At 64.0% G+C, this 57,671-nt stretch carries 47 protein-coding genes (2 of these 47 running past the window's edge); 21 read left to right on the plus strand and 26 right to left on the minus strand.

What is annotated here, in order from left to right; translation table 11 throughout:
* The 6 genes from folK to AAGT95_RS04580 form a co-directional block, all read left to right on the plus strand.
* Positions 1–258, plus strand: partial view of a 2-amino-4-hydroxy-6-hydroxymethyldihydropteridine diphosphokinase gene (gene folK, locus AAGT95_RS04555; protein WP_342595670.1) — the 3' portion only. 240 nt of this gene lie to the left of the window's left edge; 258 of the gene's 498 nt are visible here — the last part of the coding sequence; the start codon falls outside the window, past its left edge; its stop codon occupies positions 256–258.
* Positions 259–432: 174 nt separating this feature from the next.
* Positions 433–1,224, plus strand: a complete 792-nt coding sequence (gene panB, locus AAGT95_RS04560) for a 3-methyl-2-oxobutanoate hydroxymethyltransferase (RefSeq protein ID WP_342595671.1) — start codon at positions 433–435, stop codon at positions 1,222–1,224.
* On the plus strand, positions 1,224–2,102 hold the full coding sequence (gene panC / locus AAGT95_RS04565) for a pantoate--beta-alanine ligase (RefSeq protein WP_342595672.1): 879 nt from the start codon (positions 1,224–1,226) through the stop codon (positions 2,100–2,102). The genes panB and panC overlap by 1 nt, the downstream gene beginning before the upstream one ends.
* Complete coding sequence (locus tag AAGT95_RS04570; protein WP_342595673.1) at positions 2,095–2,583, plus strand: GNAT family N-acetyltransferase; 489 nt, start codon at positions 2,095–2,097, stop codon at positions 2,581–2,583. The genes panC and AAGT95_RS04570 overlap by 8 nt, the downstream gene beginning before the upstream one ends.
* 49 nt (positions 2,584–2,632) lie before the next feature.
* Positions 2,633–3,589 carry a type I pantothenate kinase gene (coaA, locus tag AAGT95_RS04575; RefSeq protein WP_162302627.1) on the plus strand — a complete coding sequence of 319 codons (957 nt, stop codon included), beginning with the start codon at positions 2,633–2,635 and terminating at the stop codon, positions 3,587–3,589.
* Between the two features lie 163 nt (positions 3,590–3,752).
* Positions 3,753–4,778 (plus strand): acyltransferase, encoded by a 1,026-nt coding sequence (locus AAGT95_RS04580; protein WP_342595674.1) that lies wholly within the window; start codon positions 3,753–3,755, stop codon positions 4,776–4,778.
* Positions 4,779–4,843: 65 nt separating this feature from the next.
* On the opposite strand, the gene pnp is transcribed toward AAGT95_RS04580, so the two are convergent.
* The 8 genes from pnp to AAGT95_RS04620 all read right to left on the minus strand — a co-directional run bounded on the left by pnp (position 4,844) and on the right by AAGT95_RS04620 (position 15,133).
* A complete protein-coding gene (pnp, locus tag AAGT95_RS04585) occupies positions 4,844–6,973 on the minus strand; it encodes a polyribonucleotide nucleotidyltransferase (protein WP_157958152.1) in 2,130 nt (709 codons plus the stop codon).
* Between the two features lie 218 nt (positions 6,974–7,191).
* Positions 7,192–8,769 (minus strand): aldehyde dehydrogenase (NADP(+)), encoded by a 1,578-nt coding sequence (locus tag AAGT95_RS04590; protein WP_342595675.1) that lies wholly within the window; start codon positions 8,767–8,769, stop codon positions 7,192–7,194.
* A 155-nt stretch (positions 8,770–8,924) separates the two neighbouring features.
* A complete protein-coding gene (locus AAGT95_RS04595) occupies positions 8,925–10,433 on the minus strand; it encodes a tripartite tricarboxylate transporter permease (RefSeq protein ID WP_110601339.1) in 1,509 nt (502 codons plus the stop codon).
* Between the two features lie 34 nt (positions 10,434–10,467).
* Positions 10,468–10,968, minus strand: coding sequence for a tripartite tricarboxylate transporter TctB family protein (locus AAGT95_RS04600; protein ID WP_342595676.1), 501 nt, complete (start codon positions 10,966–10,968; stop codon positions 10,468–10,470).
* 109 nt (positions 10,969–11,077) lie between these two features.
* Positions 11,078–12,022, minus strand: coding sequence for a Bug family tripartite tricarboxylate transporter substrate binding protein (locus AAGT95_RS04605; RefSeq protein ID WP_157958151.1), 945 nt, complete (start codon positions 12,020–12,022; stop codon positions 11,078–11,080).
* A 79-nt stretch (positions 12,023–12,101) separates the two neighbouring features.
* Positions 12,102–13,457 carry an enolase C-terminal domain-like protein gene (locus AAGT95_RS04610; protein ID WP_342595677.1) on the minus strand — a complete coding sequence of 452 codons (1,356 nt, stop codon included), beginning with the start codon at positions 13,455–13,457 and terminating at the stop codon, positions 12,102–12,104.
* 106 nt (positions 13,458–13,563) lie between these two features.
* A complete protein-coding gene (gene kdgD / locus AAGT95_RS04615) occupies positions 13,564–14,481 on the minus strand; it encodes a 5-dehydro-4-deoxyglucarate dehydratase (RefSeq protein ID WP_342595678.1) in 918 nt (305 codons plus the stop codon).
* 160 nt (positions 14,482–14,641) lie between these two features.
* Positions 14,642–15,133, minus strand: a complete 492-nt coding sequence (locus AAGT95_RS04620) for an Lrp/AsnC family transcriptional regulator (protein ID WP_110601348.1) — start codon at positions 15,131–15,133, stop codon at positions 14,642–14,644.
* A gap of 189 nt (positions 15,134–15,322) precedes the next feature.
* Between AAGT95_RS04620 and AAGT95_RS04625 the strand changes: the two genes are divergently transcribed.
* Entirely contained in the window at positions 15,323–16,339 is a 1,017-nt protein-coding gene (locus AAGT95_RS04625; RefSeq protein WP_342595679.1) for a 1-aminocyclopropane-1-carboxylate deaminase, read from the plus strand.
* 126 nt (positions 16,340–16,465) lie between these two features.
* A complete protein-coding gene (locus tag AAGT95_RS04630) occupies positions 16,466–17,962 on the plus strand; it encodes an amidase (RefSeq protein ID WP_342595680.1) in 1,497 nt (498 codons plus the stop codon).
* Here AAGT95_RS04630 and AAGT95_RS04635 read toward each other — a convergent pair.
* From AAGT95_RS04635 to AAGT95_RS04645, 3 genes are all read right to left on the minus strand, one after another.
* Positions 17,959–19,728 carry a peptidase M14 gene (locus tag AAGT95_RS04635; protein ID WP_342595681.1) on the minus strand — a complete coding sequence of 590 codons (1,770 nt, stop codon included), beginning with the start codon at positions 19,726–19,728 and terminating at the stop codon, positions 17,959–17,961. The two genes, AAGT95_RS04630 and AAGT95_RS04635, sit on opposite strands and share 4 nt — an antisense overlap.
* 120 nt (positions 19,729–19,848) lie before the next feature.
* The gene (locus tag AAGT95_RS04640; protein WP_110707525.1) at positions 19,849–21,150 is read right to left on the minus strand and encodes an SLC13 family permease; all 1,302 of its coding nucleotides are present in this window, start codon (positions 21,148–21,150) and stop codon (positions 19,849–19,851) included.
* Positions 21,151–21,219: 69 nt separating this feature from the next.
* Positions 21,220–22,053 carry an amidohydrolase family protein gene (locus AAGT95_RS04645; protein ID WP_110601357.1) on the minus strand — a complete coding sequence of 278 codons (834 nt, stop codon included), beginning with the start codon at positions 22,051–22,053 and terminating at the stop codon, positions 21,220–21,222.
* Positions 22,054–22,260: 207 nt separating this feature from the next.
* On the opposite strand from AAGT95_RS04645, the gene AAGT95_RS04650 reads away from it, so the two are divergent.
* The 6 genes from AAGT95_RS04650 to AAGT95_RS04675 all read left to right on the plus strand — a co-directional run bounded on the left by AAGT95_RS04650 (position 22,261) and on the right by AAGT95_RS04675 (position 29,025).
* On the plus strand, positions 22,261–22,980 hold the full coding sequence (locus AAGT95_RS04650) for a GntR family transcriptional regulator (RefSeq protein ID WP_110601359.1): 720 nt from the start codon (positions 22,261–22,263) through the stop codon (positions 22,978–22,980).
* Between the two features lie 126 nt (positions 22,981–23,106).
* Positions 23,107–24,327 carry a peptide antibiotic transporter SbmA gene (gene sbmA, locus AAGT95_RS04655; protein ID WP_342595682.1) on the plus strand — a complete coding sequence of 407 codons (1,221 nt, stop codon included), beginning with the start codon at positions 23,107–23,109 and terminating at the stop codon, positions 24,325–24,327.
* A 156-nt stretch (positions 24,328–24,483) separates the two neighbouring features.
* Positions 24,484–25,806, plus strand: coding sequence for a sn-glycerol-3-phosphate ABC transporter substrate-binding protein UgpB (gene ugpB / locus AAGT95_RS04660; protein WP_342595683.1), 1,323 nt, complete (start codon positions 24,484–24,486; stop codon positions 25,804–25,806).
* 270 nt (positions 25,807–26,076) lie between these two features.
* Entirely contained in the window at positions 26,077–26,952 is an 876-nt protein-coding gene (gene ugpA / locus AAGT95_RS04665; RefSeq protein WP_342595684.1) for a sn-glycerol-3-phosphate ABC transporter permease UgpA, read from the plus strand.
* Complete coding sequence (gene ugpE / locus AAGT95_RS04670) at positions 26,952–27,797, plus strand: sn-glycerol-3-phosphate ABC transporter permease UgpE (protein ID WP_110601364.1); 846 nt, start codon at positions 26,952–26,954, stop codon at positions 27,795–27,797. The genes ugpA and ugpE overlap by 1 nt, the downstream gene beginning before the upstream one ends.
* A gap of 25 nt (positions 27,798–27,822) precedes the next feature.
* Positions 27,823–29,025: a sn-glycerol-3-phosphate ABC transporter ATP-binding protein UgpC gene (locus AAGT95_RS04675; RefSeq protein ID WP_342595685.1), complete on the plus strand. Its 1,203-nt coding sequence runs from the start codon at positions 27,823–27,825 to the stop codon at positions 29,023–29,025.
* Between the two features lie 81 nt (positions 29,026–29,106).
* On the opposite strand, the gene AAGT95_RS04680 is transcribed toward AAGT95_RS04675, so the two are convergent.
* From AAGT95_RS04680 to AAGT95_RS04710, 7 genes are all read right to left on the minus strand, one after another.
* Complete coding sequence (locus AAGT95_RS04680; protein ID WP_342595686.1) at positions 29,107–29,553, minus strand: universal stress protein; 447 nt, start codon at positions 29,551–29,553, stop codon at positions 29,107–29,109.
* 185 nt (positions 29,554–29,738) lie between these two features.
* Entirely contained in the window at positions 29,739–30,743 is a 1,005-nt protein-coding gene (locus AAGT95_RS04685; protein WP_110601369.1) for a dipeptide ABC transporter ATP-binding protein, read from the minus strand.
* Entirely contained in the window at positions 30,740–31,780 is a 1,041-nt protein-coding gene (locus tag AAGT95_RS04690; protein ID WP_342595687.1) for an ABC transporter ATP-binding protein, read from the minus strand. The genes AAGT95_RS04685 and AAGT95_RS04690 overlap by 4 nt, the downstream gene beginning before the upstream one ends.
* 63 nt (positions 31,781–31,843) lie before the next feature.
* A complete protein-coding gene (locus AAGT95_RS04695; protein WP_110601372.1) occupies positions 31,844–32,743 on the minus strand; it encodes an ABC transporter permease subunit in 900 nt (299 codons plus the stop codon).
* Between the two features lie 15 nt (positions 32,744–32,758).
* A complete protein-coding gene (locus AAGT95_RS04700; protein ID WP_110707515.1) occupies positions 32,759–33,763 on the minus strand; it encodes an ABC transporter permease subunit in 1,005 nt (334 codons plus the stop codon).
* A gap of 76 nt (positions 33,764–33,839) precedes the next feature.
* Positions 33,840–35,426, minus strand: a complete 1,587-nt coding sequence (locus tag AAGT95_RS04705) for an ABC transporter substrate-binding protein (protein ID WP_110601375.1) — start codon at positions 35,424–35,426, stop codon at positions 33,840–33,842.
* Positions 35,427–35,646: 220 nt separating this feature from the next.
* The gene (locus AAGT95_RS04710; protein ID WP_342595688.1) at positions 35,647–36,525 is read right to left on the minus strand and encodes a glycine betaine ABC transporter substrate-binding protein; all 879 of its coding nucleotides are present in this window, start codon (positions 36,523–36,525) and stop codon (positions 35,647–35,649) included.
* A gap of 368 nt (positions 36,526–36,893) precedes the next feature.
* On the opposite strand from AAGT95_RS04710, the gene glpD reads away from it, so the two are divergent.
* From glpD to glpK, 3 genes are all read left to right on the plus strand, one after another.
* Positions 36,894–38,408 (plus strand): glycerol-3-phosphate dehydrogenase, encoded by a 1,515-nt coding sequence (glpD, locus tag AAGT95_RS04715; RefSeq protein WP_342595689.1) that lies wholly within the window; start codon positions 36,894–36,896, stop codon positions 38,406–38,408.
* 100 nt (positions 38,409–38,508) lie between these two features.
* The gene (locus AAGT95_RS04720) at positions 38,509–39,237 is read left to right on the plus strand and encodes an MIP/aquaporin family protein (RefSeq protein ID WP_198655655.1); all 729 of its coding nucleotides are present in this window, start codon (positions 38,509–38,511) and stop codon (positions 39,235–39,237) included.
* 70 nt (positions 39,238–39,307) lie between these two features.
* Positions 39,308–40,813 (plus strand): glycerol kinase GlpK, encoded by a 1,506-nt coding sequence (glpK, locus tag AAGT95_RS04725; protein WP_110601379.1) that lies wholly within the window; start codon positions 39,308–39,310, stop codon positions 40,811–40,813.
* Positions 40,814–40,986: 173 nt separating this feature from the next.
* Here the strand turns inward: glpK and AAGT95_RS04730 are convergent, their stop codons facing one another.
* The 3 genes from AAGT95_RS04730 to AAGT95_RS04740 all read right to left on the minus strand — a co-directional run bounded on the left by AAGT95_RS04730 (position 40,987) and on the right by AAGT95_RS04740 (position 44,922).
* Positions 40,987–42,759, minus strand: a complete 1,773-nt coding sequence (locus AAGT95_RS04730) for a GMC family oxidoreductase (RefSeq protein ID WP_240612398.1) — start codon at positions 42,757–42,759, stop codon at positions 40,987–40,989.
* 11 nt (positions 42,760–42,770) lie between these two features.
* On the minus strand, positions 42,771–44,132 hold the full coding sequence (locus AAGT95_RS04735; RefSeq protein WP_342595690.1) for a cytochrome c: 1,362 nt from the start codon (positions 44,130–44,132) through the stop codon (positions 42,771–42,773).
* 64 nt (positions 44,133–44,196) lie between these two features.
* Entirely contained in the window at positions 44,197–44,922 is a 726-nt protein-coding gene (locus tag AAGT95_RS04740) for a gluconate 2-dehydrogenase subunit 3 family protein (RefSeq protein ID WP_342595691.1), read from the minus strand.
* A gap of 414 nt (positions 44,923–45,336) precedes the next feature.
* Here AAGT95_RS04740 and AAGT95_RS04745 point away from each other — a divergent pair, with 414 nt between their 5' ends.
* Complete coding sequence (locus AAGT95_RS04745) at positions 45,337–47,532, plus strand: OsmC domain/YcaO domain-containing protein (RefSeq protein ID WP_342595692.1); 2,196 nt, start codon at positions 45,337–45,339, stop codon at positions 47,530–47,532.
* A gap of 17 nt (positions 47,533–47,549) precedes the next feature.
* Here AAGT95_RS04745 and AAGT95_RS04750 read toward each other — a convergent pair whose 3' ends face one another.
* Positions 47,550–47,948 carry a GFA family protein gene (locus AAGT95_RS04750; RefSeq protein WP_342595693.1) on the minus strand — a complete coding sequence of 133 codons (399 nt, stop codon included), beginning with the start codon at positions 47,946–47,948 and terminating at the stop codon, positions 47,550–47,552.
* Between the two features lie 185 nt (positions 47,949–48,133).
* Here AAGT95_RS04750 and AAGT95_RS04755 point away from each other — a divergent pair, with 185 nt between their 5' ends.
* Positions 48,134–49,717 (plus strand): alkaline phosphatase D family protein, encoded by a 1,584-nt coding sequence (locus AAGT95_RS04755; RefSeq protein ID WP_342595694.1) that lies wholly within the window; start codon positions 48,134–48,136, stop codon positions 49,715–49,717.
* Between the two features lie 25 nt (positions 49,718–49,742).
* On the opposite strand, the gene AAGT95_RS04760 is transcribed toward AAGT95_RS04755, so the two are convergent.
* Entirely contained in the window at positions 49,743–51,158 is a 1,416-nt protein-coding gene (locus AAGT95_RS04760; RefSeq protein ID WP_342595695.1) for an FAD-binding oxidoreductase, read from the minus strand.
* Positions 51,159–51,209: 51 nt separating this feature from the next.
* Positions 51,210–51,347 (minus strand): hypothetical protein, encoded by a 138-nt coding sequence (locus AAGT95_RS04765; RefSeq protein ID WP_342595696.1) that lies wholly within the window; start codon positions 51,345–51,347, stop codon positions 51,210–51,212.
* 89 nt (positions 51,348–51,436) lie between these two features.
* Here AAGT95_RS04765 and AAGT95_RS04770 point away from each other — a divergent pair, with 89 nt between their 5' ends.
* Positions 51,437–52,702: an MFS transporter gene (locus tag AAGT95_RS04770; RefSeq protein ID WP_342595697.1), complete on the plus strand. Its 1,266-nt coding sequence runs from the start codon at positions 51,437–51,439 to the stop codon at positions 52,700–52,702.
* Positions 52,703–52,717: 15 nt separating this feature from the next.
* Here the strand turns inward: AAGT95_RS04770 and AAGT95_RS04775 are convergent, their stop codons facing one another.
* On the minus strand, positions 52,718–53,341 hold the full coding sequence (locus tag AAGT95_RS04775; RefSeq protein WP_110601390.1) for an NAD(P)H-dependent oxidoreductase: 624 nt from the start codon (positions 53,339–53,341) through the stop codon (positions 52,718–52,720).
* Between the two features lie 160 nt (positions 53,342–53,501).
* Here AAGT95_RS04775 and AAGT95_RS04780 point away from each other — a divergent pair, with 160 nt between their 5' ends.
* Positions 53,502–54,404, plus strand: coding sequence for a LysR substrate-binding domain-containing protein (locus AAGT95_RS04780; RefSeq protein WP_342595698.1), 903 nt, complete (start codon positions 53,502–53,504; stop codon positions 54,402–54,404).
* A 193-nt stretch (positions 54,405–54,597) separates the two neighbouring features.
* Here AAGT95_RS04780 and AAGT95_RS04785 read toward each other — a convergent pair whose 3' ends face one another.
* A protein-coding gene (locus AAGT95_RS04785; protein WP_342595699.1) for a hypothetical protein crosses the window boundary here: on the minus strand, positions 54,598–57,671 show its 3' portion. Its footprint extends 1,657 nt past the window's final position; only the last 3,074 of its 4,731 coding nucleotides appear in the window; the start codon falls outside the window, past its right edge; it ends in the stop codon at positions 54,598–54,600.

Below are 57,671 nucleotides of genomic sequence, written 5' to 3' on the forward strand. Positions count from 1 at the left end.
CAAGCGATCGAGCAACGCCATCGTCGTGTGCGGCATCGCCACTGGGGACCACGCACGCTGGATCTGGACCTCCTGTGGTACGCGGGCCTCAATTGCCGCTCCCCTCGTCTCACTCTGCCCCACCCGGAGATGACTCACCGCCGCTTCGTGCTCGAACCCCTGGCGGAAATCGCACCAACGCTCTCCCTCGACGGCGAACTACCAGGGTGTCTGGCAAACCGGCTGGAGGATCAGACGCTGCAGCGCCTGTCAGCGTGAACCATCGGCATGCCGCCAACGTCTTGTTGCGTCTGGTGGGCAACTCACTACACTCTGCTCCGCATCGCCCTGTCGGGCATGATGAAATGGGCTCGCGCCCTGGTCGCAAGCCGCAGGACGGAGCCTTCGTCAACGCCGGCGCGAGCAGGGCCCGGCGCGATTGGGAGAGAGAGCATGAGGCGCGTTACCCTGGACACGCTGCGCGACGGCAAGGCCCGCGGCGAGGCGTTCAGCTGTCTGACCGCATATGATGCCACGCTGGCGCGCTGCGCCGATGCCGCCGGTATCGATGTGCTGCTGGTCGGCGATTCGCTGGGCATGGTACTGCAGGGACACACCAGCACCCTGCCGGTCACCCTGGAAGATATCCGCTATCACACCACCTGCGTGGCGCGGGGCAAGCAGCGAAGCCTGCTGATGGTCGACCTCCCGTTCATGAGCAACGCCGATATCGGTCAACTGCTGCGCGATGCGGGTGAGCTGATGCGCGCCGGCGCCGAACTGATCAAGATCGAAGGCGAAGCCTGGATGGCCGACGGCATCCGCGAACTCACCCGCCGTGGCGTTCCGGTCTGCGCCCATCTCGGGTTGACTCCGCAGAGCGTCCACCAGCTCGGCGGCTTCAAGGTCCAAGGCAAGGCCGCCGATGCGGCCCAGCGCATCGTCGACGATGCCCAGCGACTGGTCGAGGCCGGCGCCGCCGTCATCCTGCTCGAGTGCGTGCCCAGGGCCGTGGGCAAGGCGGTCCGGGACGCCGTCTCCGCCCCCGTCATCGGCATCGGTGCCGGTCCGGACGTGGATGGGCAGATCCTGGTCATGCACGACACGCTGGGGCTCAACAGTGGCTATGTGCCACGTTTCGTGAAGAATTTCCTATCCGGCCAGGAGAGTATCGAGGCGGCGTTCCGCGCTTATGACGAAGCGGTCAAGTCCCGCCGCTTCCCGGCCGAGGAGCACTGTTTCTGATGCGGACACTGCACGATATCGCGCCGCTGCGTGAGGCCCTGCTGGCACACCGAATGGCCGGGCGGCGCATCGCCCTGGTGCCGACCATGGGCAATCTCCACGCCGGCCACCTGGCCCTGGTCGATCGGGCCCGGGAGCTCGCCGACGTGGTCGTTGCCACGCTGTTCGTCAACCCGCTGCAGTTCGGCGCCGGCGAGGACTTCGGCCAGTATCCGCGCACCCTCGACAGCGACCGTGACGAGCTGACCGCGCATGGCTGCGATCTCCTCTTCGCTCCCGGCGTCGAGACGCTCTATCCCGGCGGACTCGAGACGCAGACCCAGGTCCACGTGCCGGACGTTTCCGAAGGGCTCTGCGGCGGCACCCGCATCGGCCATTTCGACGGTGTCGCCACGGTGGTCTCGCTGCTGTTTCACCTGGTGCAGCCGGACATCGCCTGCTTCGGCGAGAAGGATTTCCAGCAGCTGGCGGTCATCCGCAAGCTGGTAGCCGACCTGCATTTCCCGATCGAGATCGTCGGCGTGCCCACCGTTCGCGCCGAGGACGGTCTCGCGCTGTCGTCGCGCAATGGCTATCTCGGCGCCGAGGACCGGGCACTGGCGCCCACCTTCCATCGGGAGCTGTCGCGCTGCCGCGAGGCGCTGGCCGGTGGCCAGTCACCCGACGACGCGCTGGCTCAGGCCAGGCAGGCGCTGCAGGCGTCCGGCTTTCGGCTCGACTATCTCGAGATCCGCGGGCCCGCGCTGGCCCCGTTCGATGCCTCTCGGCATACCGAAGGCCGCCTGCTGGGGGCGGTCTATCTCGGCTCGACGCGACTGATCGACAACCTGGCCGTCTCCTTGCCGCGACCATCCGGAACCGGCGATCGCCATGGCTGATGCCCGCTGGCGCCCGGCGCTACCGACGGACCTCGCCCGCATCGCCGAATGGATCGGGTCGGCGCAGGCGCTGGAGCACTGGGCCGGCCCCGGGCTGTCGTGGCCGACGGATGGCCCCAGGCTGTGGCGGGAGATCGACGGCGGCGGCCTGCTCTCGTTCTGCCTCGTCTCCGGCAGCGAGCCGCTCGCCTTCGGCCAGCTCGTCGTCAAGGGCGAGCGCCACTATCACCTGGCCCGCATCATCGTGTCGCCAACGCACAGACGCCAGGGGCTTGGCGAAGCGCTGTGTCGTCGCCTGCTGGACGAAGCCCGGCGGCGTCGCGCCGAGCGCGTCACGCTCAATGTCTTCACCGACAACGGGGCGGCGATCGATCTCTACCGGCGACTGGGCTTCACCGAATGCGGCGGCGCCGATTCGCGTGGCATTCGCCCCATGCAACTGAGACAATTTGCCGCCAATGTCGACAATGACCTCTCCTAGCCCCTGCAGCGTACCGATCACGCGGCGGTTCGACAGTGAAAGAGATACGATGAATCAATTGAGACCGGACCCCTTCTCCCCGTATCAGTTCTACACGGCCGAGCAGTGGGCCGAATTTCGAGCCGATACGCCGCAGACCCTGTCGGCGGAAGAGTTGCAGCGACTGCGCTCGCTCAACGACCCGATCGACCTGGGCGAGGTGCGCCGGATCTACCTGTCACTGTCTCGCCTGCTCTCCTCCTACGTCGAAGCCAGCCAGCGGCTTTACGCCCAGCGCAAACGTTTCCTGGACATCGACGATACCCAGAAGACCCCGTTCATCATCGGCATCGCGGGCTCTGTCGCGGTGGGCAAATCGACCACCTCGCGCATCCTCAAGGAGCTGCTGGCGCGCTGGCCGTCGAGCCCCAAGGTCGACCTGGTCACCACCGACGGCTTCCTCTATCCCAACGCCACGCTGCGCGACAAGGCGCTGATGGCCCGCAAGGGCTTCCCGGAGAGTTACGATATCGGCGCCCTGCTGCGCTTTTTGTCATGGATCAAGGCCGGCGCGCGCAATGTCCAGGCCCCGCTCTACTCGCACCTGACCTACGACGTACGCGACAGCGAATACCAGATCGTCGACCGTCCCGACATCCTGATCGTCGAGGGCATCAACGTGCTGCAGGTCCGTGACCTGCCGGAAGACGGCAAGATGGTGCCGTTCGTGTCCGACTTCTTCGACTTCTCGATCTATATCGATGCCGAGGAGGCTCACATCCACGACTGGTATCTGGAACGCTTCAAGCTGCTGCGGCAGACCGCCTTCCAGAACGCCGATTCGTTCTTCCACCGCTATGCTCAGATCGACGAGGCGGCGGCGCTCGAGATCGCCGAAGGGCTGTGGCGTGACATCAATCGCCGCAACCTGCGCGAGAACATACTGCCCACGCGCCCCCGCGCCGACCTCATCCTGCGCAAGGGCCGCGATCACCTGGTGGAGCAGGTGGCACTGCGGAAGCTGTGAATCATGACCGCATCGTGTGGCCCGGCGATGACGCACTACTACACCCGGGCGACGCACTGCAAATAAGAACAGCGTTTTGTAATATTGGGTAATAGCATCGAACTTTTCCGGCATCCACCCTTCTCAAGAGGCGTCTTGGACTTACGGGCAAGGACTCCTAGGGATGCTCATTTCTGTACAGGCGTTACGCGCCCTGGCGGCATGGATCGTCGTCTTCCACCACTTCATGCAGGTCTTCTTCAGCTTCGAGGCGGATAACTGGGTCGAGTATCTTTTCTCCACCCGCGGCCAGGTGGGTGTGGATATCTTCTTCGTCATCAGTGGCTTCATCATCTACGTCTCCAGCCGCGGCAAGCGGCTGACGATGCCGCAATTCCTGCTCCACCGGTTGGTCCGGATCGTCCCCGCCTACTGGCTCTACACGCTGATCACCGCCGCGATCATCTACTTCACCAGCAACGTCATGCCGGAGTACGGCCTGAGTCTCAAGGGCCTGGTCATGTCGCTGTTTTTCCTGCCCACGGAGAACCCCGCCGGCTACGGCTACTATCCGATCCTGCCGGTGGGCTGGACGCTGAACTTCGAGATGCTGTTCTACGTGGTCTTCGCCGCCTCGCTGATGCTCAAGCGCGAATGGCGGCTGTGGAGCGTGGTGCTGGCGATCGTGGTGATCAACACGCTGTTCGCCCATCAGCCATTCATCAGCAACTTCTACACCGACCCGATCATCTTCGAATTCCTGCTGGGCATGGGGATCGGCGCCCTCTACAGACGCTACGGCATGCCCCAGGGACGCTGGTGGCCGATCGCGCTGGCGCTGGCCAGCAGCGCCACGATTCTCCATTTCAACGATCCGTCCGGGGCGCTGCGGTTCCTCGCCTGGGGACTACCGAGCGCGCTGCTGGTGGTCGCCTTCATCGGGATGGAAGCCCGTATCGGCAACAACCGCGTATTCAAGGCGATGGGCGACTGGTCCTACTCCACCTACCTGTTGCATGTGATCGTGCTGTGGTCGGGCAACTACGTGCTGACCGAGCAGTTCGGCCTGCCTCCCTACCTGGCGCTGGCGATCTGCCTGCCCGTCATCGCGCTCTGCTCCTGGCTCAGCTACGAGTTCGTGGAGAAGAAACTCTCCCGCCAGCTCAAGCGCCTCCTGCCAGCGCCGCGCCCCCTGGCCGCCGCGGCATGAGCCGCCCATGAAAAACGCCCGGCCTGCATGACGCAGACCGGGCGTTGGCGGTTACCGCCGACGAATCACTCTTCGGTGACGAGAGATGCCTCGAAGGCAGCCTTCTCTTCCGGGGTGATCTCCTTGATCGACAACTTCACGCGATTGCGGTTGTCGATGTCGAGCACCTTGACCGTCACTTCCTGGCCTTCGCTCAGGTACTCCTTCACGTCGTTGACGCGCTCCGGCACGATCTGGGAGATGTGCACCAGGCCGTCGGTACCCGGCATGAAGTTGACGAAGGCCCCGAAGTCGGCCAGACGCACCACCTTGCCGCGATAGAGCTTGCCGATCTCGGCTTCGGCGGTGATGCCGAGCACGGTGTCGATGGCACGCTTGGCCGCGGCACGATCCTCGGCGTAGATGCGAACGGTGCCGTCATCGTCGATGTCGATCGACGCGCCGGTCTCCTCGCAGATGCCGCGAATCGTCGCGCCGCCCTTGCCGATGACGTCACGGATCTTGTCCGGGGAGATCTTGATCGTCTGCATCGCCGGGGCGTGGTCGGAGACCTCGTTGCGGCTCTCGGCGATCACGGCGTTCATCTTGTCGAGGATCTCGATACGAGCCTGGTGCGCCTGCTGCAGCGCCGTCTCCATGATCTCCTCGTTGATGCCCTCGATCTTGATGTCCATCTGCAGTGCGGTCACGCCATTGGCGGAACCGGCCACCTTGAAGTCCATGTCGCCGAGGTGATCCTCGTCGCCCAGGATATCGGTCAGCACGGCAAAGCCGTCATCGTCCTTGACCAGGCCCATGGCGATACCGGCCACCGGCGCCTTGATCGGCACGCCGGCATCCATCAGCGCCAGCGAGGAGCCACAGACGGACGCCATCGAACTGGAACCGTTGGACTCGGTGATCTCGGACACCACGCGGATGGTGTAGGGAAAGTCGTCTTCGCTGGGCAGCATCGCCTGGATACCGCGTCGCGCCAGGCGGCCATGACCGATCTCGCGACGCTTGGGGCCGCCCATGAAACCGGCCTCGCCGACGCTGTACGGCGGGAAGTTGTAGTGCAGCAGGAAGCGGTCCTTGCGCTCGCCTTCCAGCGATTCGATCAACTGGGCGTCGCGCAGCGTGCCCAGGGTGGCGATGACCACGGCCTGGGTTTCGCCACGGGTGAACAGCGCCGAACCGTGGGTACGCGGCAGCACGCCGACCTTGATGTCCAGCGGGCGCACGGTCTTGTGATCGCGGCCATCGATACGCGGCTCGCCGGCGATGACACGACGCCGCACGGTGTGCTTCTCGAGGCTGGCCAGGGCGCCGCCGACTTCATCGGCGCTGAACTGCGGCGCGTCGCCGCCGGCCAGTTGCTCGATCGCCTTGGCGCGAATCTCGGCCAGGGCATCCTGGCGCGCCATCTTGTCGGTGATGCGATAGGCTTCACCCACGGCGGACTCGAAACTGCCGGCGACGGCTTCCTTGAGCGCCACGTTGGCGGCGGCCGGCTGCCAATCCCACTTCGGCTTGCCCGCTTCGCCGACCAGCGACTTGATCGCGTCGATGGCGACCTGCATCTCCTGGTGGGCGTAGAGCACGCCGCCCAGCATCTCGTCCTCGGTCAGCTCCTGGGCCTCGGACTCGACCATCAGCACGGCCTTGTCGGTACCCGCCACCACCATGTTGAGCTCGGAGGTGGCCAGCTCTTCCACCGTGGGGTTGAGGAAGTAGCCGCGCGACTCGGTGAAGCCGACACGCGCCGCCCCGATGGGACCGCTGAACGGCAGGCCGGAGATCGCCAGCGCGGCGGAAGTGCCGATCATCGCGGCGATATCGGGATCCTGGTTGCGGTCGGCGGAGAGCACGGTGCAGATGACCTGCACTTCGTTCATGAAACCTTTCGGAAACAGCGGACGGATCGGACGATCGATCAGACGCGACGTCAGCGTCTCCTTCTCGGTCGGACGGCCCTCGCGCTTGAAGAAGCCACCCGGGATCTTGCCCACGGAGTAGGTCTTCTCCTGGTAGTGCACGGAGAGCGGGAAGAAGTCCTGGCCGGGCTTGAGATCCTTGCGCCCGACCACGGTGCACAGCACCACGGTGTCGTCCATGGTAACCAGCACAGCGCCGGTGGCTTGGCGCGCAACGCGCCCGGTTTCTAGGGTGACGGTACTCGAACCGTACTGGAACGTGGTCTGAACCGGATTCACGGGCTTTCCTTTACTTGTCGAATTCATTGGGGTCGTTTGACTCGGCGCTCATTCTAGGCTTTCGAGCGGGATAGAGCTACCGGTGGGCGACCTTGGTCCCATCCCCGTCGGCACGAGGAGAGGCCGGCCGAAACGCCAGGACCCCCACTCGGAAGCGGGGGTCCTGGGATTGGTACTGCCGAGTCACCGAGCGGTGACCCGGCCACGGCGATGGCGGCTTACGCTTCGCGCTTGCCGTCGACCAGGCGTCGCAGCTTCAGCGGATTGGCCTGCTTGACCGCTGCCGGCAGCAGCGCATCCGGCAGATCCTGGTAGCAGACCGGACGCAGGAAGCGGAAGATCGCCGCGGTGCCCACGGAGGTGGTGCGCGAGTCCGACGTCGCCGGGAACGGCCCGCCGTGGACCATGGCATCGCACACTTCCACCCCGGTCGGCCAGCCGTTGACCATCACCCGGCCCGCCTTGCGCTCGAGGATCGGCAGCAGTGCGCGGGCGGCCTCCAGGTCGGCGTCGTCCATCTGCAGCGTCGCCGTCAGTTGGCCTTCCAGATGCTCGGCGACCCGCTCGAGCTCGGCGGCATCGGCGCACTCGACCACCAGCGACGTCGAGCCGAACACCTCCTGCTGCAGCGCATCGCTGTCCAGGAAGTCCTGCGCCGAGGCCACGAACAGCCCGGTCTGGCACTGGTTGGGGCCTTCACCCTTCTGACCGCGCGCCACTTCCTTCGCCTTGCCACTCCCCGCCAGGGTGCTGACGCCATTCTCGTAGGCCTCGAAGATGCCCGGCGTGAGCATGGTCTGGGCGGCGCTGCCCCGGACCGCTTCGCTGGCCGCCTCGACGAAGGCGTCCAGCTCCGGCCCCTTGAGCGCGATCACCAGCCCGGGATTGGTGCAGAACTGGCCGGCGCCCATGTTGAGCGAGCCGACGAACGCCTTGCCCATCTCCTCGCCCCGCGCCTTCAGCGCCGCCGGCAGCGGGAACACCGGGTTGATCGAGCTCATCTCGGCGTAGAACGGGATCGGCTCGGGACGCGACTGGGCCGCCTTCCAGAGCGCCAGGCCGCCGCTGCGCGAACCGGTGAAGCCCGCCGCCTTGACGCGCGGGTCGGTGACCAGCGCGGTACCCACTTCACGGCCGGAGCCGTACATCAGCGAGAAGACACCTTCCGGCAGGCCGCACTTCTTGACCGCGGCCTGGATCGCACGCCCCACCAGTTCGCTGGTGCCGGGGTGGGCACCATGGGCCTTGACGATGACCGGGCAGCCGGCGGCCAGGGCGGAAGCGGTATCGCCGCCGGCCACGGAGAACGCCAGCGGGAAGTTGCTGGCACCGAAGACGACCACCGGGCCCAGCGCGATGTGACGCTGGCGCAGGTCGACCCGCGGCAGCGGCTGGCGATCCGGCAGCGCCGGATCGACACGCACGTCGAGCCACTCGCCGGCCCGCACGGTCTTGGCGAACAGACGGAGCTGGCCGCAGGTACGGCCGCGCTCGCCCTGAATGCGTGCCTGGGGCAGGCCGGACTCGGCCACGGCGCGCTCGATCAGATCGTCGCCGATCGCTTCGATCTCGTCGGCGATCGTCTCCAGAAACTTGGCGCGATCCTCGAGCGAGGTTTCGCGGTAGCTGTCGAAGGCGCTCCAGGCCAGCTCGCAGGCACGGTCGACCTCGGTCTGAGTACCACCGGGGTAGCTCGGCTCGAGGCGCTCGTTGGTGGCCGGATTGATCGCCTGGATCGGATCACGGCTGCCCTTGACGGCCTGCTGGCCGATCAGCATTTCACCTGTCAGTTTCATGTTGCCTCCTGCAGTGAGGGTGGATACTCATTCATCTTCCGGCCGGAGCCGGATTCAACCTGCCTTGGTCGCCGCGGCGCACCGCTCGGCAAGCCCGGGGCTGGTGCCGGGGTTACCGGCGCGCACCGCCGCCATGCACATCGGGTGGACGGCCGTCACGAGGATGCGTTCGATTCGCTCCGACGGTTGCCACGATAGTTCTGCCAGAGCGTCAGTGCCAGCAGCCCCACCGCGATCACCAGAAACGTCAGACTGATCGGCCGGGTGAAGAACGGCGTCCAGTCGCCCTGGAAGGCCTGCAGCCCGCGGCGCAGGTTGGCCTCCGCGATCGGCCCGAGAATCAGCCCCAGGATGACCGGCGCCGTGCCGAAGTCATAGCGATTGAGGAAATAGCCCAGCACCCCGAAGCCCAGCATCAGATAGAGGTTGAACACATCGCCATCGACGCCGTAGACACCGATGAAGCAGAACACCAGGATCGCCGCCAGCAACTGCTTGCGCGGCACCATCAGCACCCGGATGAACAGCTTGATGCCCAGGCACATGATCAGCAGCATGAAGACGTTGGCGGCCAGATAGGCCAGGAAGATGCCGTAGACCGTGCCGCTCTGGTCATCGAACAGCAGCGGGCCGGGGGTGATGCCCTGGATCATCAGACCGCCCAGCAGCACGGCCGTTGCCGCCTCGCCGGGAATCCCCAGCGCCAGCGTCGGTATCAGTGCGCCACCCAGCAGCGCATTGTTGGCACTCTCCACCGACACGATCCCCGGCGCGTGGCCGGTACCGAACTTCTCGGGAGATTTCGAAAAGCGCCTCGTCTGGTCGTAGGCGACCAGCGAAGCGATGCTGCCACCGGCGCCGGGAATGGGCCCGACGATGGAGCCGGACAGGATGCCGGCCACGACCGCCTTCCAGTGGCGCAGCGTTTCCAGAAAACGGGGCCGCGCGATATCGATACGGTGGGTGCTCTCCTCGAGGCGCTGGCGCGGATCGTACTCGAAGGCGTCCTTGAGCACCTGGGAGACGGCAAACAGCCCGATCAGCGCCGGCAGCAGGTTGATCCCGGTCAGCAGCGAGAGCTGGTCGAAGGTGAAGCGACCCACCCCGGTGATGGGGTCGGTGCCGATGGTCGAGGCGAAAAAGCCGATCAGCCCGGCGATCAGCCCCTTCAACAGCGACTTGCCGGCAACCGAGGCGATGATCACCAGCCCGAAGATGCTCAGCGAAAAATACTCCGCCGCGCCGAAGCGCAGCGCAAACTCCGCGATCGGCGGAGCCAGCAGGCTGAGGATCACCATGCTGGCGACACCGCCGAAGAACGAGGCAACGATCGCCAGCCCCAACGCGCGGCCGGCCTCGCCCTTCTGGGCCATCGGAAAACCGTCGAACGTGGTCGCCACCGACGAGGGCGTGCCGGGGATGTTGAGAAGGATGGCCGGGATCGACCCGCTGGCACCGGCCCCGCACAGCGCACCCAGCAGCATGCCGATGCCCATGACCGGCGGCATGCCGAAGGTCACCGGCAGCAGCAGCGCGATCGCCATCGCCGAGGTCAGCCCCGGCAGCGCGCCCATGATGATGCCGAGCAGGGTGCCGCCGGCGATGGCCAGCAGCGTGCCGACCTGCAGCACCATGCCCAGCCCCTCGAGATATCCGGAAATCATGTCTTGCTCCTAAATCGGCTGCCGACGCTGCCATTCAGTCCGGCAGCGGAATCTCGAAGAGATCGGTGAAGACGTAGTAGATCGCCACCGCGAGCACGATCGCGAAGATCGCCGCACCGCCGAGCGATTTCACTCGCTGCGAGGCACTCAGCTCGCCCCAGACACCGCTGGCGATCAGCAAGCCGACGACGCAACAGAAGGCGAACACCGCCGTGCTGGGTATGTAGCCCAGAGGCTCGAACAGCAGGATGTAGACGACGGTGAGGCCCACGATCCACAACCACTGCATGACCCCGCGTCGGTTGGCGGGCCGAGACCCACCCGCGGGCGCGGCGGCTCGCCACTCGCGCACATCCTTGACGAGACAGGGGATGGCGAACAGAAAGATCATTGCCGAGATCAGTTTGGGGAAGAACGCCGGCGAGAGATCGCCGACGATCTCGATGTCCGGCAGCGCCATCGCAGCGGCAAAAGCCGCTGCCGATGCGATCAACAGCAGAAGATCGAAAATCGGCTTACCGATATCACGTTCCATGGATTCAGACTCCAGCGCCTCGACCAGAAAAAGAGGGACGGTCGTCGGGCGACCCTGTCGGCAGGCCGGGCAGCGCGCGCCAGTGCGCCACGCTGCCCGGCCCGGCGTGCTACTTCGCCAGATCGCCGGCCGCTTCGCGCATCACCTCTGCGGACTGGTCGATGAACGCGTCGAGCTCATCGCCGTAGAGCGGAGAGACCTGCGTCCCGAGATTCTCGGCGGTCTGCTCATAGGAGCCGTCGGCGACGATCTGCTTGATCGCATCGACCCAGCGCTTCTCGACATCGGCAGGCAGCCCCTTGGGCGCCGCGATACCGCGCCATACCGTCAGCGTCAGGTCGTAGCCCTGTTCCTGGAAGGTGGGCACGTCGGGCAGCGAATCGCTGCGTTCGGCGTAGCTCATCGCCAGCGCCTTCAAGCGGCCGGACTGCAGCGCCGAGCGCAGCTCTGCGCCGCCCAGCACGACGGCATCGACATGGCCGCCCATGGCGGCGGAGATCGCCTCGGAACCGCCGGGATAGGGAATGATGTTGAACTCGGCACCGGTCCGGTTGGCCATGGCCACGGCGGCGATGTGCGCGGAGGAACCGACCCCGGAAACCCCTACCTTGATGGTGGTGCCGGAAGTGGCCGCGTTCACCAGATCCTCGAGATTGGCGTACTGGCTGTCACCGCCGACCGCGATCACGTAGGGCTCCTCGATCACCTTGGCGATGAAATCGAAGTCGTTGTGCGTGAACGGAACGTTGCCCATCGCCTCCAGCGTCAACATGGCGTTGCTGGCGGCCAGCAGGGTGTAGCCGTCGGGCTTCGAGGCGACCGCGCGGGACATCCCCACGGCACCGCCGCCGCCGGGAATGTTGCGGATGACCAGATCCTCGCCGAGCTGCTTCTCCAGCAGCGGCTGCAAGGCGCGCACGAAGGTATCGTTACCGCCACCCGCGGAAAACGGCACGATCATGTCGATGCTCTTGGTGGGATAGTCATCCGCGAGCGCCGGCCCGCCAACCACCATCGCGGCGGCCAACGTCAGCGTACTGAGTAGCTTTTTCACTATCGGCTCCTTCGGTTCTTTTCTGGATGTCTTGTCTTTCGCGCTTTCGAGCATGCAAGAGGGGCCCAGCCCGGTCGCGTCAGCGAACCAGCGCCGGCCGCTTGGGATCGAACTGCCACCCCTCGATCAGGTACTGCATCGCCATGGCATCGTTGCGGCCACCGGCCGGCAGGCTGCGGTAGAGCGCATTGGCCTGCTCGACCTGGCCCATGTCGATCTCGATACCCAGGCCGGGCGCATCGGTCACCGCGACCTTGCCATCGACGATCCGGGGCGGATTGCGGGTCAGCCGGGCGTCGCCCTCCTGCCAGATCCAGTGCGTGTCCAGCGCCGTGGTGCGGCCGACGGCCGCCGCCCCGACCTGGGCGAACATCGCCAGCGAGATATCGAAGTGATTGTTGGAGTGCGAGCCCCAGGTCATGCCGTGGTCCTGGCACAGCTGGGAGACGCGTACCGCGCCAGATAGCGTCCAGAAGTGCGGATCGGCCAGCGGGATATCCACCGAACGCAACATCAGCGCGTGGGCCATCTCGCGCCAGTTGGTGGCCACCATGTTGGTCGCCACCGGCAACCCGGTGGCATGGCGGAATTCGGCCAGGATCTCGCGCCCCGAGAAGCCCTGCTCCGCGCCACAGGGATCCTCGGCATAGGCGATGACCCCATGCAGGTCCTTGCACAGCCGGATAGCCTCGTCGAGGGACCAGGCGCCGTTGGGATCGATGGTGGTTCGCGCCTCGGGGAAGGCGTCGTGCAAGGCGGTGACGGCCTCGATCTCCTGCTCGCCAGGCAGCGCACCGCCCTTGAGCTTGAAGTCCCGGAAGCCGTAGCGGTCCTGGGCGGCGCGAGCGAGCTCGACGATGCGCGCTGGCGTCATCGATGCCATGTCGCGTTGGCGATACCACTCGTGGCCGAGATCGTTGTTGCCACTGTCCCCGGTGCGCTCGCGATAACCGAGCGGCGTCTTCTGGCCGTCGCCGACGAAGAACAGATAGCCCAGGACCTCGACGCTGTCGCGCTGCCTGCCGTCACCCAGCAGCTCGGCCACCGGTACGTCGAGGAACTTGCCGAACAGGTCGAGCAGTGCCGCCTCCAGCGCCGCCACCGCATTGACGCGCAGTTCGAAGGTCCAGGAGCCCTTACCGAAATCCTCGAAATCGGCACCGCGACCGGCGGTGTGCAGCGATGCCACCATCGATCGCAGCTTGCCGATGGGCTGCCCCACGACCAGCGGTCGCGCCTGCTCCAGGGATTGCTGGATGGTATCGCCGCCAGGCGCCTCGCCGACGCCGACGTGCCCCGCACTGTCCTCGAGGATGACCAGGTTGCGGGTGAACCAGGGCGAGTGGGCGCCACCGATATTGAGCAGCATGCTGTCCCGGCCGGCGACCGGAATCACCTTCATGTTCGTGATGGTTGGCGTGCCGTGGCTCGGCATAGGAAGTCTCCGTCGAGGCGATGAACGCGAAGGGATCGGGCTAGCGACGCCGGGCCGGCCACAGGGCCGCTCCCGGCTTGATGAAGGAGCCGCAGGGGAGTGTCGCTCAGAGCGTGCGCGCTTTCTCGATCAGTTGCTCGAGCGTGGCTCGCTCCTGCTCGCTGGGCATGGTCAGCGGTGCACGCACGTTGCCGCCCGGGTAACCGACCAGATCGGCGCCCGCCTTGATCAGGCTGACGGCATAGCCTTTCTGGGTGTCGCGGAGGGTGACGAAGGGAATGAAGAACTCGCGTGTCGCCTGGCGCACGAAATCGCGGTTGCCCTGGCGCAGCTCCCGGTAGAACTTGACCGCCATCTCCGGCACGAAGTTGAAGACCGCCGACGAATAGGTGCTGACGCCGATGGCGAGGTAGGCTTCGGCGATGATCTCGGCCGTCGGCACGCCGCCGACGTAGGCCAGGCGATCGCCCAGTGTCTTGATGATGATGTTGAGCGCCTGCATGTCGCCCTTGCCATCCTTGAGACCGACCAGGTTCGGACAGCGGTCGGCCAGCGCCTGGACGCCATCGACCGTGAGATAGCCGTTGGCGCGGTTGTAGTAGATCACGCTGAGGTCGGTGGATTCACAGACGCTGGCGGCATACTCGACGATGCCGGACTGCGGGCACTCGGTAAGGTACGGCGGCATCAGCAGAATACCGTCGGCCCCTGCTTCCTGGGCGGCCTTGCAGTGCGCCTTGGCGAGTTCGGCGCTCTGCCCGGCGCTGGCGATGATCGGCACGTGCCCGCCGATGGTCTCCACCGCGACCGTGACGATCTCGCGGTACTCCTCGATCGTCATGTTGAAGAATTCACCGGTACCGCCAGCCACGAAAAGGGCGGAGACCTCGTACTCCTTCAACCACAGCAGGCGACGGCGGTAGCTGTCGGCGTCGAATTTGCCATTGGCATCGAAATCGGTCACCGGGAAGGACAGCAGGCCATCCTTGATAGAGGCAACAACCGCTTCTTTGGAAAAATTCACCTTGGCTCCCCTCATCGTGGGTTAACGTAAATCGGTCACTCAGTCGTCCAGCCGCCTCGCCTCGATCGAGGAAGCACAGGCCGAGAAATCGTGACGCCGATATTGTCATACATCATACTATTATGCCGTTAGACCTTAGATGAACGCCATTGCGCCCCCTTCATTTCGCGAACGGCAGCTGCGTCGTCGACAGCACTTCGCGCAGGCCCATGAACGAGCGGATCTGGCGCACGCCAGGCAGATAGATGAGCTGCTCGGCATGCAGTCGATTGAAGCTCTGGTTGTCACGCGTTCGGATCAGCAGGAAATAGTCGAACTCACCGGTCACGACGTGGCACTCCATGCACCCCGAAATGTGCTGCGCGGCCGCTTCGAAATCGGCGAACGACTGGGGTGTCGAGCGATCCAGCACGACGCCGATCAGCACCACCATGCCGACGTTGAGCTTGTCGGCATCGAGCAGTGCCACCGTCCCCTTGATGATCCCCTGCTGCTTGAGCCTCTCGACCCGTCGCAGGCAGGCGGGCGGACTGAGGTTGACGCGCTCCGCCAGCGCAACGTTGGAGATCGAGGCATCGCGCTGGAGCTGGTCGAGGATCTGGCGATCGATTCGATCCAGTGACGCGCCCGCATCGCTGCTGATCTGGGCCATGGCTTGGCCTTACCTCCTGTTAATTTAATTTCTCGCATGACCAGTTACTTAAAACTTAATCCTTTATTTATCCGACATCGACAACTTTTCAGCCGTTTATCCATTCCAGTTTGCAATACGCCTCAGAGCGTTTCGCTCTAGGATAGATCGAGTCCTCTCCACGACTCCACAACAACAGCCGGAGCTCCCATGAAACTCGACAAGTTCGCTCGCTATCCGCTGACATTCGGCCCCTCTCCCATCACCCCGCTCAAGCGCTTGAGCGAACATCTCGGCGGCGAGGTCGAGCTCTACGCCAAGCGCGAGGACTGCAACAGCGGACTCGCCTTCGGCGGCAACAAGACCCGCAAGCTCGAATACCTGATTCCGGAAGTGCTGGAAGGCGGCTACGACACCCTGGTCTCGATCGGCGGCATCCAGTCCAACCAGACGCGCCAGGTCGCCGCCGTGGCTGCCCACCTGGGGCTCGACTGCGTGCTGGTCCAGGAGAACTGGGTCAACTATCACGATGCCAGCTACGACAAGGTCGGCAACATCGAACTGTCGCGGATCATGGGTGCCGACGTGCGCCTCGACCCGGCCGGCTTCGACATCGGCATTCGCGAAAGCTGGGAACGCGCGATGGAGAGCGTTCGGGCCAAGGGCGGCAAGCCGTTCCCGATTCCCGCCGGCTGTTCGGAGCACCCCTACGGCGGGCTCGGGTTCGTCGGTTTCGCCGAGGAAGTGCGCCAGCAGGAGCGCGAGCTGGGCTTCACTTTCGACTACATCGTGGTCTGCTCGGTCACCGGCAGCACCCAGGCCGGCATGGTGGTCGGCTTCGCCGCCGACGGTCGAGCCCGTCAGGTGATCGGTATCGATGCCTCCGCCAAACCGGCGCAGACTCATGCCCAGATTGTGCGCATCGCCCAGCACACCGCCGAGCTGGTGGAGCTCGGCCAGCCGATCACCGCCGACGACGTGGTGCTCGACACGCGGTTCGGCTATCCGGAATACGGCCTACCCAACGACGGCACGCTGGAAGCGATTCGACTCTGCGGGCGGCTCGAGGGCGTGCTGACCGACCCGGTCTACGAAGGCAAGTCGATGCACGGCATGATCGAGAAAGTTCGTCTCGGCGAATTCCCCGCCGGCGCCAAGGTTCTCTACGCCCACCTGGGTGGCGCACCGGCACTGAGCGCCTACAGCGAGTGGTTCTCTCGCGGCTAAGCACGACCGGTGAAGACCGTGAACCCGGCGGCGTGATCCGGCGCCGGGTTCCAGCTTGGCGGTGGCGATGATTCAGTGCCCCATTGCGCTATGCTGGAGCCTCCTCCAACAACAAGCTCTCCCCTCATGACACCGCTTTCCGATTCGAATCGCGCCGCGCCGGCGCTCGCCCCGAGCGAGATCGTGACCTGGGACGCCACCACGCTGTCGCGCCACCTCCACGATCGCGTCGTCTCCTGCCGGGAGGTGATGAACGCCTATCTCGACCATGTCGACGCGGCCAATCCGCTGGTCAACGCCATCGTTTCCCGCCGTGAGCGGGCTGCGCTGCTCGCCGAGGCCGACACCGCCGACCGGGAGCTGACGAATGGACACTCGCGGGGCTGGATGCACGGCTTCCCGCAGGCGATCAAGGATCTCTCCGATGCCAGGGGCCTACCGACCACCCAGGGCTCGCCGCTGCTCGCCGGGCAGATAGCCGCCACGGACAGCCTGATGGTGGCGCGCATGCGCGCGGCCGGTGCCATCGTCATCGGCAAGACCAATACACCGGAGTTCGGACTCGGCTCGCAATCCTACAATCCGGTCTTCGGTGCGACCCGTAACGCCTTCGATCGCACCCGCACTGCCGGCGGTTCCAGCGGCGGCGCGGCGGCGGCGCTCGCCATGCGGATGCTGCCGGTGGCCGACGGTAGCGACATGATGGGGTCGTTGCGCAATCCTGCCGCGTTCAACGACGTGATCGGCTTTCGCCCCTCGTTCGGACGGGTGCCGGGGCTGGCCGCAGACCCGTTCGGGCAGCAGCTCGCCACCAATGGGCCGATGGGCAGAACGATCGCCGACGTCGCCCGACTGCTGGAGACGCAATCCGGCTTCGATCGGCGCGCCCCGCTCTCCCTGGGAGAGCCGTTACGGCGCGAAACCGATACCGTCGACACCGCGCTGGAACGTGACGTTCGCGGTCTCAGGATCGGCTGGCTGGGCGACTGGGGTGGGCATCTGGCGATGGAATCCGGCGTGCTCGCGCTGTGCGAGGCGGCCTTGAATCGACTCGTCGAATGCGGCGCCGAAATCGACGCCTGCGACACTCCCTTCGACCCGGACACGCTGTGGCAAAGCTGGACCACACTGCGCCACTGGGCCGTCGCCGGCAACCTGGGCGGTTACTACGCCGACCCCGCGACCCGCGAGCGGTTGAAGCCCGAAGCGCAGTGGGAAGTCGAACGCGGCCTGCCGCTCTCGGCGCAGGAGATCTACGCCGCCAACGTCCAGCGCGGCGATGCCTATCATGCCTGGAGCTCGCTGTTCGAACGGTTCGACTACCTGGCCATGCCCAGCGCGCAACTGTTTCCATTCGACGTCGACAACCACTGGCCCAGCGAGATCGCCGGGCGGCCGATGGACACCTACCACCGCTGGATGGAGGTCGTCGTACCCGCCTCGATGCTCGGCGCACCGGTCGTCAGCCTGCCGGCCGGGTTGAGCGAAGAGGGCCTGCCGATGGGCTTCCAACTGATCGGCCGGCCCCGAAACGACTGGGGCGTGCTGCAGTTGGCCCGCGCCTACGAAAAGGCCAGCGGCGGGCTCGCCCGCCTGCCCCCCGCCCTGCAGCCGGCGCGCTAGCCGGCGGCCGGGTGGCCCGCATTCGCGTCGCCGCCGTGCGCATCGGCGAACAAGGGCCCGGGCATCCGCTGGTACGCCTCGTAGGCTGCCAGTACGGTCGCCCGCTGCGCCGTGGCGGCAGCGGCGAACGCATCGCCGTAGACGGTCTCGTCGGGATACTCGGTAATCAGGGTCAGCGGTACGCGGTGGCGGTCATCCTCGGCGACGAGGCAGGGAAAACCGTTGATCATCTCGAATCCGGTCTCACCGGCGTGGGTCTCGAACAGGACGATCTGGCGATCGTTGAAGGCGCGCAGTCCCGGCACCTGGCCGAGCGCCAGCGTGACCGCCTCGATCAGCCAGCGCGAGGCGTCGGCCCAGCCGGACGCATGGCGCAGGATCAGAAAGAACCCCTTGGGCAGCGTCCACATCTCGAAGCCACGCGGCACATAGCCCGACAGCGGCCGCGTCCACTCATGGGCCGGATAGCCGTGGAGGTTGAGATGGAGCCTGGCCCCGGTCAGCCGCTCCGCCTCGAGACGAATAGCCGTTTCGTGCTCATCCGCTTCGCGGTACTCCAGGTCATCGCCCAGTGCCGTGTAACGGGCGGCGTGGTGCATATGGCACGGGTTGTCCGCCACCAGCCGCTGGTGCAGCGCATAGCCGTCCGGATTTTCCAGCGGGCAGAGCGAGAAGTGCGCGCCCTCGCGCTGCGCCAGTAGACCGGCCGCCTGGAGCGTGCCGGCCGGCGAGGAGGTCTCGTTGGCGTGCTGGCCGGCAGAGATGATCACGCCCCGGTCGCCCCCGGCCACGTACCGACCCTCGACTCGCCGCCCCGCGACCGAGGTGGCGTAGAACGGTGTTCCGCCGAGCGACTCCAGCTCCTCGGCGATCTGTCGCGGCGACAGTGGCCGGGTCACGGCGTCGAGCGATTCACGGGGAGAGGCTATCGTCTCGCGGTCGTAGTCACGCGTCTCTACCGTCACCTCGTAGCCGTTGCCGAGCCGGATCTCCGGCACGATCTGCCCCGGCTGCAGATGGCGGTCGCCCAGCGGCCTTCCCGAGCGCCGCTGGAACACCTCCAGCAGCGAGAAGTAGAACTCCTCGTGCAGGGCTTCCCGCAGCGACAGCGCCTCGTCGGCGTAGCCGAGAGGCTCATCGGCGATCGGCAGCGTTACGGTGATGTTGAGCTCTTCGAAATAGGGCTCCTGGTCTCTTTCCTGCGTGCTCCACGTGGCCCCGCGGATGGCTGTCATCGCCTCGGCAAAGAGCTGCTCGTAGACCGTCGTCAAGGCGCCGCCTGCACCATCGACGATCTGCCAGCCGCAGGGGGAGAGCGCCGGTTCCTCCGCGAAGTCGACATGCCGGCGGTTGGGCGCCAGCACTTCCAGAGGCTCGTCGCGCCCATCGGCGTAATGCAACCGCAGGCGGTAGACCGGCAACTCGTCACACATGTCCCCCGCCGCGAACTCGAAGCCGACGCCGGGATAGAGTGCTGCCAGCGGATAGCTCTCCAGCAGGAAGCGCGACGCCGGGGCGTCGGGATGCCGGGGGAAGGTAACCTCGACACGCGTCAGACCTTCGGTCGTGATCTCCTCGCGGAAGGCGCAGACCAGCGGCTTGTAGGCCGAGCGACAGCGTGCGGTGATGCCGCGGTCCGCCAGCGCTCTCTCGGCCCGGCGGCGCGTGGCCTGGTCGTCGAACGTCCAGGTTTCCAAGGTGGCAGCCGTGGACGCCTCGACAAGCGTGTCGAGCGTAGCGGGATAACGCTTGTCGAACAGGATCACGGCGATGCTCCTCTCATGACGGTGCCGAAGGGTCGTTTCGAACGAGAAGCGGCGCCCTTGTCAGCAAGAGCGCCGCCGTTCGTCACGCTACGATGACGATGATCGATTGTCACCCCGCGTTCAGAACACGAACGTCAGCAGCAGGTTGAACACCAGCGCGGCGACGAAGCCGAGCGGGGCGGCACGGAACAGCAGCTTGGGCAGCAGTCCCGAGCGCGCTTCGTCCGTCGGGCACGAGCCGAGGATCAGGCTGCCGCCGGAGGAGAACGGCGAGATCGAGGTGGCCTGGGCGCCGACCACGATGGCGATGAAGATGATCATCGGGTCGATCGAGAGCGTACCGGCCAGCGACGGCACCAGCGGGAACAGCGCCGGCGTGACCACACCCAACGTACTCGCGAACAGCGACATGAACGCGGCAACGACGCCGAACGCGACCGGAATCAGCACCGGCGGGATGTTGGTGCCGATCCAGGAGCCGAGCAGATCGATGGTGCCCGCCTTGATCGCCACCGAGATCAGCATGCCGACGCCGCAGATCATGATGATCGTGCCCCAGGGGAGCGAGGCGATCGCCTTGCGCTCGTCACCCAGCTTCATCAGTAGCGCGATGACCGAGAACACGCTGGCGATCAGGCCGATGTCCACCTTGGAATTGACGAACGTCACGGCGGCGTTGTCGGGCAGGATCAGGCTGGCGATGGGCGGCAGCAGTACGGTGGCCATCATCACCAGGGTCAGGATCAGGGTGGCGCGCTGGTCGCGGTCGAGCGGGCTGGGACGCTCGACGTGCTCCAGCGACGCCATCGCGGTGCCGCGCTTGCGGCCGAACAGGATCAGTCCGGACAGCACCACGATCGGCACGATCATGGTGCTGGCGAAGATGCCGAAACTGTTGATGAAAGCCTGGTTGTCGGAGATGCCCGAATTGGTCATCAGGGTACGGAAGATGATGCCACTCTGGCTGGAAACGAAATTGGCACCCGCCAGCGCCCCGTAGTTGACCGCCATGGCACCGACGATCAGGTTCAGCCCGGTGCGGCTGCACAGCAGCAGCGTGATCGGTGCCATGAACGCCAGCACGGTGTAGTAACCCGCACCCAACGCCGAGATCACCACCGCCGCCAGAAAGATGGCGAACGGTAGCAGATGCGGAAAATGCCGGCAGCGATACATCAGGTGCTCGGCCAGTTTCTCCAGCGTGCCGTTGACGATCGCGAAGCTGTAGAACAGACAGACCGAGAAGATGATGAAGAAGATCTTCAGCGGCCACATGGCAATCACTTCCGCGGGTTTCAGACCCAGCCCGAAGCAGCCGATCAGATAGGCGAACGCGATCGCGAACAGCCCGATATTGATCTTGGTGCGGTATCCCAGAATGATGGAGACGACGATCGCCCCTACCACCAGTAGACTCATCATAAGTCGGTTTCCCTCTCGTACTTGTCGTTCGCACTCATGGTGCGTGTTCGTTATTCCGCCCGGCGCCCCTTAGCGCGTGAGATCGATCTTGAACAGCCTGGCCGGGTTGGCGATCATGATCTGGCGGCGCTCTTCGACGTTCGGCAGCAGCGTCTGCATCAGCGCGAACTGGGCGTCGTAGTCGGTGTCGGCCTCGAAGCGGGTGTGCGGCCAGTCGCTGCCCCACAGCAGGCGCTCGCTATGGCCGTAGGCGTCGCGCAGTCGATCGATCGATGCCAGCGCCTGGGCGTGACTGGACCTGCTCCGGTAGGTCGCCGACAGCTTGACCCAGATATCCTCGCTCGAAAGCAGAGACAGCAGCGCCCGATGGCGGGAGTTGACCGGATCGATCTCGCCGGAGGGCAATCCAAAGTGATCAATCACCACCGGCACGTCAGCCGCCAGAATCTGCGGCAGGATCGTGTCCAGGTCCTCCATCCCCCGCTGGATCTCCACCGACCAGCCACGCTTAGCTATTCTGGCGAATAGCGCGCGCCATGGCGGACTACGATAATCCTCGAGAGGCTGCCCGATCAGATTGAGCCGGATGCCGACGACTCCTGACTCCGCCAGCTCATCGAGTTCGTCATTGGATACTTCAGGCGCCACCACCGCCGTACCGCGCAGACGCTGCGGAAACCGACGCAGTGCCGAAACCAGGTGACTGTTGTCGGTACCGAGAAAGCTGGGCTGTACCAGCACGCCATGGGAGAGGCCGCAATGATCGAGATGCCCCAGATACTGCTCGATGGTGGCGTCGTACGCCGGGCTATAACGACGGTCGCCCGCCAGTGGCAGGTCCTGCCGGAAGATGTGCGCATGGGTATCGACGCCGGTCAGCGCGACGGTAGCGGGTTGCGTCATGAGAGGCCCTTGGTGAATGGCGTGAACACTTGACGGCGAACGAATGGTTCGACCTATATATATCTATTCAACTATATGAATAAACTCGGTCAGAGCATACACCCCATTAGTCGCAGTCCGCAGGGTCTACGACTAAAGATGGCAACAAAGTGATACATTTGTTTGAAACAGAGCGGAGGGAAACCATTCATGAGGGGAACGAGCTCGATGACAGACGAACGCCTGCCGCTCTATCAACGTCTACGTGACGACATGCTGGCCAGAATCGCTGCAGGAGAGTGGACACCCGGTGTCGCGATACCGACCGAGGCGGAGCTGACCAGGCACTACGGCGTCGCCGTCGGCACGCTGCGCAAGGCCGTGGACACCCTGGTCCAGGATGGCCTGATGAAGAGGAGCCAAGGGCGTGGCACTTTCATCCTTCGCCCCAATTTCGAGGGGTCGCTGTTCCGCTTCTTCCGCCAGGTAGACGCTCGTGGTGATCGCCGGATCCCCAAGAGCCGCATCCTCTCGCGCCAGCTGGAACCCGCCGCCAAGGATATCGCGGAGGCGCTGGAACTGGCGGTGGCCGAAGAGACCATCCGCCTGGAGCGGATCCGCCAGCTCGACGGAGCGACGCTGCTGCACGAGGATATCTGGCTGCCAGCCGCCCGTTTCGATGCCCTGATGCACATCGATATCGCGGATTTCGGCAACCTGCTCTACCCGTTCTATGAATCGCACTGTGGCCAGTTGATCGGTTCGGCGCGGGAGACGCTCACCGTCGAGACTGCCGAAGCAGCTCTCGCCGACATCCTCCGTATCGGCACCGGGGAACCGGTCGTCATGGTGGAGCGGCTGGCGCTCGGCTACGATCGCACGCCGCTGGAGTACCGGCGTTCGCGTGGCGCCGCCACCACGTTCCGCTATCAGGTCGACATTTCCTGAGGCGAATGGCCCTGGCCGCCGGCGCTCGTAAGGGAACGTAACAACCGGTTCGCGGTCGATGAGTGACCGACGCCGCGCCGTCATGGTGCCGCGTCGCCGTTCATCGCCAATTGCAGGGCCGTCACCGTGTTCCGATCGTTCTTCCCCAAGCCATCGCTTTTCTTCGTCACTGCCCTGGGATGGGCGCTGTTCGCCATCGTCCTGTGGGAGTCCACCGCCAGCGGGTGGGGTGCCGCCATCGGGCTGTCGCCGGCAGACGAGGCCTCCCTGCCGATCGGCGTCTCGCGATTCTGGTCGGCGTCGTTTCTCTGGTTCTATCTCTACTACGCGCTCTGCGTCGGGCTGTTCAGCGCCGTGTGGTTTCGTTTCGCCCCGCACCGGTGGCAGTACTGGTCGATCCTGGGTAGCGCACTGATCGTCTTCATGACCTACTTCTCGGTCCAGACCAGCGTTGCGGTCAACGCCTGGTATGGCCCGTTCTGGGACATGGTGCAGCAAGCGCTCGCCGGCGGCAGCGACGTCACTGCGCAGGACCTCTACCGGGAGATGCTCACTTTTGCCGGCATCGCCTTCGTCGCGGTGACGGTGGGTGTATTCAACCTGTTCTTCGTCAGCCACTACATCTTTCGCTGGCGCACGGCGATGAACGACTACTACATGGCGCATTGGTCGCAGCTTCGACACGTGGAGGGCGCTGCCCAGCGCGTGCAGGAGGACACCATGCGCTTCTCGACCACGCTGGAAGGGCTGGGCGTCAACCTGCTCAAGGCGGTGCTGACGCTGATCGCCTTTCTACCGCTGCTGGTCACGATGTCGCAGCACATCACCGAACTGCCGCTGGTCGGTCATGTCTCCGATGCGCTGGTGTGGGCGGCGATCGTCTGGTCCGTGTTCGGCACCCTGTTCCTGGCCCTGGTGGGGGTCAAGCTGCCCGGACTCGAGTTTCGCAACCAGCGGGTGGAGGCGGCCTACCGCAAGGAGCTGGTCTACGGCGAGGACGATGCCGAGCGCGCCCGGCCGGCCACCGTGGCGGAGCTGTATCAGGCGGTACGGCGCAACTACTTCCGGCTCTATTGGCACTACGCCTACTTCAATATCGCCCGCATCTTCTACCTGCAGGCGGACACGATCTTCGCCTTCGTGGTGCTGACGCCATCGATCGTCGCCGGCAAGCTCACCCTCGGCCTGCTCCAGCAGGTGCTCAACGTGTTCGGCCAGGTGCGCGACTCCTTCCAGTATCTGGTCAACTCCTGGTCGACCATCATCGAGCTGCTCTCGATCGTCAAACGCCTGCGCACCTTCGAACGGGTGATCGAACACACGCCGGCTCCCCAGGCGACGACCTGAACGGCGCGGCAGGGCGCGCGCAGCGTCCTGCCGCGCCGTCACCCTGGCCCTGTCACAACGCCGTCACCCGAGTGACATCCGACTGCCACGCTCCTGACATCGTGCCGCCCTAGGGTACGCAACACACCCTGTAACGCTCTGTCAGGAGATGTCATCGTGCGCCTTGTCCAACTGCTTCCGTTCGTCGCTGTCACCGCGCTATCGCTGTCCACTTCGGCCCAGGCGGCCACCACCATCACCTGGTGGCACGCCATGGAGGGCGCGCTCGGCGAGAAGGTCAACGCCATCGCCGACGAATTCAACGCCTCCCAGGACGAGTATGTGGTCAAGCCCGTCTACAAGGGCAGCTACAGCGACAACCTGACCGCGACCATCGCCGCCTTCCGCGCCGGCCAGGCGCCGGCGATCACCCAGGTGTTCGAGGTCGGCACGGCAACGATGATGAGCGCCAAGGGCGCGATCTATCCGGTCTACCAGCTGATGCAGGACACCGGCACGCCGTTCGATCCCGACGCCTTCCTGCCGGCGGTGAAGAGCTACTACACCTCGAGCGACGGTCATATGCTGTCGATGCCGTTCAACTCCTCCACACCGGTGCTCTATTACAACCAGGACGCCTTCGCCAAGGCCGGCATCGAGACGCCGCCCAGGACCTGGGCCGAGCTCGGCAGGGACGCCCACAAGCTGGTCGAGAGCGGCGCTGCCGAGTGCGGCCTGACCACCGCCTGGCCGAGCTGGACCCAGCTGGAGAACTTCAGCGCGATCAATGACCTGCCCTTCGCCACCCAGGCCAATGGCTTCAACGGCAGCGATGCCCGCCTGGTGTTCGACCAGCAGCCGGCCACGGTGGCCCATATCCAGGATCTGGCCGAGTGGCAGAAGAGCCACGCCTTCGAATATGGCGGTCGCGCCGACAGCGGCACCAAGCGCTTCCAGTCGGGTCGCTGCGCCATGCTGACCACCTCCTCGGCCTCGCGCGCCGGCATTCAGGAAGCCGCCAAGGGCAAGTTCGGCTTCGCCATCGCCCCGCTGCCCTATGACGCCGAGGCGGTGAGCCAGCCCAGGAACTCGATCATCGGCGGCGCCTCGCTGTGGGTCATGCAGGGCCAGTCGGACACGGTCTACCAGGGCGTGGCCGAGTTCCTCAACTTCCTCTCCTCGCCGGCGGTACAGGCCGACTGGGCCAGCTTCACCGGCTACGTGCCGATCACCACCGCGGCCTACGAGCAGCTGAAAGCAGAGGGCTTCTACACCAAGACGCCGGGCGCCAGCGTGGCGATCGACCAGCTGACCCGGGGCACGCCGGATGACAACGGCCGCGGCCTGCGCCTGGGCAACATGCCGCAGATCCGCAATATCATCGCCGAGCAGCTGGAGAAGGCGTTCAACGGCAGCGAGACCGCTGCCCAGGCGCTGACCACCGCCGCCAAGCGTGGCAATGCGGAGCTCGAGCAGTTCGAGCGCAGCGTCTCGAACTAAGAGGGTGTTTACAAAATGCCTGCGCTCGACGATACGGCGTTGAAATCGACCTCAAAGTACTCATTTACACCCCGTAAACTCCGTCTTTTCGGCCGATTTCGCCTTGTCTCGCCTTCGCTCGTCGAATTTGTAAACACCCTCTAAGGGCTGCGTACGAAAACGACCTGCGCGCGCTGATTTTGTGTCCAAACCCTAAGCGCCTGAGATGTCCTTCTCTCCTGTCGAGTCCCTGAAAGCGGGCGGCGCAAGCCGCCCGCTGTGCCGATCAAGATGACCACTTTCGAACGTCACTCCGTCACTCCCTGGCTGCTGCTGGCGCCCCAGCTCGCGGTGGTCGCCATCTTCTTCTTTTGGCCCGCCGCCGAGTCGCTGCGCCAGGCGTTCTATGTGCAGGATGCCTTCGGCCTCGGCGAGCGCTTCGTCGGGCTCGCCAACTTTCAGCACGTGCTCAGCTCCCCCGGCTACTGGCACGCCTTCGGCGTCACCGCGCTGTTCAGCCTGCTGGTGGCGGCGGGCGCCATGGGCCTGGCACTGCTGCTGGCGGTGCTCGCCGACCGCGTGCTCCATGGCGCCAGGCTCTATCGGGTGCTGCTCACCTGGCCCTATGCGGTGGCGCCGGCGGTGGCGGGGCTTCTGTGGCTGTTCATGTTCGACCCGGTGCTCGGCGTGCTGACCCACGCCCTGGGCGTCTTCGGCGTGCACTGGGATGCCCAGCTCGACCCCGGCCAGGCGCTGGCGCTGGTGGTGATCGCCTCGATCTGGCAACAGATGAGCTACAACTTCGTGTTCTTTCTCGCCGGGCTGCAGATGATCCCCGCCTCGCTGCTCGAGGCCGCCGCCATCGACGGCGCCGGGCCGTTCCGGCGCTTCTTCGGCATCACCCTGCCGCTGCTGTCGCCGACCGCCTTCTTCCTGCTGGTGATGAACAGTGTCTACGTGCTGTTCGAGACCTTCGCCACCATCGACAACACCACCCTGGGCGGGCCCGGCGGCGCTACCCGTACCCTGGTCTACAAGCTCTACGAGGATGGCTTCGTGGGTCGCGACCTGGGCGGCTCCAGCGCCCAGTCGGTGCTGCTGATGCTGCTGGTCGGGGTGCTCACCTTCATCCAGTTCCGCTATCTCGAACGCAGGGTCGCCTACTGATGCGCTATCGTCGCCCCGGCCTCGACGGCCTCACCCATCTGCTGCTGATCATTGGCGCGGTGATCTTCGGGCTACCGCTGTGGCTGGCACTCACCGCCTCCACCCACAGTGCCGCCGACCTGCAGAGCGGCATCGCCCCGCTGTGGTTCGGCGACCAGGGGCTGGTCAACTACTGGCAGCTACTGTCCCAGCCGATGCCGGGGCTGGGGGTCAGTGCGCTGCGCCTGCTCGGCAACTCGCTGGTGATGGCGCTGGGTATCGCCCTGGGCAAGATCGCGATCTCGCTGCTGGCCGCCTACGCCATCGTGTTCTTCCGTTTCCCCTGCCGCACGCTCTGCTTCTGGCTGATCTTCGTCACCCTGATGCTGCCGGTGGAGGTGCGCATCGTGCCGACCTACGGCGTGGTGGCGCGCTTCGGGCTGATCGACACCTACGCGGGGATGATTCTGCCGCTGATCGCCTCGGCCACCGCCACCTTCCTGCTGCGCCAGTGTTTTCTGAGCCTGCCGTCGGAGCTGTTCGAGGCGGCGCGGCTGGATGGCGCCGGGCCGCTGCGCTTTCTCAAGGATTTCGTGCTGCCGCTGTCGCGGACCAACCTCGCGGCGCTGTTCGTGATCATGTTCATCTACGGCTGGAACCAGTATCTGTGGCCACTGCTGGCGGCCAACTCGCCCGATCACGCCACCGCCGTGATCAGTCTGAAGAACCTGGTGCAGTCCACCGACACCTTGCCACCGTGGCAACTGGCCACCGCGATGACGCTGCTCACGGTGCTGCCCCCGGTGGTGGTGATCGTCGCCATGCAGCGCTTCTTCGTGCGTGGGCTGACCGATGCCGAAAAGTGACCTTCAACACCAAGAGACTCGACCCATGGCCACACTGACCTGTCGCCAGCTCGTCAAGACCTACAAGGGCGGCCAGCGCGCCGTCGATGGCATCGATCTGACCCTGGAACCCGGCGAGCTGATGGTCGTCGTGGGCCCCTCGGGCTGCGGGAAGTCGACCTTCCTGCGCATGGTGGCGGGGCTCGAGACGATCAGCGATGGCGAGCTCGAGATCGGCGGGCGGCTGGCCAACCAGCTGGAGCCGGCCCAGCGTGGCGTGGCGATGGTGTTCCAGAACTACGCCCTCTACCCGCACATGAGTGTGTTCGACAACATGGCCTACGCGCTCAAGCTGCAGAAGCGCCCGCGCGAGGAGATCACCCGCCGGGTATGCGAGGCCGCGGCCCTGCTGGGGATCGAGGCGCTGCTCGAACGCCGCCCGCGCCAGCTCTCCGGCGGCCAGCGCCAGCGCGTGGCGATGGGCCGGGCGATCGTGCGCGAGCCGACCGTGTTCCTGTTCGACGAGCCGCTCTCCAATCTCGACGCCGCGCTGCGCGTGCAGATGCGCCTGGAGATTCGGCGCCTGCAGCAGCGCCTGGGTGCGAGCATGCTCTATGTCACCCACGATCAGGTCGAGGCGATGACCCTGGCCGACCGTTTAGTGGTGCTGCGCGATGGCCGAATCGAGCAGATCGGCACCCCGATGAGCCTGTTCGAGACACCCGCCAGCTGCTTCGTGGCGCGCTTCATCGGCTCACCGGCGATGAACCTGCTGCCGGTGACCCAGGCCGACGGCCGTGCACGGCTGCCCGGCGGCCTGATCCTCGATACAGAAGCACTCGAGAACGACGCCCGCGAGACCGAAGCCCTCGAAACCCAAACCAGGGCCAAAGCCGAGCCCGAGACAGCGGCGCTCGCAGACGCCAAGGCCCCCAAGCGTGCCGCCACCCTGGGCGTACGCCCGGAACATCTGCGCCTCGACCCGCAGGGCGAGTTCGCGGTCACGCTGGAGATGATCGAGCGCCTGGGGGTGGATGCCCTGGTCTACTGCCGCCTGCCGGGGCTCGATGCCCCGCTCACCGCGCGGCTGCCGCTGGCCACGCTGGAGGCCGCGGCGCTGCGCGAGGGCAGCGAGATCCGGCTCGCGGTCGACGGCCCGCTGCACCTGTTCGACGCCGAGGAGCAGCGTCTGGCACGGCGGGCGCGCCTCGCCGCCGACACGTCGGCGGCGCAATCGAGCGTTGCCTGACCCGGTATCGAGCGCGCCGACAGGCGGGGGCCGACCCAGCAGGCGGCCCGGGTCCGGCAACGGATATCTGACCGGCAGCGCCTAGTCCGGCACGTGCAGGGTGATCACCGGGCAGGGCGCGATATGCGACACCTTGTGCGACACGCTGCCGACCACCAGGCTCTTGAGGTCGCTGAGGCCACGGCTGCCCATGATGATCATGTCGACGCCGAGATCGGTCGCCTGCTGGACGATCGTCTGGGCCGGTCGCCCTTCCACGACGTGGTAGGTCACTGCGCCGTCGCCCCCGCCTACCGCCTGCCACGCTTCCTCCAGCAAGTGCTCCCCCGCGAGATGCCCCTTCTCCGGCGTGTAGTCGACCGGTGAGGCACCGACCATCGCACCAAGCGAATCCTTGGCAATCGGCACCTCGGGAACGTGCAGCAGGTGAATGCCGGCCTGGGTCGCGCGCTGGATCAGGCAGGCGTGCTCCAGCGCCTTGCGCGCGCTGGCCGAGCCATCGATGGGTACCAGTATCTGCTGAGACATGATCGCTTCCCCTCGAGATGATGACTGATGCGATTCGGCTACCCCGCTCGCCGCGACGAACACCGGGTAGCGTACCTGTCTTTAGCGTAGCCAATTCTCCCCCGGAGGTAGCCTCCCCGCCAGACGACGAACGCCGAATGCCCGGAGGCATTCGGCGCTGACGTCACCCGGCAACGGCATTCGCCTCAACCGGCTCGAGCGTACCGGGCCATCGCTTGATCGACATGGATGCAGGCCACTTCGACCCGATCGTCGACGCGCTCCAGCGGCGGATCGTCCTGGGTGCAGGCATCGGTCGCCAGATGGCAGCGTGGGGCGAACGGGCAGCCCGGCGGCGGTGCCAGCGGCGACGGCGGCTCGCCCTTGAGGTGGACGCGCTCGCGCCGGCGGTTGGGATCCGCCACCGGCGTCGCCGAGAACAGCGCCTGGGTGTAGGGATGGCGCGGGGTGGTGAAGACCTCTTCCGCCGGCCCCGTCTCCACCGGCTGGCCGAAGTACATCACGATCACGTCATCGGCGATGCGTCGCACCACCGACAGGTCGTGGGAGATGAACACGTAGGCCAGCCCGAACTCCTCCTGCAGATCCGCCAGCAGGTTGAGCACCTGGGCCTGGATCGACAGATCCAGCGCCGAGACCGGCTCGTCGAGGACCAGGATCTTGGGGTTGAGCATCAAGGCGCGGGCGATCGCGATACGCTGGCGCTGGCCGCCGGAGAACATGTGCGGATAGCGATCGGCATGCTCCGGTCGCAGGCCCACCTTGGCGATCATCTCCAGCGCTGCCTCACGCCGCGCCGCCGCACTCATCTCCTTGCGATTGAGCTTGAGCGGCTCCTCCAGCATGGTCGCCACGGTCTTGCGCGGATTGAGCGACCCGTAGGGATTCTGAAAGATGATCTGGACCTCGCGGCGCAGCGCCGCCGGCGGGCGCTGCCCCTCCTTGAGCGACACCTCGTGCCCGCTGATGGTCAGCTTGCCGCTGGTGGGCGGCTCGATCATCGTCAACACCCGGGCCAGGGTCGACTTGCCGCAGCCGGACTCGCCGACCACCGCCAGGGTCTGGCCGGGGTAGAGCTCGAAGGTCGCCTCGTTGAGCGCCTTCACCGTCGCCGGCCGGGAGAACGGGCCACCCTTGATCTGATAGTGACGGGTGAGATTGACGGCGCTCAATACGGCATCGCGACTCATGGGCGCACCTCTCTATGCGGGCCGGATTGCGGGTTGTCTCGCGCCACGCCCGCCGCAGCCGGCGACGGCGAAACCCCATCTTCCAGTGGATAGTGACACAGCGTTCGGGCGGGGTCGTCCGGCGCCGGTACCGGCTCCACCTCGCGGCAGTGCTCGGTGGCGTAGCGACAACGCGGATTGAACAGACACCCGCTCGGACGATCATGCTGACCGGGGACGACGCCGGGAATGGTCGGCAGCCGGTCCTGATCGCCGGCCCGCTCCGGCAGCGCCGACAGCAGCGCCTCGGTATACGGGTGGCGTGGATTGGCGAACAGCGACTTCACATCCTGTTTCTCGACCTGGCGCCCGGCATACTGCACCACCACGTGCTTGGCGGTCTCCGCCACCACGCCCATGTCGTGGGTGATCAGAATCAGCGCCATGCCGGTGTCTTCCTGCAGCCGCAGCAGCAGCTCGAGAATCTGCGCCTGGATGGTGACGTCGAGCGCCGTGGTCGGCTCGTCGGCGATCAGCAGCCGCGGATTGCAGGAGATCGCCATGGCGATCATCACCCGCTGGCTCATGCCGCCGGACATCTGGTGGGGATAGGCCTTGATCCGGCGTGCCGGATCGGGAATCCCGACCTGTGCCAACAGGTCCAGCGCACGCTCGTGGCGCTCCTTGCGGGAGCCGCCCAGGTGCTGCTTGATCATTTCGTCGATCTGGGTACCGACGGTGAAGCAGGGATTGAGGCTGCTCATCGGCTCCTGGAAGATCATCGACATTTCGCCGCCGACGATTCGTCGGCGCTGACGCGAACTCAGCTGCTGCAGGTCCTGGCCGTCGAACGCCATCTTGTCGGCGGTGACCTGCGCCGTCCACGGCAGCAGGCCCATGGTGGCGAGCATCGACACCGACTTGCCCGAGCCGGATTCGCCGACGATCGACCACACTTCGCCGCGGTCGACATTGATGTCGACCCCTTCCACGGCAGCGAACAGGCCGCTGCTGGTCTTGAAGCGAACACTGAGGCCTTCAATATCTAGTAATGCCATGACAACTCCTCATCGCGTCGCCGCACCCGCCCCGGACGCCAGGCGCCAGGGCGGGCGAAGCGCTCACGATCTTTTCATCTTGGGATCCAGCGCATCGCGCAGGCCATCACCCATCAGGTTGATCATCAGCACGGTCAGCAGGATGATCAGCCCCGGAAACGTCACCGCCCAGTAGGCGCTGCCCATGAACTCGCGGGCGTTAGCCAGCATCGCACCCCACTCCGGCGTCGGCGGCTGGACACCCATGCCGAGGAAGCCCAGCGCCGCGATGTCGAGAATCGCGGTGGAGAACGACAGCGTCGCCTGCACGATCAGCGGCGCCATGCAGTTGGGCAGCAAGGTGTTGAACATCAGGCGCAGGTGCCCGGCACCGGAGAGCCGGCTGGCGATGACGTACTCGCGATTCTTCTCGCCGATCACCGCCGCTCGCGTCAGGCGCACGAAGTAAGGCAACTGGACCAGCGCGATGGCGATCATGGCGCTGGTCAGGCCGGGGCTGAGGATGGCGACCAGGCCCAGCGCCAGCAGCAGGCTGGGGAACGCCAGCACCACGTCCATCACGCGGGTGATGACGGTCTCGATCCAGCCGCGGAAATACCCGGCCAGAAGGCCGAGGAAAATCCCCACGCCCATCGAGATCACCACCACCATGGCGCTGATCGAGAGCGAATAGCGCGCGCCGAAGATCAACCGCGAGAGGATGTCGCGACCTACCGCGTCGGTGCCGAGGATGTAGTTCCAGCTTCCTTCGGCATGCCACACCGGCGGCACCAGCAGCGCCGCACGATCCTGCATCGCCGGGTCGTGAGGTGCGACCCAGGGTGCGAACAGCGCGACGAGCAGAATGAAGACGATGAAGATCAGACCGACCAGCGCGCCACGACTGGCGCTGAAATCGCTCCAGAAGGACGCCAGCTGGTAGCGGAACGAGCCGGGTGCGGCGGGGGTAGAAATGGTACTCATGATGAAAGCCCCCTGTTAATGGCGGATGCGCGGGTTGATGACGCCATAGGCGAGATCGACCAGCAGATTGACGATCATCACGATGAACGCGATCAGGACCAGGCCACCCTGCACCGAGGGATAGTCGCGTCGCGAGATCGCGTCGATCATCCACTTGCCGATGCCGGGCCACGAGAAGATCGTTTCGGTCAGGATCGCTCCCGCCAGCAGCAGGCCCACCTGGAGACCGATCACCGTCACCACCGAAATCAGCGCATTGCGCAGGGTGTGCACCATGATCACGCGGAAATTGGACAGTCCCTTGGCGCGTGCGGTGCGCACGTAGTCCTCGCCCAGCACCTCGAGCATCGAGGAGCGGGTCTGCCGGGCGATGACCGCCAGCGGGATCGTCCCCAGCACGATCGACGGCAGGATCAGGTAGTGCAGCGAGGAGAGAAACGCGCCCCAATCGCCGGCGATCAGGCTGTCGATGGTCATGAAGCCGGTGACCGGCTCGATGAAGTACATGTACGAGATGCGCCCCGAGACCGGGGTCCAGCCCAGGGTGCTCGAGAACAGCATGATCAGCAGCAGGCCCCACCAGAAGATCGGCATCGAATAGCCGGTCAGGCTGACCCCCATGATGGTGTGATCGAGCGTCTTGCCACGCTTGACCGCGGCCAGCACGCCGGCCGGCAGGCCGATGATGACGGCGAACGCCAGGGCAAAGAGCGAGAGTTCGAGCGTCGCCGGGAAGCGGCTCATGAACTCGTCCATCACCGGGGCGTGGGTCACCAGGGAGTTACCGAGATCGCCGTGCAGCAACCCCTTCAGGAAATCGAGATATTGGACGACCAGGGAGCGGTCGAAACCCATTTGGGACTCGAGCTGGGCGTAACGTTCGGCGGAAATGCCGCGCTCCCCCGCCATCAGTAGAATCGGATCGCCCGGCAACAGGCGAATGAAAGCGAACGCAACGATGGTGACGCCAATGAACGTCGGGACCAGCTGCGCCAGCTTGATCAGAAAGAATTTGAACATTTTGGAGGTCTGGCTAGTCACGCGATAAGACGCGGGGCGGCTGTCAGGGCCGCCCCGCGTCTTCGCTAGGAGAGAATCACTCGATGTCGACGCCTTCGAAGCTATGGCCGCCGAGCGGATCGATCTTGTAGCCGGTCACTTCCTTGCGAAGCGGCATGAAGACCGTGGAGTGGGCCAGGGTGTCCCACGGCGCCTGCTCCTTGAAGATCTCCTGGGCCTGCTCGTAGAGCTTGGCGCGCTCTTCCTGGCTATCCAGGGTGCGAGCTTTCTGGATCAGCTCGTCGAACGGCTGATAGCACCACTGGGAACGGTTGGCACCGCCGACACCGTCACAGCCGAGCAGCACGCCCAGGAAGTTGTCCGGATCGCCATTGTCGCCCGTCCAGCCGAGGATGACCGCACCGTCACGGTCGACGTCCGAGGAGCGCTTCAGGTACTCGCCCCATTCGTAGGTGACGATCTGCGCATCGACGCCGACTTTCGACAGGTCCGACTGCATCAGCTCGGCGGTCCGTCGCGCGTTGGGCATGTACGGACGCTGAACCGGCATCGCCCAGATGTTCATCTTCAGATTCTCGACCCCCGCATCCTTCAACATCTGCTCGGCTTTCTCGGGGTCGTACGGATCATCCTGGATGGCGTCGTTGTAGCCCCACATGGACGGCGGGATCGGGTTCTTGGCCACCTGACCGGCGCCCTGGAACACCGCATCGATGATCGCCTGCTTGTTGATCGCCATGTTCAGCGCCTTGCGCACTTCCGGCTTGTCGAACGGTGCCATCTGGGTGTTGTAGGCCAGATACGCCACGTTGAGACCGGCTTCCTCGAGCACGTTGATGTCAGCGTTCTGCTGCATCGCCTGGACGTCGGACGGATTCGGGAACGGCATCACCTGGCACTCGCCGGCCATCAGCTTCTGGTAACGCACCTGGGCATCGGAGGTGATCGCGAAGACCAGGTTGTCGATCGGCTGCTTGCCGCGGAAGTAGTCCGGGTTGGCCTGGTAGCGGATCGCTGCGTCTTCACGATAGTTGACGAACTGGAACGGACCGGTACCGATCGGCTGCTGGTTGGCCAGCTCCGGCTTGCCCTCGTCGAGCAGCTGCTGCTCGTACTCCTTGGAGTGGATCGAGGCAAAGTCCATCGCCAGGTTGGCCACGAACGGTGCGTTGGGCTCGGTCAGCACGAACTTCACGGTGTGGTCGTCGACCTTGTCGATCGACTCGATCAGATCACCCATCGACATCGCGTTGAAGTACTCGAAACTGCCGTTGGCCAGCTTGTAATACGGGTTGTTCTCGTCCATCTGACGCTCGAACGTCCAGATCACGTCGTCGGCGTTGAGCGGTCGGCTGGGAGTGAAGAAGTCGGTGGTCTGGAACTTGACGTCGTCGCGCAGGTGGAAGGTCACTTCCAGGCCGTCGTCCGACACGTCCCAGCTCTCGGCGATGGCCGGTTCGACTTCGGTGGTACCCGGCTTGAACTGCACCAGGCGGTTGTAGATCGTCTTGCTCGACGCGTCGAAGGTGGTGCCAGCCGTGTAGAGCGAGGGATCGAACCCCTCCGGCGAGCCTTCGGAGCAGTAGACCAGCGTCTTGGCCATGACCGGGGTCGCGCCCATCATCATGGCGGCAATGCCAGCCGCAAGCAGCGTCTTCTTCATTATCCATCTCCTGCACAGCTATCGCTGTTCTTGTGATATCGGCTTGTGGCCGCTTGTCGTTGTAATGCCGGCCTGTCAGACAGCCGGCAATCGGCACAGACTAGAGCGTGAAGTAGCGTTTAATCAATTGTCCAATAGCGTGAGAAGAGGTGGTTGCAGCGAGGGGGCATTCAGTCTAAGTGACCCCATCGGACATCGCCGGGAGCGTGTGGCCGAAAGCCTAAGGCTGAATTCGCTCGCCAGCGGCCAGCCATTCATCGACCTGGTCCCGGTTCTCTTCGAGCCAGATCCGTGCTCCAGCCACCGGGTCGCCTCGAGATTCGATCTCCGACATCAGCGTGCCGAGGCTTTGGTCGCTCATGTGCCAGACATCGAGCACCGCGGTCAGCCAGGGGTCGTCCTCGGCGAAGCCCTGGCGCGAGAACCAGTAGATGGTGTCGCCGTCTCCATAGACGTTTTGCGGGTCTGCCAGATACTTCAGATCGTAGTCGGCGAACGCCCAATGCGGATTCCACAGCGTCACCACGATCGGCGTTTCGTCCCGATAGGCGCTGTCGAGCGCGGACATCATCGCCGGCTCCGAGCTGTTGACCTGCGCCAGCGGTAGATCGTAGGTCTCGATGGCCTCGTCGGTCATCCCGGCGATGGCGGAACCCGGATCGATACCCAGGATCGTCGGTCTACCCTGATATTCGAACTCGTCGGCGTGTTTTGCCAGCTCCGGAATGGTGTCGATATCGACGTAGCTCGGCACGACCAGGCCCAGTCCGGTCTTGTCGTACCAGGCAGCGTGAACCTCGAGCGTGTCCTTGTAGGGTGCGAGAAATTCCTTGTCGGTATGCGGCAGCCATATCTCCAGCGACAGGTCGATGTCAGCGGCGGCCATCCCAGCGTAAAGCGCGCTCTTGCCGACGGCTGACAGCTCGACGTCGTAGCCGTGGTTCTCCAGCACCAGCTTCCACAGGTTGGCGACAGCGACGTTCTCCGCCCAGTTGTTGGTGCCGATGGTCAGTGTCTTTTCCTGCGCTAAGGCGTGAATCGGTGAGAGGGACACCGCAGTGAACACCGTGGCTGCCAACGGGCAAAGCATCTTTCTCATAACTGGAACCCTCTGTTTTTATGTCATTCAAGAAAAAATCGTTATGAGTATCGCTTAAAGCGCATGATCTTTCAGCTTTGGATCTGCGCTTTAGCACCCGGCTGACTTTAAAGTTTCAGAAGGAGGCGGCACCCCAAACGGGCCGCCATGTTCCGATACGAAACGCAAATATTCGTAAATCGTGTTTCAAACATTCATTGACGAACATTGCTGGTCGCGGCAATACAAGACACATTTATTTGATTTATCTTTATATTTTCAGACCCGCATCCGGGGATGTCGGATCGTCTACGACTTTCTGCCTAGTTCATAATGTTCGATTTCGCGCCACAATGATCTAAACCGAACACACATGAGCAGATCCGAACATGGCCAACGAAAGCTACGATCTGATTGTCATCGGCGGCGGCATCAACGGCGCCGGCATCGCTCGGGATGCCGTGGGCCGCGGCCTTTCGGTGCTGCTGGTCGAGGCCGATGATCTTGCCAGCCATACCTCGTCGGCCTCCACCAAGCTGATTCACGGCGGCCTGCGCTATCTGGAGCAGTACGAGTTCAAGCTCGTGGCCAAGGCGCTATCCGAGCGGGAAGTCCTGCTCAAGATGGCGCCCCATATCATCTGGCCGATGCGCTTCGTGCTCCCCCATCAGAAGCACCTGCGCCCGGCGTGGATGATCCGTATCGGACTGTTTCTCTATGACCATCTCGGCGGGAAACAGACCCTGGCAAACTCCCACGGCATCAAGTTCGCCGACCATCCGGCCGGGGTGCCGTTGAAAGCGGCGTTCACCAAGGGCTTTGCCTACTCCGATGCCTGGGTCCAGGATGCCCGCCTGGTGGTGCTCAACTGCATGGACGCGGCCGCTCGCGGCGCGCGGATCATGACCCGCACCCGGGCCGAGACGGCGACACGCAGCGCCGACGGTTGGCAGGTGACGCTCAAGACGAGCGACGGCGAGACCAGCGAGGTGCACGCGCGCGGGCTGGTCAACGCGGCAGGCCCCTGGGCGGTGCGCTTCCTGGACGATATCGCCGCCCAGAACCACCCCTACTCGCTGCGTCTGATCAAGGGCAGCCACATCGTGGTCGAGCGCCTGTTCGACCACGACTACGCCTATATCTTCCAGCAGCCGGATGGCCGCATCGTCTTCGCCATTCCCTACGAGCGCGACTTCACCCTGGTCGGCACGACCGATGTCGAACACTCGGGGGCGCCGGGCAAGGTGGCGATCGAGCCGGACGAAATCGCCTACCTCTGCGAGGCCATCAACCGCTACTTCGAGCGCTCGATCAGTGCCGACGACGTGGTCTGGAGCTACTCCGGCGTGCGCCCGCTGCTCGACGATCACGAGGACAACGCCAGCGAGATCACCCGCGACTACCGCATCCAGCTCGACACGGCCGGTGGCGCGCCACTGCTCAACGTCTTTGGCGGCAAGCTGACGACCTATCGACGCCTGGCCGAGGATGCCGTCGACCAGCTGGCGCCGACGCTCGGCCGGCGTGAGAAGTCCTGGACCCACGACGGTCATCCGCTGCCCGGCGGCGATGACGCCAATCCCCAGCAGCTCGTCGCGGCGCTGCAGACCCGCTACCCCTTCGTGCCCTCGTCGATGGCGACGCGTCTGGTGTTCAACTACGGCACCCGAGCGCTGACGATCCTGGGCAAGGCCGAGCGTCTGACCGATCTCGGCGAACACTTCGGCGCCGATCTCCACGCCGCCGAGGTCGATTACCTGTGCGCGCACGAATGGGCCCGGACCGCGGAAGACATCCTCTGGCGTCGCTCCAAGCTCGGCCTGCGTCTCGACCAGCGCGAGCAGCGCCGGCTCGCCGATTACCTGGGCTGCCCGTCTCTGGCGGCGGCGGCAGGAGAAACATAGCCGACGAACGCACCACGCCTCGACAGCCGATCGAGCCATCGACGTGACGCAGGCCACCGGGGCCATGCCGGCCGGAACATCACTGACAGTAAGGAAGACCATGGGAGTCATAGAAACGATAGTGCTGCATGAGATCGCCGGTACGGCCTGCATGACGCTGCTCGGCTGCGGCGTGGTCGCCAACGTTCTGCTCAAGAAGACCGGCGGTCACAATGGCGGCCCGCTGCTGATCTTCTTCGGCTGGGGACTCGCGGTCTACTGCGGCGTGTGGATCGCGTTCGATACCGGCGCTCATCTCAATCCGGCCATCACGCTCGCGCTGTGGCTGGGGCCGGCCACCGAGTACGCGGACGGCATTCCCATCACCCTGAACAATACGCTGGCCTACTTCACTGGCGAGTTCGTGGGTGCCTGGCTGGGTGCGGTGCTCTGCTACCTTTGTTACAAGAAGCAGTACGACGATACCGAGGACGCCACCACCATCCTGGCCACCTTTTCGACCATTCCCACGATCCGGTCGCGTTTCTGGAACTGCGTGACCGAAGCCATCGGGACCTTCGTGCTGGTGTTCGTCATCATCATGTTCGGCCACACGCCCAACGGCCTGGGGCCACTGGCCGTGGCACTGCTGGTGGTCGCCATCGGCGCCTCGCTGGGCGGGCCCACGGGCTACGCGATCAACCCCGCCCGGGACATGGGGCCGCGTTTGGCCCACGCCATGTTGCCGATCCGGAGCAAGGGTTCCAACGACTGGGGTTACGCCTGGGTGCCGTTCGTCGGCCCGATCATCGGCAGCAGCCTCGCGGCACTCGCTGCCACGGTCTATTGAGCGGCAGCGGGCGATTCAGAGACACGTCGACTCCTCATTCAGGACTCACCATTCAGAAGGATAGTTTCTCATGAGTGACAAGAAATACGTTCTGGCCATCGATCAAGGCACCACCAGCTCGCGCGCCATGCTGTTCGATCACGACGGCAAGATCGCGGGCGTCGCCCAGCGCGAGTTCGAGCAGATCTTTCCGCGTCCGGGCTGGGTCGAGCACAACCCCCGCGACATCATGACCAGCGTGTTGACCACGCTGACCGAAGTGATCAACAACACCCAGGTGGATGTCGAGGAGATCGCCGGCATCGGCATCACCAATCAGCGTGAAACCACGGTGATCTGGGACAAGCACACCGGCCAGCCGGTCTACAACGCCATCGTCTGGCAATCGCGGCACTCGGCCGAAATCTGTGACGAGCTGCGCGACGCCGGTCATGCCGACAGGGTCCGCGACAAGACCGGCCTGGTGATCGATGCCTACTTCTCGGGCACCAAGATCAAGTGGATCTTCGACAACGTCGACGGCGTCAAGGAGAAGGCCGAGAAGGGCGACCTGCTGTTCGGCACCATGGACTCCTGGCTGATCTGGAACCTGACCGGCGGCGCCGTGCATGTCACCGACGTGACCAACGCCTCGCGCACGCTGCTGTTCAACATCCGCGAGCGCCGCTGGGACCCGGAGCTGCTCGAGCTGTTCGGGGTGCCGGAATCGATGCTGCCCGAGGTCAAGTCCTCCAGCGAAGTCTACGGCCACGTGCTGCCGAAGTTCTTCTTCGGCACGAAGCTGCCGATCGCCGGTATCGCCGGCGACCAGCAGGCGGCGCTGTTCGGTCAGGCCTGCTTCAAGCCCGGCATGGCCAAGAACACCTACGGCACCGGCTGCTTCACGCTCATGAATACCGGCAACGAGGCCACGCAATCGGACAATGGGCTGTTGACGACCATCGCCTGGGAGATCGACGGCGAGGTCGAATATGCCCTGGAAGGATCGATATTCGTGGCCGGCTCGGTGGTCCAGTGGCTGCGTGACGGGCTGCGCATGCTCGGCAAGTCATCGGATTCCGAGGCCTACGCCGAGCGCGCCGGCAGCAACGACGGCGTCTATCTGGTACCGGCCTTCACCGGTCTCGGCGCGCCCTACTGGAACTCCAATGTGCGAGGGGCGATGTTCGGCCTGTCGCGCGGTACCAGCAAGGAGCAGTTCATCCGCGCCGCCATCGAATCGATGGCCTACCAGACCGCGGACGTGCTCGCGGCGATGCAGGCCGACGCGGGTATCGACCTGACCGAACTGCGCGCCGACGGTGGCGCCATCGCCAACAACTTCCTGGCCCAGTTCCAGGCCGACATCCTCGGGGTCGATGTCCTGCGCAGCGAGATCAGCGAGACCACGGCGCTCGGCGCGGCCTATCTTGCCGGACTGGCGCTGGGGTTCTGGGAGTCCCGCGAGCAGATCTCCGCGCAGTGGGCGATCGAACGCCGCTTCGAACCCGTCATGGGCCAAGATCGACGCGACGAGCTGTATGGCGGCTGGAAACGGGCGGTGCAGGCCACCATGGCGTTCCAGGTCGCCTCTTAGGCACGTTCGCATCCCGCGACTCCGCCTTGCGAAACACCAGGCCCGAGCCCCACGTCGTTGAGGCTCGGGCCTTTTAGGTCAAGCTCGTCACCTTCCCGTACATCGTGGCGAAGCGCCAGCCTCGAGCATCCGCCATCCCCCTTCGGCACGCCACCGGCGGTGCGGGCACACGCTCAGCTTCTGGACATCAGTGGTCCTGGATTGGCGAGATAGCTCTCGCGGATCTTGCGCACGGACCAGAACGTCAATGCCGCTACCGTCCCCGTGGGGTTGTGCATCATGTTCTGCGGGAAGTTGCTCGCCCCCATCACGAACAGGTTGTGCGCATCCCAGTGTTGCAGGTAGCGGTTGACCACCGAGGTTTGCGGATCGGTGCCCATCACTGCGCCACCGGTAAGGTGGGTGGATTGATAGTGGGATGGGTCGAACTGATCGCCGACCTTGTGGAAGCTTTCGGTGTGATAGTCCGGCCCCAGCTCGTCGACGATCTCGCGAATCCGATCGGCCATGAACATGGTCATGCGCATGTCGTTCTCTTTCCAGTCGTAGGTCATGCGCAACAGCGGATCGCCATGGGGGTCCCGATAGTTGGGATCGAGATCCAGATAGCAGTCGCGATAGGCCATGTTGGAACCCGTGGTGCCGATCATCATGTGATGACCATATTCGCGCTGGGCATTGCGCTTCCACTCGCTGCCCCAACTCGGAGAGCCTGGTGGGACCCGGGTACCCCCGATGGCACCACCTGGCCCCTGGGTCGTGTAGATGTACGAACCACCGATGAAGCCGTGCTGCTCGGTGTCGAAGGCGTCTGGGGCGAAGTCATCGATCACCTGACCGCTCCCACCCGCGCTGATGAACGGGTTGAACTGGTGCCGTTCGAAATACATGTCGACCGAACCGGTGATCTGATAGGTGAAGTTACGACCTACCACACCGGTATTGCTAATCGGGTCGTACGGCTGCCCGATGCCGGAGAGCAGCAACAGGCGCACGTTGGAAAGCGTGAACGAGCACAGGAAAACCATCTTCGCCGGCTGGAACACCTCGTTGCCATCGCCATCGATATAGGTCACGCCGGTGACGGTCTGGCCATCGCCGGCCTTGTTGATCCGGCGTACATCGCACTGAGTGCGATAGCTGAAATTGTCACGCCGCTTGAGCGCGTCCAGCACACAGGTCTGCGGCGACGCCTTGGAATAATTGAGGCAACCGTAATTGCTGCAGAAACCGCAGAAGTTACAGGGCCCCAACTGCATGCCATAGGGGTTGGTGTACGCCTGGGAGACGTTCGCCGAGGGATACGGGTATGGGTGCCAGCCCAGAGACTGGGTCGCCTCGGTGAACAGGGTATCGGTCAGCGTGCGCGGTAACGGCGGCAGCGGAAAGGGGTTGCTGCGCGGCCCCTCGAAGGGATTACCACCATCGATGATCTCGCCGTTGAGGTTGCCTGCCTGGCCGGAAAGGCCGGCGATACGTTCGAAGAGGTCAAAGTGCGGCTCGAGCTCGTCGTAGGTAACGCCATAGTCCTGCATCACCATGTTTTCCGGCAGGAACCCCGGCGAAAAGGTAGCGTCGGCAAAGCTCTTCATGGAGAGTTCGGTCGGCGTCGCGCGGTAGAGCACACCGGTCCAGTGGGCACCGCAGCCACCCACGCCATTACCGGGATGAAAGGTGGTCCATTGGCGCTGCGGCAGCGCCGTTTCGCCACCGTTGCGACGAATGGTAACGCCGTCTGTCCGCGGGCTCTGCATCATGCCAAGGCGCACGCCGTACTTCAGTTCGTCGGCGGGCTTGGGATAGAGAAAATCTTCCTTGGTACGATCGGCGCCGCGTTCGAGGGCAACGACGTCGAGGCCGGCGTCGGTCATCTCCATGCCGATCAGCGACCCGGTCCATCCGAGCCCGATGATCACGACATCGACTGGCTGTTTGTTGATGGGCACGTTGGTTACTCCTATTCGCTGGCGTTCGGCTCGGCGTAGACCGGGTCGGGTTGGCTGCTATGGGTCTCTTCGGGGTCAAGCTCGCTTCTCACGGCAGCGACCTGGTCGGCGGAAACGCCGGGGGCCTGGTTACCCCAGCCCTGCCGCAGGAAGGTCGCGAGATTGGCGACCTCTTCGTCGCTCATGCGCCAGGCGAAACCGGGCATCATCAAGCGCTCCGGGGCCTTGGGCGTCGAGGGAAGCTCAGCGCCAGCGAGGATGGTGTGGATCAGGCCGCTGGGATCGTCGGCATTGATCAGGGAGTTGCCGACCAGCGATGGGAATACACGAGGCGCGCCCTTGCCATTGGCAAAGTGACAGGCATTGCAGCTATTGAGATAGAGTTCGGCGCCCTCGGAGAGATCGGTCGCGCCAGTGAGCTGCCGCTCGGTGTCGCTATCGGCGGTGGCATCGAAGGCATGCTGGGTATCGCTCTCGACCGATGGCAGCGTCTTGAGATAGGCCGCTATCGCTTGAAGATCGTCGTCGGACAGATGCGAGGTACTGTGCTCGATGACACTGGTCATCTCGCCGCCCACCGCGGCGTGGGCATTACGTCCCGTCGCCAGATATTCGACGATCTCCTCCTCGCTCCAGTCGGAGATCCCCATGCCGGCGACACCGTCTCCACCACGCAGGGCCGGGGCCAGCCAACCATTCAGATTGGCGCCGGACAGAAAGTCGCTGTCGCTGTCGTCGAGTGCCTTGGATTGGTACGCAAGCCCGCGCGGCGTATGGCAGCTGCCGCAGTGACCCAGCCCCTCGACCAGATAGCGACCACGAGCCACCGGGTCTTCCCCACCGGGGGCAGCTGCCGTGGTCGGTTCATCGGTGAAGAACCAATCCCATAGAGCGATGCCCCAACGCTGATTGAAAGGGAAGCTCAGATCGGTTTTCGTCGGTTGCTCGGAGACCGGCTCGACGCCGTGCATGAAGTAGGCGTAGAGCGCATCGATATCCTCATCGGAGACTTTGGCGTAAGCCGGGTAAGGCATGGCCGGATACAGGTTGGCGCCATCGGCGCGCACACCCTGGCGCACCGCCGCGGCGAACTGATCGCGGCTGTAGTTGCCGATGCCGTGGTCCTTGTCGGGGGTGATGTTGGTCGAATAAATCGCCCCAAACGGGCTGTCGATCGCCAGCCCCCCGGCGAACGGCGTACCACCGGGTGCAGTGTGACAAGCGACGCAGTCACCCGCTCGGGCGAGATAGGCGCCCCGCTCGATCTGGGCGTCATCCGAACTGCCGTGCTCCTGGGCGACAGCTGGCAGCGCGACCGAGACGAGCCCCATCGCCAGCATGCCAACCGAGACCTGGCTCCATGAACGACTCATGGGAGATTCCTTATCCTGAATGTGTCGGGAAACGCCGTGCTCTTCAACAGCGTCAGGTAGCGGCTCATCCCCGCTCGCCGGAAAGGCTGACCGGCCCAAGCGGATAGGGTCGATCGTACTGATCGACCCACTCGCGGAAACTGGCACGCGCGCCCGTGAAACCCAGCATCTTCCAGCCGCCCATGTGCTTGTTGCCGCCGTACTGCGGATCGGCGAAATAACCTTCCTTGGTGTTCTTGAGCAGAAAGGAAAAGAACGTGGCGCTCGGCAGTTCGCGCCCCTGCTGCGGCGCGAAGTGAATGTCACCGTTTTCCAGACCGCTCAGCACCTCGATCTGACGCTTGGCGTCCAGCTCGGAGAAGTCGGCCTGATAGGTGTCCTGACAATACCTGCGGGTGGCAGCGATGCCGTAGCGATAGAGCTCCGCCGGGGTGAATGGCAGTTGGTAGCCGAACGCGGCTGGCGCCCCCTTCGGGAAAGGACCTTCCATGTACCAGTTATCGGCGCTGCCGTATTCGCTCCCGAGCTGCAGGTCGAGAAAGATGGGGACGTTGGTGCCCAGAGCGCCGGCGCCGGTCTCGTCTTCAGGGATCAGGCGATCGGTGGCCGCCAGGATGAACTGCCACTCCTCGGTGGAGAAAAAAGTCGGCGTGTAGTCATCGATATGCGGCGGTGCCTCATCGGCGCCCGCTGTCGCGATCAGGCCAACGCCAGTTCCCATCGCAGGCAGCATCAGCAACGAGCCCTTCAGCAGGGCACGCCTACCGGGCTGGAAATCATTCTTCGGCATAATCTTTGGCCATCCTCGACTGTCACGGGAGTCGGTATTATTACGTAACATCACGCCTTTAGAGACGTGAGCCATATCGGCCTGCAAGCCAGGTAGGTGTCGAACGTCACCAACCTGAGGGCCCGAAGCGCCAGTTATCAATCAGGTTTCACAGCGGAAAAGCGAGCTCCCATGCCGCTGTCAGGGCGACATGGACTCAAATCACAATGGCTGAACCAGCTCCGCCGAGCAAGTGAGCGTTTCAACGGCGCCGCAGCCCAAGGTAATATAGCAACGTAATTATGGCACAAAACGATAGCAGCCTATATACCGATGCTCATCAGGCCAAGACGCCACCGGTTGAAATCCGGATAATGGCCGGCATTCGCCCCGGCCGACGCTCGGGCCACGCCATTCAGCAACCCGGTCCGCCCCATGGAAATCAAGGTCAACTATCTCGACAACCTGCGCCAGGAAGCCAAGTTCGACGACTTCACGGTGATCACCGACCAGCCGATCCGCTACAAGGGTGACGGCTCGGCGCCGGGGCCGTTCGACTACTTCCTCGCCTCCACGGTGCTCTGCGCGGCCTACTTCGTACGGGTCTACTGCAACGCCCGCGAGATCCCCACCGAGAACATCCGGCTGTCGCAGAACAACATCGTCGACCCGGAGAACCGCTACAACCAGATCTTCCGCATCCAGATCGAGCTGCCGGCGGACATCTCCGACAAGGACCGCACCGGCATTCTGCGCTCGATCGAGCGCTGCTCGGTCAAGCGGGTGATCCAGAACAACCCGGAGTTCCAGATCGAGGCGGTGGAGAACATCGACGAGAACGCCCAGGCGCTGCTGATGGGCGGCTCGCTCGACAAGGACGGCGAGAGCCAGGAGACCTGGATCGAAGGCAAGGACCTGCCGCTGGAGCGTACCATCGCCAACATGACGGGCATCCTCGAGGCGCTCGGCATGAAGATCGAGATCGCCTCCTGGCGCAATATCGTGCCCCACGTCTGGTCGCTGCACATTCGCGACGCCGCTTCGCCGATGTGCTTCACCAACGGCAAGGGCGCGACCAAGGAGGCCGCACTGTGCTCGGCGCTGGGCGAGTTCATCGAGCGCCTCTCCTGCAACTTCTTCTACAACGATCAGTTCTTCGGCAGCGAGATCGCCGCCAGCGAGTTCGTCCACTATCCGAACGAGCGCTGGTTCCAGCCGGGGCCGGACGACGCGCTGCCCAGCGAGATTCTCGACGACCACTGCCGCGCGATCTTCGATCCGGACGGCGAACTCCGAGGCTCGCATCTGTATGACACCAACTCCGGGCGCACCGACCGCGGCATCGTCTCGCTGCCGTTTCAGCGCCACTCGGACGGCGAGACGGTATGGTTCCCCTCCAACCTGATCGAGAACCTCTATCTCAGCAATGGCATGAGCGCGGGCAACACCCTTGCCGAAGCGCAGGTGCAGTGTCTCTCCGAGATCTTCGAGCGGGCGGTGAAGCGCCAGATCATCGAGCAGGAGATCGCGCTACCGGACGTCCCCGAGGCGGTGCTGGCGCAGTACCCGACGATTCTCGAAGGCGTGCAGGCGCTGGAAGCCCAGGGCTTCCCGGTGCTGGTCAAGGATGCCTCCCTTGGCGGGCGCTTCCCGGTCGCCTGCGTCACCTTGATGAACCCGCGTACCGGTGGCGTATTCGCCTCCTTCGGCGCGCATCCCAGCCTTCAGGTCGCCATCGAACGCAGCCTCACCGAGCTGCTGCAGGGGCGCAGCTTCGAAGGCATGAACGACCTGCCGCCGCCCACCTTCAACGCCCAGGCGGTGAGTGAACCCAACAACTTCGTCGAGCACTTCATCGACTCGTCCGGCGTGGTGTCGTGGCGCTTCTTCAGCGCCACGGCGGACGTCGACTTCGTCGAGTGGGACTTCTCCGGTACCAACGACGAGGAGGCCGAGCGCCTGTTCGCGATTCTCGACGACGAGGGGCTGGAGGCCTATGTCGCCACCTTCGAGGATCTCGGCGCCCCGGTGTGCCGCATCCTGGTGCCCGGCTACTCCGAGGTCTATCCGGTCGAGGATCTGGTGTGGGACAACACCAACATGGCGCTGGCCTTCCGCGAGGATATTCTCGCCCTGCACCGCCTCGACGAGGCGCAACTGACCGACCTGCTCGAGCGTCTGGAGGAGAGCGAGCTCGACGAGCAGATGAAGATCGTCACCCTGATCGGCATCGAGTTCGACGACAACACCATCTGGTCGGAGCTGACCATCGCCGAGCTGAAGCTGCTGATCCAGCTGGCGCTGGGCCGCCTCGAGGACGCCCTGGACGGCGCGCAGATGTTCTTGCAGTTCAACGACAACACCGTCGACCGCGGACTCTTCTATCAGGCGCTGTCGGCGGTGCTCGAGATCGCCCTGGACGACGATCTCGAGCTCGACGACTACCGCCACAACCTGACCCGCATGTTCGGCGAGGCGAAGATGGCGGACGCCATCGGCGCGGTGGAGGGCTCGGTGCGCTTCCCCGGGCTGACACCGACCAGCCTCGAGCTCGACGGTATCGAGCGCCACCAGCGCCTGCTCGAGAGCTACCGCAAGCTGCACGCCTGGCGGGCCGCCCGGGCGCGCTGAGCGGCGCCACCCGGCCATCACCGGTCGGCGGGGTGATTCACGCCATCGCCGACCGGGATCGGTCCGGGCAGGTCGAACGGATCGACGCCTTCCAGGCAGGCGATGTTGTAGCCGTACTGTTCCGGGTTGGAACGTCGCTGATGATGCGTGTAGATACCGCAGTTGCCGCAGAAGTAGTGCTGTGCGGTCATGGTGTTGAACTGGTAGCGGCGCAGGGTCTCCTCTCCGCTGACGATACGCAGTCCCGCCAGCGGCACGCTCGCCACGATCGCACCGCGGCGTCGACACATCGAGCAGTTGCAGCGACACGGATCGACCACGCCGTCGGGTAGTTCGAGTTCGAGCACCACCGCACCGCAGTGGCAGACTGCACGGTGGCGTGGCTGGATATCGGTATTGCCGATCCGCTTGATCATCTGTCCCCTCCCCTGCGCTCCCGCTTTCCGTCGCCGCCCTCTGCAGCATAGCGCCGCCCCGCCAACCTTCACCATCACCCCTCCGGTTACGTCTCTTCACATCTCTCTACCTCCGCTTCATGCAAGCGTCACGGGACGACGCTAGCCTGCCGGTCATCGATGACGAGCCCTCGAGGAGACGAGACATGACGACACCGCCGAAGCCTTTCACGCGACGCGACTTGCTGGTCGCCAGCGGCCACGCCGGGCTCGGCCTGGCGGGCATCGCTCTTCTCGGCGCCCCGGCGATCGTGCTGGCCGAGGGCCGACGCCCGACGGTGGAAGGCGGCGTGATGAGCGGCGACGTGCTGACGGATCGCGCCATGCTGTGGGGCAAGGCAAGCCAGCCGTCGCGAATGCTGATCGAAGTCGCCGACAACCCGGAGTTCCGTGGTGCGCGCCAGTTGCCCGGAGTCGAGGTGCTGCCCAGCACCGACCTGATCGGCAAGCTCGACGCGACCGGGCTGACAGGCATGGACACCGTCCACTACCGGGTGCGATTCGCGGCCTTGGGAGATCCACGGGCGATCAGCGAACCCGTGGTCGGGCGGTTGCGATTGCCGGCTTCCCAACCGAGAGACATTCGCTTCGTCTGGTCCGGCGACGTGGTCGGCCAGGGCTGGGGCATCGATGAATCCCGCGGTGGCATGCGCACCTGGGAAACGATGCGCCAGGTCCGGCCGGATTTCTTCATCCACTCCGGCGACACGGTCTACGCCGACGGGCCGCTGGAAGCGCAGACCGAGCTTCCCGATGGTGGCATCTGGCGCAATATCGTCACGCCGGCCAAGCAGAAGGTCGCCGAGACGCTGGACGAATATCGCGGCCAGCACGCCTACAACCATCTCGATGCCAACTTCCGCCGCTTTGCCGCCGAAGTGCCGATGCTGGCCCAGTGGGACGATCACGAGACGACCAACAACTGGTATCCGCAGGAGATCCTCGACAACGACCGGTACACGGAAAAGAACGTCGCGCTGCTCGCCGCCCGCGGCCGGCAGGCGTTTCTCGAGTACATGCCGATCCGCCTGCCCGCTTCCGCCCCGCAACGGATCTACCGACGGTTCTCCTACGGCCCGGGGATGGAAGTCTTCATGCTCGACATGCGCAGCTATCGCGGCCCCAACAGCGCCAACCTGCAAGACGAGGAGTCCTCGGCCACCGCGTTCCTGGGTGAAAACCAGTTCCGCTGGCTGCGGCAAGCGCTGAACGACTCCAACGCGACCTGGAAGATCATCGCCGCCGACATGCCGATCGGCATGGTGGTCCCGGATGGCGATCAGTTCGAAGCGATCGCCAACCGTGATCCCGGCCAGCCTCTTGGCCGCGAGCTGGAGATCGCGCGGTTGCTCCAGGCCATTCGCGACGATGATATTGCCAACGTGGTCTGGTTCACCGCCGACGTGCACTACACCGCCGCGCATCACTACGCCCCGGAGCGCGCCAGCTTCAAGGCGTTCAAACCGTTCTGGGAGTTCGTCAGCGGCCCGCTTCACGCCGGCACCTTCGGCCCCAGCGAGATGGACGCCACCTTCGGCCCGGAGGTGACCTTCTTCAAGGCCCCGCCCGAGGGCCAGTCCAACCTGCCGCCCTCGGCGGGCTACCAGTTCTTCGGCCAGGCCGACCTGGATGGCGAGAGCGAGACACTGACTATTCGGCTGAAAGACAGCGACGGCAGGACGCTGCACACCCAGGTGCTGGAGCCCGAGCCCCGTTCCGCCAACGCCTGAGGAGGGCTGGCGGTCGGCACCGAGGTCACACCAGCTTGCCCGGATTCATGATGCCGAGCGGGTCGAGGGCGGCCTTGATCGCGCGCATCACCGCCCACCCTTCACCGTGTTCGGCTTCCATGTAGGCACGCTTGCCGGTGCCGATACCGTGCTCGCCGGTACAGGTGCCGCCGGCGGCCAGGGCACGTTCGATCAGGCGCCGGTTGAATGCCGCCAGTGTCTCGAGTTCTTGTTCGCTATGGCGATCCACCGCGACGACCAGATGAAAGTTGCCATCGCCAACATGGCCGAGCAGCGGCGCGATCAGGCCACTCTCGGCGACATCCGCCTGGGTCGCTTCGATGCACTCGGCGAGCTGCGAGATCGGCACGCAGATATCGGTCGCGAGAAACTCCATCCCCGGGCGCAGTGCCTTGGCCGCGTAAGCGGCATCGTGACGCGCCTGCCACAGCGCCTGACGCTCCTCCTCCTTCGTCGCCCAGGCGAAATCGCTGCCGCCGAACTCCTGGCACAGTTCCAGCATCGTCTCGGCCTGCTCCTTCACCCCGGCGTGGGTGCCGTGGAACTCCAGGAACAGCGTCGGCTTCTCGGCGTAGTCGAATCCGGAGAAGCGGTTGACCGCCTGCATCGCCAGCGCATCCATCAGCTCGATGCGCGCCATGGGGATGCCGTACTGGATCGAAGCGATCACCGCGTTGACCGCGCCGGCGACATCCTCGAACGCCACCGTCGCCGACGAGATCGCCTCCGGCAGCCCGTGCAGCTTGACGTTGAGTTCGGTGATGATGCCCAGCGTGCCCTCGGCACCGATCATCAGATGGGTCAGATCGTAGCCGGCGGCGGACTTGCGGGCCCGCGTCCCGGTCTTGACGATACGCCCGTCCGGCATCACCACGGTCATCGACAGCACATTGTCGCGAATCGTGCCGTAGCGCACGGTATTGGTGCCGCTGGCCCGGGTCGACGCCATGCCACCCATGCTGGCATCCGCGCCCGGGTCGACGGAGAAGAACAGTCCCGTGGCGCGTAGATGGGTGTTGAGCTGAGTGCGAGTCACCCCGGGCTGGACGGTGGCGTCCATGTCTTCCGACCGAACTTCGAGAATGGCGTTCATGGCGGAAAGATCGACGCTGAGTCCGCCGTGTTCGGCGATGATCTGGCCTTCGATGGAGGTACCCACCCCGTAGGGGATCACCGGTACCCGGTGGCGAGCGCAGGCCGTGACGACCGCAGCCACCTCTTCGCTGGTGTGGGGGAAACAGACCGCATCCGGCGCGGCCGGATGGTGCCAGGACTCGTCGTGGCCGTGCTGCTCGCGAATGCCCGCCGCCGTGGTGATCCGGTCGCCGAGGATCGGCCCGAGCTCGGCGATCAGCGCTCGAAGTGCATCGGCAGTGGGACGTGAAGGTCGTTCGGCAGGATGTGCAGCGACGGAAGACATGAAAGACACCTCGAGTGGACCAGTAAGGCTTGACCGTGAGCAAGCTATCGATCACCCCAGCATACCCGATTCCGCTCGCGCTGCGGTCACCGCCGGTACCGCCAGGGTCAGTTGGCGACGGTCTCCCTGACGGCATCGGCAGTCGGCGCGCTCGACCAGGCGGCTCCGGGTGACGGCCGTTCGGCTCACTCCAAGGCCCTCGGGAAAGCACGGGCAATATCCGGGAATCTGCGCGATATTCGTTAAACTGGCTGATCGACCTCTCGAGATGGCAAATCATGTCAACGACAACCTCGCACCACCCCACGGCGCGTAGCCGAATCGGGCTGGATGGCCTGAACTTCTTTCTGGCCGACGTTCGCGATGGTGTGGGGCCGTTTCTCGGCATCTATCTGTTGACTCGCCACGACTGGAGCGCTGGACAGATCGGCGTGGCGATGTCCGCGATGACCTTCGCGACGATGCTCGCACAGAGCCCGGCGGGCATGTTGCTGGATATCACGCGCTTCAAGCGGGCGCTGGTGGCTGTGGCGACACTCGTCGTCGCCATCTGCAGCGTGCTGATGACCCAGCCGGCTTTCGTCAATTTGCCGGCCATCGTCCTATTTCAGGCGCTGATGGGGGTGAGTGCGGCTTTCCTGCTGCCCGCGGTGGCGGCAATCACCCTGGGAATGGTCGGTAATCGACGCTTCCCGCACCGTCAGGGTCGCAACGAAGTGTTCAACCATGCCGGCAACGTGGTTTCGGCGTTGCTGGCGGGCGCGCTGGCTCACTTCCTGAGTATCGAGTGGCTGTTCTATGCGCTGGTGATCTTTGCGCTCGGCAGCCTGATCAGCGTGCTCGTGATCCGGGAGAAGGACATCGACCACGCGGCCGCCCGCGGCAAGACCGAGAGCACATCGCCGGCCGACGGGAGCCTCCTGCATGTGCTGAAGAATCGCCGCATATCGATGCTCGGCCTGACCCTGGTGCTATTCCATTTTGCCAACGCCGCGATGCTACCGCTCGTCGGGCAATATCTGACCATTGGCGATCGCGACGCCGCCTCGCTGTACATGTCGGCCTGCATCGTGATCGCGCAGCTGGTGATGATTCCCGTGGCGTGGTGGGCGGGCCGACGGGCAATGAGCTGGGGCCGCCTGCCGGTCTTCATGATCGGACTGCTGGCGCTGCCGCTGCGTGGTGCACTCTACGCCGTCAGCAACGACCCGCTATGGCTGCTGATGGTGCAGGCGCTGGATGGGATCGGCGCCGGCGTCTTCGGCGTACTGTGGCTGATCGTGGCCGCCGACCTCACCCACGGGACGGGACGTTACAACGTCACGGTGGGCGTGCTCGGCACCCTGTTCGCCCTGGGTGCGGCCAGTTCGAACCTGGTTGCGGGCTATGTGGTGGAAGCCAGCGGCTACGCCGGTGGCTTCCTGTTCCTGGCCGCCTTCGGTGTGCTCGCACCCATCGTCTACTGGCTGGGCGTCGGCGAGACTCGTCCTGATGACGCTGGGCACGCTGCCGCGGGCAAAGTGAATTCCATCCCCACCGCCTAGTCGTGGCGATGCGCTTCAGGCGGTGACGGTCGGGTGGACTCCACGGGTCGACATTGCGACGTCGGTGAAAATCTCCCGCAGATGACGGCGATACTCGGCGGTATGGCGCTCGACGTCCGGCATCTTCATGACGTCATTGGCGATGAATGTCGGTAGCCCTTCCAGCCCGACGAAGGCCTGTGACTTGTGGAATGCGAAATAGACACCGTCGACGCCCTTGCCGTCGAAGAAGTTGCCCGGCTCGTCGAAGGCTTCCCGCGGCGCGTTCCAGGTCAACGACAGCATGTAACGCCGGCCCTGGAGCAGGCCGCCGCTGCCGTACTGCTTGGTGGGATCCTGCCGCGAACGGCCGTCGTTGGCATAGAGCGAGCCGTGGCCGGCGGTGAAGACTTCATCGAGGTAGCGCTTGACGCTCCAGGGCGTACCCATCCACCAGCCCGGCATCTGGTAGACGATGACATCCGCCCACAGGTAGTTCTGCACCTCGGCGTCGATGTCGTAGCCCTGCTCGATCACCGTCTCGCGGATTTCGTGGCCCAGCTCGGTCAGTTGGGCGACGGCGACGGCGTGGAGGGTATTGTTGAGCTCACCGCCGGAATGGGCGAACGGCTTGCCGCCGTTGATCAATAGAATCTTCATCTCGAATGGTTCTCCATCAATACTGGTCAGGCGGCACTCGGAAACTACCGAGCCCGGAGGAATGAGAGCCATTGTGACGAGAAACTGCCACGGATAAACCACCCGGACGGCAAGTCACTTTTGATTTAAAATCAATAAAACCTCGCAATGCGGCAACGCGATGAAAAGCACCCTGGAAGAGCAGCAAGCCTTTGTCGCCGTGGTCGACAGCGGCTCCATCACCGCCGCCGCCGAACGGCTCGGCCTGACCGTCTCCGGTGTCAGCCGCGCGCTCAACCGGCTGGAGCGGAAGCTCGAGACGACGCTGCTGAGACGAACCACGCGACGCCTGGAGCTGACCGAGGAGGGCGAGACGTTCCTGGGGCACGCCCGTGCGATTCTTGCCGCCGTCGACAACGCCGAGGAGGCGATCGCCAACCGTCATGACCGCCCCCGCGGCCGCTTGCGCATCAACGCAGCGCCGAGCTTCATGCAGTTCGTGATCGTGCCGATCATCGGCGAATTCCGCGACCGCTTTCCGGGCATCACCCTGGAACTCGACACCCACGATCGCTTCATCGACCTGCTGGAACAGCGCGTCGATCTCGCCATCCGTATTGGCGAGCTCGAGGACTCCTCGCTGCATGCCAGGCCGCTGGGCCACAGTCCACTGCGTCTTCTGGCCAGCCCGGATTATCTCAGGCTTCACGGTGCGCCCCGCGGCGTCGGCGATCTCGCGCAGCATAGCCTGCTCGGCTTCAGCCAGCTCGATCATCTCAACGACTGGCCGCTGCTCGACGCCCGCGGCGAGCCGTTTCACGTGAAGCCCTCGCTCTCGGCATCCAGCGGCCCCACGCTACTGGAGCTCGTCCTCGCAGGCGAGGGTATCGCCTGCCTCGCCGACTACATGACCCTCGCCCCACGCCGAAGCGGCGCTCTCGTCGACGTGCTGCCCGAGCAAACCCGGTTCCGGACCCAGCGCATCAATGTCGTCTACTATCGCCAGAGCGCGCTCTCGCAGCGCGCGCGGCTGTTCATGGATTTTCTCGCCGAGCGGCTGCCGGAGAAATATTTAAGGATCTAGATTTTCATTGAACAAGGCCAGCGAACGCTTCATGAACCGCGCCACGAACTCGTGATAAGGGCATCCCGGTATCGTGTGCTGTTAATACACGATACCGAGACGACAACATCGACGAACTCCCCGATACGGCAATATCGCCAGATGTCATGTCTGAATCGACGGAGCCTGATCGGCAGCCGGTTGAGCGTTGATGTTACGGCCCCTTATGATCTGTCAGCCAGCCGTCGAGAGGATCACCCTCAATCTCGAACACCGGGTTCTCTTCCGTAATAGGGCGCTCCCCGATAATCTGGAACCAGCTATCGAGATCGGCATCGCTGATCTTATTATCCGAATCGTCCTGCTTGTGGAATGTGTCAAGCAGATCGAAGAACTCCTCGTGCTCGAGAAGGAACTCGGCCGCACCTCTTTCAGCATCAGATCGATCACCATCGTCTCTGATCTTCTTGAGATTATCCTTGCTTACGATATCATCCCCACCGTTCCAGTCGTTCCAGTTCTCGGCAATAGTGCTGATCTCTTCCTTGTTATTCTCGAAGAACTCTTCACCGTGGACTTGCAGCTCCACTTCATCGAGATGATTTTCAAAGAAATTCTCCGGGATATTGCCATTTTCCGAAACCTCCTCGGTAAAGGCCTCGTAGAGCTCCGGCTGGGCCTCCCACACGGGCACATCCTTGGAGAAGAACTCCTCATAAAGCGGGCTCGGCTCTTCCCGTTCGAAGATAGGATTATCTTCGGTTTCAGGGCGCTTGCCGATGAACTGTAGCCAAGAGTCGATATCTGCAGTACTGGCCTTGTCGTCTGCTTTTCCGCCGTTGTGAAACGTATCCAGCAGGTCAAAAAAGCCCTCATTGTCCAGCAGAAATTGTGCGGCTTTCTGATCCATCTCGGTGCCGATTTTCTTGTCCACGACTCGTTCGAGATCTTTCTTGCTCACCAGATCGTCGGCGCCGGACCAGGTCCAACCATACTCAGGCATGCCGGATCCCGGGTCGTCAGACAGGCCCAACCGCCCGCCAAGCCCGCTACTGCCGCCTCCACCATCACCGGAATCTCCATCATCGATCTTGTAGTCTCCGGGAGTATCTCTATCCCAATGGTCAGCGATGTAATCGATGATCTCCTTGTTGTCCTGATAAAATCCGTCGTCGTAGTAGATATTTTCCGGCGCATCGCCCGCGCCTTCTTCACCTTCAAAAGCAGCGGCGGAGTGAATCAGAAAATTGAGTTTCTCTCCCCAATCGTCCTCCATCACGCCATAGCTATCGAGATCCTGAAAATCGCCGAGGACTTCCTTTTCTTTTTCTCGATTTTTCTGCTGGCTGATAACCAGGCCAAGGATGAGGCTAACAGCTCCCACTGCTACGCCAACCACGTTCAGCCCAGGCACGACGCCCAGTCGGGAGACCGCACCCAGTGCCCGCAGGGGGGCAAAGCGCGCCCCGGGACTGATGGTCGACCCGGCGATCTCTGCGGCGCCGGCCGCCGTGAATCCGGCTCCCGATACGATGCCGAGAGAGGCGTTGGCCTTATCCATCGCATCGCCATTTTGCAGCGCCGCATCCAGGCCCATGCCCGCCACGGCGACATCGAGTATGCCACCGCCAAAATTGGTCATATAGCCGATCCCCTTGAGCGCCGGCCCAAAGAGATTGACCTTGTCGGTATCGGTCGGTGTCGACGTGCGTCTGACGTCGCCATTGATACCTTCAATGTTCTCGACCTCCGGTATATGCGTACCCGGAGGCAGCGCCCCGCTCATGGCAAATTGGTCACCACGTCCTGCGGCACCGGCATTATCGAGCGCCTGGTTGAAACCATCGTAGACATGGTCACCACCGCCGCTACTTCTTGAAGCCGTATCGCTCAGCGGGTCAAGATCCCGGATGTCACCCGTGGTCTGACTTTGCAGGTCGTCAAAGAGCTCTTGACTGTTCTTGAAGGAATTATCGGCAGTGTTGATATCGTCGATAAGCTCATTGGTAAGCTTGGACTTTTCATCCATCCCATCAAGAAAGAACTTCCGATCGGCATCGCTGAGATTTGAATCGTTCTCGTAGAGATCTCTAAGTTCGGAGTTACCCTTCTTCAAATCCTTGAGAAGGCTTTCCACCTGGCTTTTTTCAGACTCGCTGAACCCGCCTTTTAACTCTGCTGCGGAAAGAATTTGTTCGACTTTCGCTTGCTTCACCAGACTATCATCATGAAGCTCGATTGCCTTTAGATGAAACTGCCGCCTCTCGTCGGCTTCTGTAAACGCCTTTTGAGCCTCTGAGTCTTTTCCGTTTGATACGTCTTCGGACACCTCGTCCATACGCTTGTCGATCTCATCCCTCCGATCCAGTTGTTGTTGCTTTTGCTCATCGGTCAGATCAGGATCGTTTTCAATCAACGCTCTCTCTTCGGAAATACCATCTTGTATCTTGTCGACGGCATCCTGAACCTTTTCTTTCTGTTCATCACTTAGGTCTTCTTTTATCTCCATCAGTGCCGAAAGCTCAGACCACCCCTTGTCGATCTTCTGGCGAGCTTCCACTCGTTCGTCAGGAACGAACTCTTCTTTCGTACCGGTATTCTTCTTGTAAGTATCGTACAGCTCCTTGTCCAGACCAAGCGCTTCAATCATACCCTTTTGACCGAAGAGCGACTTGAAACCATTACCCATATAATCAAGCGTATTCAGAGTACCCGGTGTACAGCCAATGAAAACGAGTATTCCGCGCGCAACAGCCATACGCTCTTCGGGAGAATCACCGAAATCGTCTCCGGAACGTCGATAAATGGCATTCGCCAGCGCAACCAGCCCGCCAATGGCAAAAGTCGCCTCTCGATCAATGAAAGTTTTAAACCCCGACTTCAGCTCTTTAGTAATCCTACTCGAATCTTTAAGCCCTGCGTCTCTTACGGCATTATCGACACGGTCGCTGATATCACCGAAGTCCAGCTTACCGGCCTTCGTCCCTTTCAGCGCTTCCTCCTTCAAAGCATCCTTCAGAACGTCTTTGACGATCTTTATTTTATTGAACTGCTCCTTTTCCTCATCGGTCAACTTATCGAAGCCAGCCGGCTTTCCGTCATCACCAGCCTTCAGGGAATCGATCGCCTGCCAGACGCGCGTACTCGCCTGGAGGCCAAAATTGGAGTAGATAATGCCAGTAAGCATCGGTTTGACGAGATCGCTGGCAACCTGCTCTGCACGATCCTCACTCTCCGCGCTAATATCCCCGCTACCATATTCGTCGTCAATCTCGTCCATGGCGCCGC

Source organism: Salinicola lusitanus (assembly GCF_038648475.1).
In the GTDB taxonomy this organism is placed as follows: Bacteria; Pseudomonadota; Gammaproteobacteria; order Pseudomonadales; family Halomonadaceae; genus Salinicola; species Salinicola lusitanus.

Coding starts and splice junctions, on each gene's coding strand:
- panB (WP_342595671.1), top strand. CDS start 433: ATGAGGCGCGTTACCCTGGACACGCTGCGCGACGGCAAGGCCCGCGGC.
- panC (WP_342595672.1), top strand. CDS start 1,224: ATGCGGACACTGCACGATATCGCGCCGCTGCGTGAGGCCCTGCTGGCA.
- AAGT95_RS04570 (WP_342595673.1), top strand. CDS start 2,095: ATGGCTGATGCCCGCTGGCGCCCGGCGCTACCGACGGACCTCGCCCGC.
- coaA (WP_162302627.1), top strand. CDS start 2,633: ATGAATCAATTGAGACCGGACCCCTTCTCCCCGTATCAGTTCTACACG.
- AAGT95_RS04580 (WP_342595674.1), top strand. CDS start 3,753: ATGCTCATTTCTGTACAGGCGTTACGCGCCCTGGCGGCATGGATCGTC.
- AAGT95_RS04590 (WP_342595675.1), bottom strand. CDS start 8,769: ATGAAACTGACAGGTGAAATGCTGATCGGCCAGCAGGCCGTCAAGGGC.
- AAGT95_RS04595 (WP_110601339.1), bottom strand. CDS start 10,433: ATGATTTCCGGATATCTCGAGGGGCTGGGCATGGTGCTGCAGGTCGGC.
- AAGT95_RS04600 (WP_342595676.1), bottom strand. CDS start 10,968: ATGGAACGTGATATCGGTAAGCCGATTTTCGATCTTCTGCTGTTGATC.
- AAGT95_RS04610 (WP_342595677.1), bottom strand. CDS start 13,457: ATGCCGAGCCACGGCACGCCAACCATCACGAACATGAAGGTGATTCCG.
- AAGT95_RS04620 (WP_110601348.1), bottom strand. CDS start 15,133: ATGGCCCAGATCAGCAGCGATGCGGGCGCGTCACTGGATCGAATCGAT.
- AAGT95_RS04625 (WP_342595679.1), top strand. CDS start 15,323: ATGAAACTCGACAAGTTCGCTCGCTATCCGCTGACATTCGGCCCCTCT.
- AAGT95_RS04630 (WP_342595680.1), top strand. CDS start 16,466: ATGACACCGCTTTCCGATTCGAATCGCGCCGCGCCGGCGCTCGCCCCG.
- AAGT95_RS04640 (WP_110707525.1), bottom strand. CDS start 21,150: ATGATGAGTCTACTGGTGGTAGGGGCGATCGTCGTCTCCATCATTCTG.
- AAGT95_RS04645 (WP_110601357.1), bottom strand. CDS start 22,053: ATGACGCAACCCGCTACCGTCGCGCTGACCGGCGTCGATACCCATGCG.
- AAGT95_RS04650 (WP_110601359.1), top strand. CDS start 22,261: ATGACAGACGAACGCCTGCCGCTCTATCAACGTCTACGTGACGACATG.
- ugpA (WP_342595684.1), top strand. CDS start 26,077: ATGACCACTTTCGAACGTCACTCCGTCACTCCCTGGCTGCTGCTGGCG.
- ugpE (WP_110601364.1), top strand. CDS start 26,952: ATGCGCTATCGTCGCCCCGGCCTCGACGGCCTCACCCATCTGCTGCTG.
- AAGT95_RS04675 (WP_342595685.1), top strand. CDS start 27,823: ATGGCCACACTGACCTGTCGCCAGCTCGTCAAGACCTACAAGGGCGGC.
- AAGT95_RS04680 (WP_342595686.1), bottom strand. CDS start 29,553: ATGTCTCAGCAGATACTGGTACCCATCGATGGCTCGGCCAGCGCGCGC.
- AAGT95_RS04685 (WP_110601369.1), bottom strand. CDS start 30,743: ATGAGTCGCGATGCCGTATTGAGCGCCGTCAATCTCACCCGTCACTAT.
- AAGT95_RS04690 (WP_342595687.1), bottom strand. CDS start 31,780: ATGGCATTACTAGATATTGAAGGCCTCAGTGTTCGCTTCAAGACCAGC.
- AAGT95_RS04695 (WP_110601372.1), bottom strand. CDS start 32,743: ATGAGTACCATTTCTACCCCCGCCGCACCCGGCTCGTTCCGCTACCAG.
- AAGT95_RS04700 (WP_110707515.1), bottom strand. CDS start 33,763: ATGTTCAAATTCTTTCTGATCAAGCTGGCGCAGCTGGTCCCGACGTTC.
- AAGT95_RS04705 (WP_110601375.1), bottom strand. CDS start 35,426: ATGAAGAAGACGCTGCTTGCGGCTGGCATTGCCGCCATGATGATGGGC.
- AAGT95_RS04710 (WP_342595688.1), bottom strand. CDS start 36,525: ATGAGAAAGATGCTTTGCCCGTTGGCAGCCACGGTGTTCACTGCGGTG.
- glpD (WP_342595689.1), top strand. CDS start 36,894: ATGGCCAACGAAAGCTACGATCTGATTGTCATCGGCGGCGGCATCAAC.
- AAGT95_RS04720 (WP_198655655.1), top strand. CDS start 38,509: ATGGGAGTCATAGAAACGATAGTGCTGCATGAGATCGCCGGTACGGCC.
- glpK (WP_110601379.1), top strand. CDS start 39,308: ATGAGTGACAAGAAATACGTTCTGGCCATCGATCAAGGCACCACCAGC.
- AAGT95_RS04735 (WP_342595690.1), bottom strand. CDS start 44,132: ATGAGTCGTTCATGGAGCCAGGTCTCGGTTGGCATGCTGGCGATGGGG.
- AAGT95_RS04740 (WP_342595691.1), bottom strand. CDS start 44,922: ATGCCGAAGAATGATTTCCAGCCCGGTAGGCGTGCCCTGCTGAAGGGC.
- AAGT95_RS04745 (WP_342595692.1), top strand. CDS start 45,337: ATGGAAATCAAGGTCAACTATCTCGACAACCTGCGCCAGGAAGCCAAG.
- AAGT95_RS04750 (WP_342595693.1), bottom strand. CDS start 47,948: ATGATCAAGCGGATCGGCAATACCGATATCCAGCCACGCCACCGTGCA.
- AAGT95_RS04755 (WP_342595694.1), top strand. CDS start 48,134: ATGACGACACCGCCGAAGCCTTTCACGCGACGCGACTTGCTGGTCGCC.
- AAGT95_RS04760 (WP_342595695.1), bottom strand. CDS start 51,158: ATGTCTTCCGTCGCTGCACATCCTGCCGAACGACCTTCACGTCCCACT.
- AAGT95_RS04770 (WP_342595697.1), top strand. CDS start 51,437: ATGTCAACGACAACCTCGCACCACCCCACGGCGCGTAGCCGAATCGGG.
- AAGT95_RS04775 (WP_110601390.1), bottom strand. CDS start 53,341: ATGAAGATTCTATTGATCAACGGCGGCAAGCCGTTCGCCCATTCCGGC.
- AAGT95_RS04780 (WP_342595698.1), top strand. CDS start 53,502: ATGAAAAGCACCCTGGAAGAGCAGCAAGCCTTTGTCGCCGTGGTCGAC.